The sequence below is a fragment of the Delftia sp. WSY_16 genome (genome assembly GCF_043104415.1).
In the GTDB taxonomy this organism is placed as follows: Bacteria; Pseudomonadota; Gammaproteobacteria; order Burkholderiales; family Burkholderiaceae_C; genus Comamonas; species Comamonas tsuruhatensis.
In genome coordinates, this window is sequence record NZ_JBICKS010000019.1 from 512401 (window position 1) to 568391 (window position 55991).

At 68.1% G+C, this 55991-nt stretch carries 51 protein-coding genes and 3 tRNA genes (2 of these 54 only partly in view); 35 read left to right on the forward strand and 19 right to left on the reverse strand.

The features are described 5' to 3' along the window. From ACF8O7_RS11725 to ACF8O7_RS11735, 3 genes are all read right to left on the reverse strand, one after another. Nucleotides 1–587 carry the 5' portion of a hypothetical protein gene (locus ACF8O7_RS11725; protein ID WP_016445733.1) on the reverse strand. It extends 214 nt beyond the left edge of the window, so the window shows 587 of its 801 coding nt (coding positions 1–587); its start codon is at nt 585–587; the stop codon falls past the left edge of the window. A gap of 20 nt (nt 588–607) precedes the next feature. Then, complete coding sequence (locus tag ACF8O7_RS11730; protein ID WP_016451089.1) at nt 608–1153, reverse strand: DNA-deoxyinosine glycosylase; 546 nt, start codon at nt 1151–1153, stop codon at nt 608–610. Between the two features lie 75 nt (nt 1154–1228). Further along, nucleotides 1229–2050: a TatD family hydrolase gene (locus ACF8O7_RS11735; RefSeq protein ID WP_043789797.1), complete on the reverse strand. Its 822-nt coding sequence runs from the start codon at nt 2048–2050 to the stop codon at nt 1229–1231. 214 nt (nt 2051–2264) lie between these two features. Here ACF8O7_RS11735 and ACF8O7_RS11740 point away from each other — a divergent pair, with 214 nt between their 5' ends. After that, nucleotides 2265–3731 carry a methyl-accepting chemotaxis protein gene (locus ACF8O7_RS11740; RefSeq protein ID WP_392443397.1) on the forward strand — a complete coding sequence of 489 codons (1467 nt, stop codon included), beginning with the start codon at nt 2265–2267 and terminating at the stop codon, nt 3729–3731. 43 nt (nt 3732–3774) lie between these two features. Here the strand turns inward: ACF8O7_RS11740 and lolD are convergent, their stop codons facing one another. From lolD to ACF8O7_RS11755, 3 genes are all read right to left on the reverse strand, one after another. After that, on the reverse strand, nt 3775–4491 hold the full coding sequence (gene lolD, locus ACF8O7_RS11745) for a lipoprotein-releasing ABC transporter ATP-binding protein LolD (protein ID WP_013800885.1): 717 nt from the start codon (nt 4489–4491) through the stop codon (nt 3775–3777). Further along, complete coding sequence (locus ACF8O7_RS11750) at nt 4484–5737, reverse strand: lipoprotein-releasing ABC transporter permease subunit (RefSeq protein ID WP_034347641.1); 1254 nt, start codon at nt 5735–5737, stop codon at nt 4484–4486. Before ACF8O7_RS11750 ends, lolD begins: the two co-directional genes overlap by 8 nt. A 61-nt stretch (nt 5738–5798) precedes the next feature. After that, nucleotides 5799–6269 (reverse strand): MarR family winged helix-turn-helix transcriptional regulator, encoded by a 471-nt coding sequence (locus ACF8O7_RS11755; RefSeq protein ID WP_016445728.1) that lies wholly within the window; start codon nt 6267–6269, stop codon nt 5799–5801. A 180-nt stretch (nt 6270–6449) separates the two neighbouring features. Here ACF8O7_RS11755 and ACF8O7_RS11760 point away from each other — a divergent pair, with 180 nt between their 5' ends. The 7 genes from ACF8O7_RS11760 (at nt 6450) to ACF8O7_RS11790 (ending at nt 13449) form a co-directional block, all read left to right on the forward strand. Next, nucleotides 6450–7472, forward strand: a complete 1023-nt coding sequence (locus ACF8O7_RS11760) for a tripartite tricarboxylate transporter substrate binding protein (protein ID WP_012207201.1) — start codon at nt 6450–6452, stop codon at nt 7470–7472. A 44-nt stretch (nt 7473–7516) separates the two neighbouring features. Continuing rightward, entirely contained in the window at nt 7517–8842 is a 1326-nt protein-coding gene (locus ACF8O7_RS11765; RefSeq protein ID WP_209799621.1) for a sulfatase, read from the forward strand. Nucleotides 8843–8908: 66 nt separating this feature from the next. Continuing rightward, nucleotides 8909–9907 carry a phosphoglycerate mutase gene (locus ACF8O7_RS11770; RefSeq protein ID WP_126310879.1) on the forward strand — a complete coding sequence of 333 codons (999 nt, stop codon included), beginning with the start codon at nt 8909–8911 and terminating at the stop codon, nt 9905–9907. A gap of 10 nt (nt 9908–9917) precedes the next feature. Next, a complete protein-coding gene (gene recJ / locus ACF8O7_RS11775) occupies nt 9918–11636 on the forward strand; it encodes a single-stranded-DNA-specific exonuclease RecJ (protein WP_126310880.1) in 1719 nt (572 codons plus the stop codon). 97 nt (nt 11637–11733) lie between these two features. Further along, nucleotides 11734–12414, forward strand: coding sequence for a CsgG/HfaB family protein (locus ACF8O7_RS11780; RefSeq protein ID WP_126310881.1), 681 nt, complete (start codon nt 11734–11736; stop codon nt 12412–12414). Next, nucleotides 12411–12785, forward strand: coding sequence for a DUF4810 domain-containing protein (locus tag ACF8O7_RS11785; RefSeq protein WP_034364091.1), 375 nt, complete (start codon nt 12411–12413; stop codon nt 12783–12785). Before ACF8O7_RS11780 ends, ACF8O7_RS11785 begins: the two co-directional genes overlap by 4 nt. 1 nt (nt 12786) lies before the next feature. Then, nucleotides 12787–13449, forward strand: coding sequence for a DUF799 domain-containing protein (locus tag ACF8O7_RS11790; RefSeq protein ID WP_126310882.1), 663 nt, complete (start codon nt 12787–12789; stop codon nt 13447–13449). A gap of 57 nt (nt 13450–13506) precedes the next feature. On the opposite strand, the gene ACF8O7_RS11795 is transcribed toward ACF8O7_RS11790, so the two are convergent. Beyond that, nucleotides 13507–15279, reverse strand: a complete 1773-nt coding sequence (locus tag ACF8O7_RS11795) for a methyl-accepting chemotaxis protein (RefSeq protein ID WP_046984442.1) — start codon at nt 15277–15279, stop codon at nt 13507–13509. 211 nt (nt 15280–15490) lie between these two features. Here ACF8O7_RS11795 and ACF8O7_RS11800 point away from each other — a divergent pair, with 211 nt between their 5' ends. Then, entirely contained in the window at nt 15491–16354 is an 864-nt protein-coding gene (locus ACF8O7_RS11800) for a 3',5'-nucleoside bisphosphate phosphatase (protein WP_016445719.1), read from the forward strand. A 25-nt stretch (nt 16355–16379) separates the two neighbouring features. After that, a complete protein-coding gene (locus tag ACF8O7_RS11805; RefSeq protein WP_016445718.1) occupies nt 16380–17024 on the forward strand; it encodes an L-threonylcarbamoyladenylate synthase in 645 nt (214 codons plus the stop codon). Between the two features lie 77 nt (nt 17025–17101). Here the strand turns inward: ACF8O7_RS11805 and ACF8O7_RS11810 are convergent, their stop codons facing one another. Further along, nucleotides 17102–18427 carry a methyl-accepting chemotaxis protein gene (locus tag ACF8O7_RS11810; RefSeq protein ID WP_047217067.1) on the reverse strand — a complete coding sequence of 442 codons (1326 nt, stop codon included), beginning with the start codon at nt 18425–18427 and terminating at the stop codon, nt 17102–17104. A 176-nt stretch (nt 18428–18603) separates the two neighbouring features. Here ACF8O7_RS11810 and ACF8O7_RS11815 point away from each other — a divergent pair, with 176 nt between their 5' ends. From ACF8O7_RS11815 to ACF8O7_RS11835, 5 genes are all read left to right on the forward strand, one after another. After that, nucleotides 18604–19281, forward strand: coding sequence for a site-2 protease family protein (locus ACF8O7_RS11815; RefSeq protein ID WP_016445716.1), 678 nt, complete (start codon nt 18604–18606; stop codon nt 19279–19281). A 75-nt stretch (nt 19282–19356) separates the two neighbouring features. Further along, nucleotides 19357–20649 (forward strand): tryptophan--tRNA ligase, encoded by a 1293-nt coding sequence (locus tag ACF8O7_RS11820; protein ID WP_017404606.1) that lies wholly within the window; start codon nt 19357–19359, stop codon nt 20647–20649. A gap of 95 nt (nt 20650–20744) precedes the next feature. Beyond that, complete coding sequence (locus tag ACF8O7_RS11825; protein WP_016445714.1) at nt 20745–21458, forward strand: response regulator transcription factor; 714 nt, start codon at nt 20745–20747, stop codon at nt 21456–21458. Beyond that, complete coding sequence (locus tag ACF8O7_RS11830; protein ID WP_275824374.1) at nt 21455–23245, forward strand: FecR domain-containing protein; 1791 nt, start codon at nt 21455–21457, stop codon at nt 23243–23245. Before ACF8O7_RS11825 ends, ACF8O7_RS11830 begins: the two co-directional genes overlap by 4 nt. 27 nt (nt 23246–23272) lie before the next feature. Continuing rightward, on the forward strand, nt 23273–25651 hold the full coding sequence (locus ACF8O7_RS11835; protein ID WP_280047522.1) for a CHASE2 and HATPase_c domain-containing protein: 2379 nt from the start codon (nt 23273–23275) through the stop codon (nt 25649–25651). Nucleotides 25652–25740: 89 nt separating this feature from the next. Here the strand turns inward: ACF8O7_RS11835 and ACF8O7_RS11840 are convergent. From ACF8O7_RS11840 to hrcA, 3 genes are all read right to left on the reverse strand, one after another. Continuing rightward, nucleotides 25741–25817, reverse strand: a tRNA-Arg gene (locus tag ACF8O7_RS11840). 168 nt (nt 25818–25985) lie between these two features. Next, nucleotides 25986–26064: transfer RNA gene (locus ACF8O7_RS11845), tRNA-Ile, on the reverse strand. Between the two features lie 81 nt (nt 26065–26145). Continuing rightward, nucleotides 26146–27150, reverse strand: a complete 1005-nt coding sequence (gene hrcA / locus ACF8O7_RS11850; RefSeq protein WP_016445711.1) for a heat-inducible transcriptional repressor HrcA — start codon at nt 27148–27150, stop codon at nt 26146–26148. A 30-nt stretch (nt 27151–27180) separates the two neighbouring features. Between hrcA and ACF8O7_RS11855 the strand changes: the two genes are divergently transcribed. From ACF8O7_RS11855 to ACF8O7_RS11885, 7 genes are all read left to right on the forward strand, one after another. Then, the gene (locus tag ACF8O7_RS11855; protein ID WP_016451050.1) at nt 27181–28077 is read left to right on the forward strand and encodes an NAD kinase; all 897 of its coding nucleotides are present in this window, start codon (nt 27181–27183) and stop codon (nt 28075–28077) included. A 2-nt stretch (nt 28078–28079) separates the two neighbouring features. Further along, nucleotides 28080–29855: a DNA repair protein RecN gene (recN, locus tag ACF8O7_RS11860; RefSeq protein WP_046986090.1), complete on the forward strand. Its 1776-nt coding sequence runs from the start codon at nt 28080–28082 to the stop codon at nt 29853–29855. A gap of 4 nt (nt 29856–29859) precedes the next feature. Then, complete coding sequence (rapZ, locus tag ACF8O7_RS11865; protein ID WP_392443402.1) at nt 29860–30762, forward strand: RNase adapter RapZ; 903 nt, start codon at nt 29860–29862, stop codon at nt 30760–30762. A gap of 30 nt (nt 30763–30792) precedes the next feature. After that, nucleotides 30793–31515 carry a two-component system response regulator CreB gene (gene creB / locus ACF8O7_RS11870; RefSeq protein ID WP_016445708.1) on the forward strand — a complete coding sequence of 241 codons (723 nt, stop codon included), beginning with the start codon at nt 30793–30795 and terminating at the stop codon, nt 31513–31515. Between the two features lie 16 nt (nt 31516–31531). Further along, entirely contained in the window at nt 31532–32992 is a 1461-nt protein-coding gene (gene creC / locus ACF8O7_RS11875; RefSeq protein ID WP_275824375.1) for a two-component system sensor histidine kinase CreC, read from the forward strand. Between the two features lie 124 nt (nt 32993–33116). Next, the gene (gene creD, locus ACF8O7_RS11880) at nt 33117–34550 is read left to right on the forward strand and encodes a cell envelope integrity protein CreD (protein WP_126310884.1); all 1434 of its coding nucleotides are present in this window, start codon (nt 33117–33119) and stop codon (nt 34548–34550) included. Further along, nucleotides 34547–34807 carry a hypothetical protein gene (locus ACF8O7_RS11885; protein ID WP_016445705.1) on the forward strand — a complete coding sequence of 87 codons (261 nt, stop codon included), beginning with the start codon at nt 34547–34549 and terminating at the stop codon, nt 34805–34807. The genes creD and ACF8O7_RS11885 overlap by 4 nt, the downstream gene beginning before the upstream one ends. A 22-nt stretch (nt 34808–34829) precedes the next feature. Here the strand turns inward: ACF8O7_RS11885 and mutY are convergent, their stop codons facing one another. The 3 genes from mutY to mutM all read right to left on the reverse strand — a co-directional run bounded on the left by mutY (nt 34830) and on the right by mutM (nt 39067). After that, complete coding sequence (gene mutY / locus ACF8O7_RS11890) at nt 34830–35900, reverse strand: A/G-specific adenine glycosylase (RefSeq protein ID WP_126310885.1); 1071 nt, start codon at nt 35898–35900, stop codon at nt 34830–34832. Nucleotides 35901–35904: 4 nt separating this feature from the next. After that, complete coding sequence (locus ACF8O7_RS11895; RefSeq protein WP_126310886.1) at nt 35905–37902, reverse strand: dynamin family protein; 1998 nt, start codon at nt 37900–37902, stop codon at nt 35905–35907. A 337-nt stretch (nt 37903–38239) separates the two neighbouring features. Continuing rightward, a complete protein-coding gene (mutM, locus tag ACF8O7_RS11900) occupies nt 38240–39067 on the reverse strand; it encodes a bifunctional DNA-formamidopyrimidine glycosylase/DNA-(apurinic or apyrimidinic site) lyase (protein WP_016445702.1) in 828 nt (275 codons plus the stop codon). 62 nt (nt 39068–39129) lie between these two features. On the opposite strand from mutM, the gene ACF8O7_RS11905 reads away from it, so the two are divergent. From ACF8O7_RS11905 to pth, 7 genes are all read left to right on the forward strand, one after another. Beyond that, nucleotides 39130–40917, forward strand: a complete 1788-nt coding sequence (locus ACF8O7_RS11905) for a tetratricopeptide repeat protein (protein ID WP_193615925.1) — start codon at nt 39130–39132, stop codon at nt 40915–40917. A 44-nt stretch (nt 40918–40961) separates the two neighbouring features. Next, nucleotides 40962–41474, forward strand: a complete 513-nt coding sequence (locus ACF8O7_RS11910; RefSeq protein WP_046240494.1) for an outer membrane lipoprotein LolB — start codon at nt 40962–40964, stop codon at nt 41472–41474. Nucleotides 41475–41546: 72 nt separating this feature from the next. Continuing rightward, entirely contained in the window at nt 41547–42410 is an 864-nt protein-coding gene (gene ispE, locus ACF8O7_RS11915) for a 4-(cytidine 5'-diphospho)-2-C-methyl-D-erythritol kinase (protein ID WP_126310888.1), read from the forward strand. A 29-nt stretch (nt 42411–42439) separates the two neighbouring features. Next, nucleotides 42440–42516 (forward strand) — tRNA-Gln (locus ACF8O7_RS11920). Nucleotides 42517–42560: 44 nt separating this feature from the next. Further along, nucleotides 42561–43520: a ribose-phosphate pyrophosphokinase gene (locus tag ACF8O7_RS11925; RefSeq protein WP_026063011.1), complete on the forward strand. Its 960-nt coding sequence runs from the start codon at nt 42561–42563 to the stop codon at nt 43518–43520. Nucleotides 43521–43692: 172 nt separating this feature from the next. Continuing rightward, entirely contained in the window at nt 43693–44322 is a 630-nt protein-coding gene (locus ACF8O7_RS11930; protein ID WP_046240492.1) for a 50S ribosomal protein L25/general stress protein Ctc, read from the forward strand. 124 nt (nt 44323–44446) lie between these two features. After that, a complete protein-coding gene (pth, locus tag ACF8O7_RS11935; protein WP_016445696.1) occupies nt 44447–45070 on the forward strand; it encodes an aminoacyl-tRNA hydrolase in 624 nt (207 codons plus the stop codon). 4 nt (nt 45071–45074) lie between these two features. Here pth and ACF8O7_RS11940 read toward each other — a convergent pair whose 3' ends face one another. Beyond that, the gene (locus ACF8O7_RS11940) at nt 45075–45338 is read right to left on the reverse strand and encodes a YfhL family 4Fe-4S dicluster ferredoxin (protein ID WP_016445695.1); all 264 of its coding nucleotides are present in this window, start codon (nt 45336–45338) and stop codon (nt 45075–45077) included. 290 nt (nt 45339–45628) lie between these two features. On the opposite strand from ACF8O7_RS11940, the gene ACF8O7_RS11945 reads away from it, so the two are divergent. From ACF8O7_RS11945 to ACF8O7_RS11970, 6 genes are all read left to right on the forward strand, one after another. Then, complete coding sequence (locus ACF8O7_RS11945) at nt 45629–46591, forward strand: ABC transporter permease (protein WP_126310889.1); 963 nt, start codon at nt 45629–45631, stop codon at nt 46589–46591. Next, nucleotides 46588–47505, forward strand: coding sequence for an ABC transporter permease (locus tag ACF8O7_RS11950; RefSeq protein ID WP_016445693.1), 918 nt, complete (start codon nt 46588–46590; stop codon nt 47503–47505). Before ACF8O7_RS11945 ends, ACF8O7_RS11950 begins: the two co-directional genes overlap by 4 nt. Nucleotides 47506–47519: 14 nt before the next feature. After that, the gene (locus ACF8O7_RS11955; RefSeq protein ID WP_392443406.1) at nt 47520–48575 is read left to right on the forward strand and encodes an ABC transporter ATP-binding protein; all 1056 of its coding nucleotides are present in this window, start codon (nt 47520–47522) and stop codon (nt 48573–48575) included. Beyond that, nucleotides 48572–49414, forward strand: coding sequence for an ATP-binding cassette domain-containing protein (locus ACF8O7_RS11960; protein ID WP_016445691.1), 843 nt, complete (start codon nt 48572–48574; stop codon nt 49412–49414). Before ACF8O7_RS11955 ends, ACF8O7_RS11960 begins: the two co-directional genes overlap by 4 nt. A gap of 136 nt (nt 49415–49550) precedes the next feature. Next, complete coding sequence (locus tag ACF8O7_RS11965) at nt 49551–51044, forward strand: ABC transporter substrate-binding protein (RefSeq protein WP_034364072.1); 1494 nt, start codon at nt 49551–49553, stop codon at nt 51042–51044. 100 nt (nt 51045–51144) lie between these two features. Beyond that, on the forward strand, nt 51145–52596 hold the full coding sequence (locus ACF8O7_RS11970) for an amidase (RefSeq protein WP_034364069.1): 1452 nt from the start codon (nt 51145–51147) through the stop codon (nt 52594–52596). Here ACF8O7_RS11970 and ACF8O7_RS11975 read toward each other — a convergent pair. The 4 genes from ACF8O7_RS11975 to ACF8O7_RS11990 form a co-directional block, all read right to left on the reverse strand. Then, nucleotides 52583–53596 (reverse strand): tripartite tricarboxylate transporter substrate binding protein, encoded by a 1014-nt coding sequence (locus ACF8O7_RS11975; RefSeq protein ID WP_016445688.1) that lies wholly within the window; start codon nt 53594–53596, stop codon nt 52583–52585. The genes ACF8O7_RS11970 and ACF8O7_RS11975 overlap by 14 nt on opposite strands. A 142-nt stretch (nt 53597–53738) precedes the next feature. Then, a complete protein-coding gene (locus ACF8O7_RS11980) occupies nt 53739–54764 on the reverse strand; it encodes an AraC family transcriptional regulator (RefSeq protein WP_026062612.1) in 1026 nt (341 codons plus the stop codon). A gap of 97 nt (nt 54765–54861) precedes the next feature. Next, a complete protein-coding gene (locus ACF8O7_RS11985) occupies nt 54862–55506 on the reverse strand; it encodes a LysE family translocator (protein WP_016445686.1) in 645 nt (214 codons plus the stop codon). A 42-nt stretch (nt 55507–55548) separates the two neighbouring features. Next, nucleotides 55549–55991 carry the 3' portion of a DUF429 domain-containing protein gene (locus ACF8O7_RS11990; protein WP_017406292.1) on the reverse strand. It continues 412 nt past the right edge of the window, so the window shows 443 of its 855 coding nt (coding positions 413–855); its start codon lies off the right edge, out of view — the gene reads right to left on this strand; it ends in the stop codon at nt 55549–55551.

A 55991-nucleotide genomic window follows, 5' to 3' on the forward strand; every position in this document is an offset into this window, starting at 1 on the left:
CTGGAGGTGCGGCCGAACAGGTTGACGGTCATGATGCCGTCCTCGGTCAGCAGATTGCGGCAATCGGCATAGAACTCGGCGCTGTCCAGCACGGGCGCGGCCGCATCGTGGTCATAGAGATCAACGGCCAGCGCATCGACCGTGCCCAGCCACTGGCTCTTGCGGATTTCCTGGGCCGCATCGGCCAGCACCACGCGCAGCGTGTCGCTGTCGGGCGGCAGCTTGAACCAGCTGCGGCACACGGCCAGCACCTGCGGGTTCAGCTCGATGGCCGTGGTGCGCATGCGCAGCTTCTTGTGGCAGAACTTGGTGATGGCCGCGGCGCCCAGGCCCAGCTGCATGGCATGGCGGCCGGCCACGCTGGCGGGTTCCATGAACAGCAGCCAGCCCATCATGCGCTGCACGTACTCCAGCTCGATCTCGAAGGGCTCGCGTATGCGCATGGAGCCCTGTATCCAGGGCGTGCCCAGGTGCAGGTGGCGCACATCGCCATCGTCGGAGACGCTGACTTCGGGCAGCTCGGCGTCTGCGGCGTTGGCGGGAGAGGAAGGGGCGGCCTTGGCGGCGCCACGGGTCTTGCGTATCACGTCGGGAAAAATGGAAAGATTCAGAGCAGTTGATGGAGAGCCAGCGCCTCGCGCCAGGCCTGGACCTTGCGTTCGAAACGCCAGCTCGCGTTGGCCGGGCTGGTCGATGGCAGCTTCACGGCAGCCAGGCCCAGGGCCTGCGTGCGGCCGGCGTGCTTGTAGCTCTCGCCACCGTTGTGCAAGGCCAGCGTCAACTGCGGGCAGTGCGTGCGCAGCCCAGCGAAGTCGTTCACCTCGGCAGCGCGGATGGCGCTGTCCAGGCTGCCTTCGCGCTCGCAGCTGGCGTACACATCCCACAGCCCCAGGCCCCGGGCCAGCAGCCATTCGCAGCGGCCCGCATAGTCATCGCGGCCGGGCTGCGGATACTCGGGCCACAAGGCCTGGAGCAGGGGCCAGAACTGGTTTTGCGGATGGGCATAGTACTGCTGCAATTGCAGCGATCGCAGGCCCGGAAAGCTACCCAGCACCAGGGCCCGGGTCCGCGCATCGGCCACCGGCGCCAGGCCCTGCCAGCGCGGGGTGCCGGGGGGCGGCAGGTCGGGAACGGTCAAGGACATGGCCGGCATTGTCGCCCAGCGGTCGCCGGGCTGCTGGCAGCGGGCGGCAAGACCGCTCAGATTCAGGTTCCGCTCAAGCTTGGTTCAGGCCATGGCGGGCAGGCCTCGCAGCGCGGCACGCGCGTTGCGGCCCGTGGCCTCGGCCAGGGCCTGGGGCGTGATGCCGCGCAGTTGCGCAATCACATCCGCAATGCGTGCCAGCTCGGCCGGCGTGTTGCGGCCCTGGGCCTGGCCCTGGGCGCGCTGCCCGGCCGTGGTGTAGAGCCAGTGCGGCGGAATGTCGGGAGCGTCGGTTTCCAGCACCAGTGCGTCCAGCGGCAAGCTGGCTGCCAACTCGCGCAGCCTGAGCGCGCGGTCATAGGTCACGGCGCCGCCGAAGCCCAGCTTGAAACCCAGGTCGATGAAGGCCTGGGCCTGCTGCCCGCTGCCATTGAAGGCATGGGCAATGCCGCCCGCCACGGGCCGTGCACGCAGGGTCTTGAGCAGCCGGTCGCTGGACTTGCGCACATGCAGGATGACCGGGAGATCGAACTCGCGCGCCAGCGCGATCTGCTGCTCGTAGAACCAGACCTGCCGCTGTGCGTCCAGCCCCGGCACGAAGAAGTCCAGCCCGATCTCGCCCACGGCCACCAGTTGAGGATCGCCACGCAGCCGGTCCAGCGTCTCGCGCAATGCGGCAATGTCCTGCTCGCGGGCATTGGGCGTGTACAGCGGATGGATGCCCAGCGCATAGCTGTCGCCATGGCGCCGCGCCAGCGCCACCACGGTGTCCCAGTGCTCGCGCGCCACGGCCGGAATCACCAGATGCGCAACGCCTGTCTCGGCCGCCTGCGCGCGCACGGCATCGCGGTCGGCGTCGAATTCGGGGGCATCGAGGTGGCAGTGGGTGTCTATCCAGGCGGGCATGGCCGCATCATGCCACCGGCCCGGGCGGCGCCCGTCCAAGGGGCAGACGAGGCCCGGAGCAAGGGCAAACCCTTGGCTTATTGCGAGTCGGCTCCGTTTGACAAAATCAATACACGAATGGCTTGCGCCTCCATAAAAATACATAAAGTAACACTTGCACCCCGCATCGGGCTCCCGCATCACCGGCCGGCATGCTTTGGAGAGAGGAATTCCCATGAAGCGCTCAGCATGGAGTCGAATCCTGGACCTCGGTGGCGCACGCCGCAAGGCGGAGCTTGACGGGCAATTGGCCGCCATACACAAGTCCCAGGCGGTGATCGAGTTCGACCTGCAAGGCCATGTGCTGGCTGCCAACCAGAACTTCCTGGACACCATGGGCTACGAGGCGCACGAGGTCATCGGCCAGCACCACCGCATGTTCGTGGACAGCCAGGTCAGCGAATCCCCCGAATACGCCCAGTTCTGGCAGCGCCTGGGCAGCGGCATCCACGATGCGGGGCGCTACCGGCGCATCGCCAGGGATGGGCGCGATGTCTGGCTGCAGGCCAGCTACAACCCCATCTTCGACCGGCATGGCCGGCCCTTCAAGGTGGTGAAGTACGCCACCGACATCACCGAGCAGCAGCGCCGCAACGCCGATGCCGAAGGCCAGCTGGCGGCCATCTCCAAGGTGCAGGCCATCATCGAGTTCGACCTGGACGGCAACATCCTCCATGCCAACCGCCTGTTCCTGCAGGCCATGGGCTACACGCTGGACGAGGTCACGGGGCGGCACCACAGCATGTTCGTCCAGCCCCATGAGCGCCAAAGCGCCGAATACGCGCAGTTCTGGCGCAAGCTGGGCAGCGGCCAGCACGATGCAGGCCAGTACCTGCGCATCGGCAAGCACGGCCGCCAGGTCTGGATCGAGGCCAGCTACAATCCCATCCTCGATGCCGATGGCCGGCCCTTCAAGGTAGTCAAGTACGCCCGCGATATCACGCGCCGCTTCACGGCCGCGCAGACCCTGGGCGAGGCCATGCAGGGCCTGAGCGAAAGCGCCGAGCACGCAGGCCAGGCCAATGAACTGGCCCGCCAGGCCTGCCTGGTGGCCGAGCAGGGCGGGCGCACGGTGCACGAGGTGATGGGCACCATGGAGTCCATCAGCGCCAGCTCGCGCAAGATCAACGACATCATCGGCGTGATGGACGGCATCGCCTTCCAGACCAATATCCTGGCGCTCAACGCCGCCGTGGAGGCGGCCCGCGCCGGCGAGCAGGGCCGGGGCTTTGCCGTGGTGGCCGGCGAGGTGCGGGCACTGGCGCAGAACAGTGCCGCCGCCGCCAAGGAGATCAAGCAGCTCATCCACACCTCGGTGGAGCAGGTGGCTCTGGGCGCCGAGCAGGTGCGACAGGCCGGCGGGACCATGCAGGAAATCGTGGATTCCTCCCACCAGGTCACGGCCATCATGGGCGACGTGGTGCAGGCCTCCATGGCGCAGTCTGCGCGGCTGCGCGAGGTCACGGCCGACCTGACGGCCCAGAGCGTGAACATCGGCGACACGCCCCGCGCGCAACCCGTGCGCAAGTCGCTGCCGGCGGCCATGGTTCCCGAGGCCCCGCAGATCAAGGCGGCGCCAGCGCCCACCGTGGTGCCTGTGCGCACGCCGCACATGGGCGGCAAGCTGCTGCGCATGGCCTGACGCCGGAGCGCACAGGACGGCGCATGCAGGACCCAGTACAGGGTCAGGCCAGCTGTCCCTGCACCAGGCGCACCATGCGGTCGCAGCGCGCCGCGAGCTGCTCGTCGTGCGTGACCATCACAAAGGCCGTGCCATGGCTGCGCGCCAGCTCCAGCATCAGGCGGAACACGGTGTCGGCCGTGCTGCGGTCCAGGTTGCCGGTGGGCTCGTCGGCCAGCACGCAGGCAGGCTGCGTGACCAGGGCGCGGGCAATGGCCACGCGCTGGCGCTCGCCCCCCGACAGCTCGGCCGGCCGGTGCAGCATGCGTTCGCCCAGGCCCACGGCCGCCAGCATGCGTGCGGCGCGCTCCATGCACTCGGCCCGGTCGTCGCGGCGTATGCGCAGCGGCATGGCCACGTTGTCCTGGGCGCTGAATTCGGGCAGCAGATGGTGGAACTGGTAGATGAATCCCAGGTGCCTGTTGCGCAGCGCACCCTGCTTCTGGGCGCTGAGTTCATGCAGGGGCTCGCCCTTGAGGGTGACGCTGCCGCTGGTGGGGGCATCCAGCCCGCCCAGCAGGTGCAGCAGCGTGCTCTTGCCCGAGCCCGAGGCGCCGACAATGGCCAGCGTCTCGCCCGCACGCACCTGCAGGTCGACCCCTGCCAGCACCTGCACGTTGAGCCGTCCTTCGGCGAAGCGCTTGGTCAGGCCGCGCGCATCGAGGACCACGGCGCCCTGCTGGGACACTTCGAAACCGGGCATCACATTCACTTCATTCATAGCGCAGCGCCTCGGCGGGGTTCACGCGGCTGGCGCGCCAGCTCGGGTAGATGGTGGCGACAAAGGCCAGGACCAGGGAGATCACGGCGATGGGCATGATGTCGCTGTACTGCGGATCGCTGGGCATCTTGCTGATCAGGTAGATGTCCTTGGGCAGGAAGTTGGCATGCAGCAGGCGCTCGATGGCCGGCACGATGACATCGATGTTGAAGGCGATGCCCAGGCCCAGCAGCAAGCCCGCGAAGGTGCCGATGACGCCCACCATGGCGCCCTGCACCATGAAGATTCCCATGATGCTGGACGGCGAGGCGCCCAGCGTGCGCAGGATGGCGATGTCGGCGCGCTTGTCGGTCACCGTCATCACCAGCGTGGACACGAGGTTGAACGCAGCCACGGCCACGATGAGCGTGAGGATGATGAACATCATGCGTTTTTCCAGCTGCACGGCCGCGAACCAGGTGCGGTTCTGCTGGGTCCAGTCGCGGATCAGCAGGCGGTCGGTGATGGTGTGGGCCAGCTCCATGGCCACGCGCGGCGCCTCGTGCAGGTCCTTGAGCTTCAGGCGGATGCCGGTCGGCCCTTCCAGGCGGAACAGGCGCTGCGCGTCCTCGTAATGCATCATCACCAGGGCCGAGTCGTATTCGTAGTGGCCGGAGTCGAAGGTGCCTGCCACATGCATCTGCTTGAGGCGCGGCACCACGCCGGCCGGCGTGACCTGGCCGCCCGGGGCGATCAGCGTGACCATGTCGCCCTGGCGCACGCCCAGCGAGCGCGCCAGCTCCACGCCCAGCACCACGTTGAACTCGCCAGGCACCAGGCGCTGGAGCACCTCGGCATTGGTGGCGGCCACGTCGGTGACCTCGCCCTCGCGCGCCGGATCGATGCCGCGCACCAGGGTGCCCTTCATGTCCTCGCCACGCGCCAGCAGCGCCTGGGCCGCGACGAAGGGGGCGGCGCCCAGCACGTCGGGGTTGGCGCGCGCCTCGCGCATGGTGCGCTCCAGATCGGGCAGCGCCGCGCCCTGGGGCGCGAAGATCTCGATGTGCGAGACCACGCTGAGCATGCGGTCGCGCACTTCCTTCTGGAAGCCGTTCATCACGCTGAGCACGATGATCAGCGCCGCGACACCGAGGGCGATGCCCAGCATGGAGACGCCGGAGATGAACGAGATGAAGCCGTTGCGGCGCGTGGCGCGCCCGGCCCGGGTGTAGCGCCAGCCGACGGCCAGTTCGTAGGGAAATTGCATGGGCATGCATTGTGTCATCGCCCGCAGGCCCTGCATGGCGGCAGGCTTTGCCGTCGGCGTGTCAGCGCCGGTGCCGTCCGCGGTCCACGCGCGGCAGGGCGTCGTAGCGGCCCTCTGCCTCCAGCGTCAGCGCATGGCGCTGCAGCCTGGCCAGCAAGGTGTCGAATTGTTCAAGTTCCTCGTCGCTGAGCACGGACACCAGGTCCAGATGGATCTGGGCCATGCGCGGCAGGATCAGGCCGTACATGCGCCGCCCCTCGGCGGTCAGCGACACGGCCACGCGGCGGCGGTCGCCGGGCAGGGGGCTGCGCTGCACCCAGCCCTTTTCCTCCAGCCCGCTCAGGGCGCGCGAGGTGCGTGCGCGGTCCAGCTGCGCGCGTTCGGCCAGCTCCGACGACAGCAGGCCCTCGTTGGCAGCCACCGTGGCCATCACGCCCCACTCGCGGCGCGTGATGCCGAAATGCGCCTCGCACATGCGCATGGCCACGCCGCCGGCCGCACCAAAGTAGCGGTTGATGCGAAACAGCAGCATCTGCTGGATGGACGTGGGGGCTGGACGGGTATTCACGGGGAACAGTTGATTAGATCAATTGCTGCGGGGACTTCTACAGTGGCCCCGTCCGGAAAGGAGACAACGGGAGCCACCGTCCGGAGCCGGCTTGGGGATTCTCGCAAAGCCCGGCGCACCCGCAGCGCAGAAAGTTCGCCGACCATGTTTTCCCTGTTCCAAGCCACCCATGCCACCCATGCCTTGCGCAGCCCGCTGCTGCGGGCCGGCCTGGCCCTTCTGCTGGGCCTGGGCTCCGGCGCTGGCGCCCGGGCCGATGCGGCCGCCGATGCCGCGGCCTGGCCCGCCAAACCCGTGCGCATCGTCGTCGCCTTCGCGCCCGCCGGCGCCGCCGACATCCTGGCGCGCAGCCTGGGCGAGGTACTGCAGCGTGAACTCAAACAGCCCTTCGTCGTGGACAACCGGCCCGGCGCGGGCGGCAACATCGGCACCGACAACGCGGCCAAGGCGCCCGGCGACGGCTACACGCTGCTGGTCGGCATCGACACGACCTTCACCGTCAATCCCTTCATCTACAAGAGCATGCCGTTCAAGGGCACGGACCTGCGTCCCGTGATGATGATCGCCTCGCAGGGAATGATGGTGGCCGTCAACCCACGCACAGGCCTCAGGACCCTGGACCAGTTCATCGCCCAGGGCAAGAGAAGCGGCCTGACGCTGGGCTCGGCCGGCTACGGCACGCCGGGCCACCTGGCCTCGGCCATCCTCACCCATGCCACGGGCGCCAAGGTCAGCCACGTGCCCTACAAGGGCAACGCCCCGGCCAGCACGGCCGTGCTGGCCGGCGAGGTGGACGGCGGCATCATCAGCTCCTCGGCCATGCTGGGCCAGGTGGCGGCCGGCAAGGTCGTGCCGCTGGCCGTGACCACGCGCCAGCGCAACCCGCTGGTGCCCGGCGTGCCCACCGTGGGCGAGCTGGGCCACAAGGACCTGGAGCAGGAAGTGCTGTTCGCCCTGTGGGTGCCGGCCGCCACGCCCGAGCCGCTGGTCGCCAGGATCCAGTCCGCGCTGGAAAAGGCCATGAAGGATCCGGCGCTGCGCGAGCGCATGCGCGCCAACGACCTGTTCTACGAAGGCCTGACCGGCCCGGCCGCCGCCGAACGCATACAGGCGCTGGCCGACCGCTACCGGACCGTGATCCAGTCCACCGGAATGAAGATGGAATGAGCGCCGCCGCTTCCCGCCCACGACCCTGCACAGAGCGCATTTCCATGTCCCGTCCCAATATCCTTTTCATCGTGGCCGACGACCTCGGCTATGCCGACCTCGGCTGCTACGGCGGCCGCGCGGCCGACTTCGGAGCGGTGTCCCCGGTGCTCGACCGCCTGGCCGCCAGCGGCCTCAGGCTCACCCAGGGCTATGCCAACTCGCCCGTGTGCTCTCCCACGCGCTTTGCCCTGGCCACGGCGCGCTACCAGTACCGCCTGCGCGGTGCGGCCGAGGAGCCCATCAACAGCAAGACACGCGGCACGCCGCTGGGCGAGAAGCTGGGCCTGCCGCCGGACATGCCCACCGTCCCCTCCATGCTCAGGGATGCCGGCTACCGCACGGCGCTGATCGGCAAGTGGCACCTGGGCTACCCGCCGCACTTCGGCCCGCTGCGCTCGGGCTACGAGGAATACTTCGGCCCCATGTCGGGCGGCGTGGACTACTTCACCCATCTGAGCAGCTCGGGCCAGCACGACCTGTGGGTGGGCGAGGAGGAGCACCACGACGAGGGCTACCTGACCGACCTGCTGTCGCAGCGCAGCGTGGACTTCGTCCACCGCATGGCCCAGGGCGATGCGCCCTTCTTCCTGAGCCTGCACTACACGGCGCCGCACTGGCCCTGGGAAACGCGCGATGACCGCAGCACGGCCGAGGCCCTGGGCGCAGGCATTGCCCACCTGGACGGCGGCAACATCCACCAGTACCGCCGCATGATCCACCACATGGACGAAGGCATAGGCTGGATCGTCGAGGCGCTGCGTGCCAGCGGACAGCTGGACAACACCCTCATCGTCTTCACCAGCGACAACGGCGGCGAACGCTTCTCCGACAACTGGCCCCTGGTCGGCGGCAAGATGGACCTGACCGAAGGCGGCATACGCGTGCCCTGGATTGCGCACTGGCCGGCCGTGATCGCGCCGGGCCGCAGCAGCACCCAGCACTGCATGAGCATGGACTGGTCGGCCACGGTGCTGGATGCCGCCGGCGTGCAGGCGCCGGCCGGCCATGCGCTGGACGGCGTCTCCCTGCTGCCCGTGCTGCGCGCCGAAGATGCCGAATTCCCGCGCGCCCTGCACTGGCGCATGAAGCACCGCGGCCAGCGCGCGCTGCGCGACGGCGACTGGAAGTACCTGCGCGTGGACGGCATCGACTACCTGTTCGACCTGGCCAGCGACGAGCGCGAGCGCGCCAACCAGGCAGTGCGCGCGCCCGAGCGTCTGGCCGCCATGCGCAGCGCCTGGGAAGACTGGAACCAGGGCATGCCGCCCATCCCCGAGGACGCCACGGTCAGCCTGGTCTCTTCGGCCCGCGACATGCCCCAGCGCTGAACCGCGCTCCAAGGGGAAAAACGAAGGCGCCGGCACTGCGGCACCCCATGCCCGACAATAGCGGCCATGCTTTTGACCGCTCCCCTGGTGTCCTCCACCCAAGCCCCGCTGGAGGAAACGACCGAATGGATCATTCCCTATGCCGGCGGTCCGTCCTCGGATGCGGGCGATGACGCCGCCGTCGCTGCCGCCTGGGGCGGCCTGGAGCTGCCACATCTCCAATCCCTGCTGGCGCTGATGCAGCCCGCGCCCGCACAGACCGGCACTGAGATGGATTTTTCTCCCCCCCACGAACGCACCCTGGCGCGCTCGTTGGGCCTGCCCGATGCACCGGGCCTGATTGCCTGGGCCGCCTGGCAGGCCGGTGAGACGGCGCAGGCCTGCGCCTATGTCACGCCCTGCCACTGGCACATAGGCGCAGACCAGGTGCACCAGAGCGATCCCGCCACCACGCCCCTCAGCGATGAGGAATCCCGCCAGCTGCTGGCCCTGCTGGCGCCCTGGTTCGCTGACGACGGCATCGTGCTGGAGTACCAGCAGCCGCAGCGCTGGCTGGCGCGCGGTGCGCTGTTCGATGACCTGGCCACGGCCTCCATGGACCGCGTCATCGGCCGCGACGTGCGGCCCTGGCTGCCCGACGCGCAGCAGGCACGCGCCCTGCACCGCCTGCAAAGCGAGGTGCAGATGCTGCTCTACACCCATGTCTTCAACGACGCCCGCGCCGCCCGCGGCCAGGTGCCCATCAACGCCTTCTGGGTCCACGGCGCCGGGCGCCTGCAGCCCGGCACGGCCACCGGCGCCAAGGCCGCCGTGCAATGCCTGGACGACCTTCACGCCGCAGCCCTGCAGGGCAACCCCGCTGCCTGGCGCCAGGCCTGGAAGGCGCTGGACGCCGGGCTCATCGCCCGCCTGCTGGAGCGCGTGCGCGCAGGCCACCCGCTCACGCTGACGCTGTGCGGCGAACGCCATGCCATCGCATGGAGCAGCCGCCCGCCGCGCTGGCTGGACAGGCTGACGGGCCTTTTCGGCCCCCGCGCCCTGCCCGACCTGGGCCGCATGCTCTGACACACTGCCCATGAAAATCATTCCCCGCGAGATCCCTGCGCAGCAGGCCTGGGCACTGCGCCAGGCCGGTGTCCACCCGCTGCTGGCCCAGCTCTACGCCGCACGCGGCGTGTGCTCCGCCGACGAACTGGACGACACGCCCGCGCGCCTGCTGGCCCCCTCGGGCCTGCTGGGCATGGACGCCGCCGTGCGGCTGCTGGCCGATGCCATAGAGCGCGGCCTGCGCCTGTGCATCGTGGCCGACTACGACTGCGACGGTGCCACCGCCTGCGCCGTGGGCTGGCGCGGCCTGCGCATGCTGGGCGCGACCGAGGTCGGCTACCTGGTGCCCGACCGCGTGGTGGACGGCTACGGCCTGACACCCCCCATCGCGCGCCGTGTCAAGGAAACCGGCGCCGACGTGATGGTCACCGTGGACAACGGCATTGCCAGCGTCGAAGGCGTGGCCGAGGCCAAGTCCCTAGGCCTGCAGGTGGTCGTCACCGACCACCACCTGCCCGGCAACCACCTGCCGCTGGCCGATGCCATCGTCAACCCCAACCAGCCCGGCTGCAGCTTCGAGAGCAAGTCCATGGCCGGTGTCGGCGTGATGTTCTACGTGCTGCTGGCCCTGCGAGCCGAACTGCGCGCGCGCGGCCGCTTCGACAAGACCAGCCAGCCCCGTCTGGAGGCCTTGCTGCCCCTGGTCGCCCTGGGCACCGTGGCCGACGTGGTGAAGCTGGACGCCAACAACCGCCGCCTGGTCGCCCTGGGCCTCAAGCAGATACGCCGAGGCCAGATGCAGCCGGGCCTGCAGGCCTTGTTCGACGCGGCCGGCCGCAAGGCCTTTGCGGCCACCACCTTCGACTTCGGCTTCGCACTGGGTCCGCGCATCAATGCGGCCGGCCGGCTGTCCGACATGACCATCGGCATCGAGTGCCTGACCACGGACGATGCGGGCCGCGCCGCCAACCTGGCCCAGATGCTGGACGCCATCAACCGCGAGCGCCGCGAGCTGGAAGGCGGCATGCGCGAGCAGGCCCTGCTCATGGCCGAGGGCCTGTGCACGGACGGCATGACGCCGCCGGCGGCCATCAGCGTGTTCGACCCCGATTTCCACGAAGGTGTGGTCGGCATCGTGGCCTCGCGCATCAAGGACCGCATGCACCGGCCCAGCTTCGTCTTCGCAGCCAGCGGCGCGCCGGGGCACGAGCATGAACTCAAGGGCTCGGGCCGCTCCATTCCCGGCTTTCACCTGCGCGACGCGCTGGACCTCGTATCCAAGCGCCACCCCGGCCTGCTGCTGCGCTTTGGCGGCCACGCCATGGCGGCCGGCTGCACCATTGCCGAGGCCGGTTTCGCGGTGTTCGAAAAGGCCCTGGCCCAGGTGGCACAGGAATGGCTGGACGCGGCCACGCTGACGCGCCGCATAGAGACCGACGGACCGCTGGACCCGGATTTCCGCAAGCCCGAAATGGTCGAGCAGCTCAATCTCGCGGTCTGGGGCCAGGGCTTTGCCCCGCCCACCTTCAGCGAACAGCTGGAAGTGCTCTCACAGCGCCTGGTCGGTGAAAAGCACCTGAAACTGCAATTGCGCCATCAGGGCGAAACCGTGGACGGCATCTGGTTCGGCCATACCGACCCGCTGCCGCCATCGGCCTGCATTGCCTTTCGCATGGACATCAATGAATGGCGCGGAGAGCGCAAGGTGCAATTCCTGATCGAGGGAGTGCATTCGGACGCGTCCTAGAGACCCGGGGCGCCATTCACGGTGCCCCTCGGTTAATATCCCCGGTTTTTGCAACAAATTATTGCAAATTCATTCCAAGAAAACCGGGGAAATACTCATGACCTCTCGCCTGTGGCCTTGCACGGCCATTGCCATCACCCTGGCCGCCGGCCTTTCCGGCTGCTCCACCACCGAGCAATCGCGCACGCTTGAAACAGCCAAGCCCGCTTCTGCATCCAGCGCCTATCAAGGCCCGCGCAGCCCCATTTCCGTGGGCAAATTCGACAACCGCTCCAGCTTTCAGCGCGGCATTTTCTCGGACGGAGTCGACCGCCTCGGTGGCCAGGCCAGAACCATCTTGGTAACCCACCTGCAGCAAAGCGGCCGATTCAGCGTGCTGGACCGCGACAACATGTCCGAGACCCGCCAGGAAGCGGGCTTCAACCGGCAGGAGCAGGCGATCAAGGGCGCCACCTACGTCGTGACCGGCGACGTGAGCGAGTTCGGCCGCAAGGTGGTCGGGGACCGCCAGTTCTTCGGCGTGCTCGGCCGTGGCAAGGAGCAGGTGGCCTATGCCAAGGTCAGCCTGAACATCGTCCGGGTGCAGACCTCCGAAGTCGTCTATTCGGTGCAGGGCGCAGGCGAATACAGCCTGTCGAACCGGGAAATCGTGGGATTCGGCAGCACGGCCGGCTATGACTCCACACTCAATGGCAAGGTGCTGGATCTGGCCATCCGCGAAGCCGTGGACAAGCTGGCGGCCGGCATGGACAGCGGTGCATGGAAGCCCGCGCAATGAAGCAGATTCCCCATTCGGCCGCAACCCTGGCTGCACTGGCCGTTTGCGCCTCGTTGGCCGGCTGCGCCGCACCGCGCCAGCCTCTGTATGCCTGGAACGATTACCAGCCCCAGGTCTATCAATACCTCAAGGATGACGGAAGCACAGGCGCCGAGGACCAATTGCTCAAGCTGGAAGAAACCCGCCTGAAGGTGCAGGCCGAGGGAAAGGCTTTGCCCCCCGGCTATCGCGCCCATATGGCCATGCTGTATTCCCGGACCGGCAACAACGAAAAGACGGTGCAGCAATTGGCAGAGGAAAAGCAGCATTTCCCCGAATCCGCCAAGTTCATGGACACGCTGCTGCAAACCTTCACGGCCCGCAAGGATTGAGATGCGCCTGAGCACACACATCAAGACCCTGGCCCTGGCCATGACCGTCGCACTGACCGGGTGCGCCACCACTGCGCCCTATGACTATTCGGCACTGCGGGCATCCAAGCCTGCATCCATCCTGGTCATGCCCGCGCTGAACCAGTCGCCGGAAGTGAATGCGCCGGCCGGCGTGCTGTCGCAGATCACGCTGCCGCTGGCCGAGGCTGGCTACTACGTCCTGCCCGTGGCGGTCACCGAGGAAATGTTCCGCCAGAACGGCATCGTCAACGCCGACGATGCGCAGGAACTGCCCGTGGCCAAGCTCCGTGAAATCTTTGGCGCCGATGCGGCCCTGTACCTGAACATCCGCAACTACGGCACCAGCTATGCGGTGATCAGCAGCGCCTCGGTGGTCACGCTGGACGCCAAACTGGTGGACCTGCGTACCGGCACACAGCTGTGGGACGGCAGCGCCACGGCCTCCAGTGCCGAAGGCCAAAGCTCGGGCGGCGGACTGGTCGGCATTCTGGTGACGGCACTGCTCAACCAGATCCTGGACACCATGAACGACCGCAGCGTGCAGATCGCCTCCATCGCCAACCAGCGCCTGCTGTCGCCCATGGCGCAGCGCGGACTGCTGCCGGGCCCGCGCTCGCCCGACTACGGCAAACCGCGCAACTGACGAAGGCCTGCAGGCCGGCGCACATGGACGCGCCGGCCTGCATCCCCGCTCCTCCCGCTAGAAGGTCTCCCAGTCGTCGTCCGCGCCGGCCTTGGCAGGTGCCCGGGCGGGCGCCTTGGCCACAGGCGGCTGGATCTGGGGCGCCGGTGCATTGCGCACGGCGGCAGCCGGGCGTGCCGCGGGCGCGGGACGCGCCGCCGCTGCAGGGGCTGCTGCCGGTCGGCGCGCCACGGCGGCTGAACTGGCGGGCGCCTGCGCCCGGGCCGGTGCCAGCGCACTGCCTTCCTGCCCCAGCTTGAACACCGCCACCACCTCGGACAGGCGCCGCGCCTGGTCCTGCATGGCCAGCGCAGCCGCGCTGGATTCCTCGACCAGGGCCGCATTCTGCTGCGTCATCTGGTCGAGCTGGCTCACGGCCTGGTTGACCTGGCCAATGCCGTCGCGCTGCTCGGTGGACGAGGCGGTGATCTCGCCGATGAGGTCGCTGACGCGGCGCACGCTGGAGACGATTTCCTCCATGGAGCGCCCCGCCTGCTCCACCTGCTGCGAGCCCGACTGCACGTTGTCCACGCTGGTGGTGATCAGCAGCTTGATCTCCTTGGCGGCCTCGGCACTGCGCTGCGCCAGCGAACGCACCTCGCCGGCCACCACGGCAAAGCCCCGGCCCTGCTCGCCTGCGCGGGCCGCTTCCACGGCGGCGTTGAGCGCGAGGATGTTGGTCTGGAAGGCAATGCCGTCGATCACGCCGATGATGTCGGCGATCTTGCGGCTGCTGTCCGTGATCTGCTGCATGCTGGTGACCACCTGGGCCACCACGGCGCCGCCCTGCTCGGCCGCCTGCGCGGCCGTGGCCGCCAGCTGGTTGGCCTGGCGCGCCGTATCGGCCGACTGGGTGACGGTGGCCGTCAGCTCCTCCATGCTGGCCGCCGTCTCCTCCAGATTCGCCGCCGTCTGCTCGGTACGCGAGGACAGGTCCTGGTTGCCGCTGGCGATCTGGTTGGAGGCCGTGGACACGGACTCCACGCCCGAACGCACCTCGCCCACCACGCCGCGCAGCCGCTGGGCCATGCCGTTGAGCGCCTGCAGCAGATGGCCCAGCTCATCGCCCCGGTTGCTTTGCACCGACCCCGTGAGGTCGCCTGCGGCAATGCCGTCGGCCAGCGCCACGGCCTGGTCCAGCGGACGTGTGATGGAACGCATGATGGCCATGCCCATGAACAGGCCCAGGGCCACGATGAGCGCGCTGGCCAGGGCGCCGATCCAGTAGGCCCGGGTGCGGTGGGCGACGCCCTCCTCGCGCGCCAGCTCGCTTTGGCGCTCCTGCTGCTGCACAAAGGCTTCCTGCGCCGTGTTGTAGCGCTCGGCCGCCGGGCGCAGCTGCTTTTCCACGATGTCGAAGGTGGAGGCGAAGTCGCTGGCCTTGCGCGCATCCTGGGCCGCCGAGTTGGCCTTGAGCGTTTCCCGGCGCTCGGCCGCCACGGCCTCCAGCGCCTGCTTGCCCTTGGCATCGAGCTGCAGCTCGCCCACCTGCTTTTGCAGCACGTTGATGCGTTCTATGCCCTTGCTCATCAGCGCGCGCTGCTGCGCGGCCAGCGTCTCGTCGGGCGACATGGCCGCGACGATGGAGCGCTCCACGCTCATCTGGGTCAGATGCCGCCACTCGCGCGCCAGCGTGGCGCCGCGCTGCGCGGTCATCACGTCGGTGTTGATCTTCTCGTTGACTCCGTGCAGATAGAACAGGATGCCGCCGTTGACCGCCAGCATGCTCACCAGCAGTCCCAGCACCAGGGCCCAGAGTTTCTGGGCGACGGTGATTTGATTCAGATTCATGGAAAAACCGATCTTTTTTCTAACAATGCCGGAGCCTGGCCATGGCGCCCCGCCGACCTTCGCTCCGGGCAATCATTCTTGTCCACCCTTGACGGCGCCTGGCTGATCATCGTCATGCCGCTGTCACTATTGAGGGCGGTAAACCCGCACTCAGGGAAGTCCCCAGCCGCAGCGCCAGGCTCGGAAAAGGACCGACACCTACAATGGGCCGGTGCCCAAGTCCTATCTGAATGCCGATCTGCACAGCCACTCCGTGGTCTCGGATGGAACGCTGACGCCTGAACAACTGGCCGAACGTGCCGCAGCCCGCGGCGTGCAGCTGTGGGCGCTGACCGACCATGACGAGGTCGGCGGCCAGCACCGCGCAGCCGCCGCAGCGCGCGCCTGCGGCCTGGACTACCTGACGGGCGCAGAGATCTCGGTGAGCTTTGCAGGCACCACGGTGCACATCGTGGGACTGGGCTTTGACGCAGACGACCCGGCCCTGGTCGAAGGCCTGCATGCCACGCGCGACGGACGCGGTCCCCGCGCCCGCGAGATGGCCCGCCAGCTGGAGCTGGCCGGCATTGAAGGCAGCTACGAAGGCGCGCTGCGCTTTGCCGGCAATCCCGCGCTGATCTCGCGCACGCATTTCGCGCGCTTTCTCGTGGAATCCGGCCGCTGCCGCGACACCGGCGAGGTGTTCCGGCACTACCTGACCGAAGGCCATCCCGGCTACGTGCCCCATACCTGGGCGCGCCTGGCCGACGCCGTGCGCTGGATCACGCAGGCCGGCGGCGTGGCGGTGATCGCCCACCCGGCCCGCTATGCGCTGACGGCCAACGAGGAGTACGCGCTGTTTTCCGAATTCAAGGCCCATGGGGGCCAGGGCGTGGAGGTCGTCACCGGCAGCCACCGCCCCAGCGAGTACGCCGTCTATGCCGACATGGCCCGCGAGTTCGGCCTGGCCGCCTCGCGCGGCAGCGACTTCCACAGCCCCGAGGAGTCGCATACCGACCTGGGCGACCTGCCCTACCTGCCGGGCCAGCTGACGCCGGTATGGGAACTGCTGGGCGAGCGCATTCAGCCGGCCTGAGCCCTTCCCGCAAACAACGCACACCATGGTCCTACGCTTCGAAGCCCACCCCGACAATCCCCAGCCCCGTCTCATCAAGCAGGCCGCCGACATGCTGCGCCAGGGCGCCATCCTGGCCATTCCCACGGACTCCAGCTATGCCCTGGTCTGCCATCTGGACGACCGCCCTGCGGTGGAGCGGCTTCGCCGCATCCGCCAGATCAACGACAAGCACCACCTCACGCTGCTGTGCCGCGACCTGTCGGAGCTGTCCAGCCATGCGCGCGTGGACAACCGCCAGTACCGGCTGTTGAAGCTGGCCACGCCGGGCCCCTACACCTTCATCCTGGAAGCCTCCAAGGAAGTGCCCAAGCGCCTGAGCCACCCCTCGCGCAAGACCATCGGCCTGCGCGTGCCGGACCGCAAGGGCACGCAGCTGCTGCTGGAGCAGCTGGGCGAGCCGCTGATCGCCACCACGCTGATCCCGCCCGGAGAGACCGAGGCCCTGCATGACGCGGATGCCATCCTGGAGCGCTTTCCCCACGAGCTCGATGCCATCGTCGATGCAGGTGCCTGCCCCTCGGAGCCGACCACGGTGATCGACCTGGTGCCCATGGCCCTGGGCAATCCGCCCACCGTGGTGCGGCAAGGCCGGGGCAGCCTGGAGGCCCTGGGCCTGGAAATGACCTGAATCACCCCACCCCCCGCACAAACATCAACGCCGGGCATGCCCGGCGTCTGTTTTTGCTGCTTGATCCTGAAAGGCGTTCAGTGCTGCGCCCACTCCAGGGGCCGGGGTGCAGCAGCCGGCGCGCGCTGCAACGGCCTCGTCACAGCGGCGGACAAGACTGCGGCGGGAGCCATCGACGGCTTCTGCGGCTGCACCCGCACGCCAGCGCCAGCATCCTGCGGCTCGTCATCGAGCTTGAAGGCGCCCACGGCCTGCTCCAGCTCCTGGGCGCGCTCGCTCAACGCTGAGGCCGCACGCGAGGCCTGATGCACCAGGGCCGCGTTCTCCTGGGTGGCGCTGTCCATGTGGCCCACGGCGGCGTTGACCTGGGCAATGCCTTCGCTTTGCTCGCGCAGGGCCTGCGACATTTCGCCGAGCAGGCCCGAGACCTGGCCCACGGCGCCGACAATCTCCTGCATGGTGGCCCCCGCCTGGTTGACCAGGCCCGCGCCGCTTTCCACCTGGCGCACGCTGGTGGTGATCAGTTCCTTGATCTGCTTGGCAGCCTCGGCCGAACGGCCGGCCAGGCTGCGCACCTCGCTGGCCACCACGGCGAAGCCCCGGCCCTGTTCGCCCGCGCGTGCCGCCTCCACGGCCGCGTTCAGCGCAAGGATATTGGTCTGGAAGGCAATGCCTTCGATGACCTGGATGATGTCCACGATCTTGCGCGAGCTGCCGCTGATGGCCTCCATGGTCTGCACCACCTCGCCCACCACGGCCCCCCCGCGCCTGGCCGTGGACGATGCATCGACGGCCAGGCCGCTGGCCGAATGCGCGCGCTCCGCGTTCTGGCGCACGGTGGCCGTGAGTTGCTCCATGCTGGCCGCCGTCTGGGCCAGCGCCGAGACCTGGGCCTCGGTGCGGCGCGACAGGTCGGTGTTGCCGGCGTCGATCTCACCGGCCGACAGGCCGATGGAATCCGTGGACTGCTTGATGCGGCCGACCAGCTCGGTCAGCGTGTCTTCCATGGTGCCCAGCGCGCCCAGCAGGCGGCCGAAGTCGCCCTGCAGCTCGGTCGAAAACTCCTGACTCAGGTCGCCGGCGGCCACCGTTTCGGCAATCAGGATGGCCTGGCCCAGCGGCTGCACGATGCCGCGCCGCAGGCTGAACCAGGCCACCAGGGCCAGTGTGCAGACGGCCGCCCCCAGGCCCAGCACCCACCAGCGCGTGTGCACCAGCGCCTGCTCGGCCACCGTGGTCGCCCCGCCGGCCGCCAGCGCCTGCTCGGCCTGCCCCAGCGAGAGCACCGTGACCGCCATCATCGTGAACACCAGCAGATTGATACCGCCGAACGCAATCACCAGCCGCCAGCCTATCGGCAGCCTGCCCAAGCCCAGTACGCCCACGTGCCACCTCTTGTCCATATGGCCCGAGGGCCTTGGTGAAAAACCTGTTGATTCGCCCATCGCATTGCTGTTTCATTTTGCAACACAGAGGCGGCTGTTGCCAATCCGCGGGAAACCACCATATCCGGTCGGCCGCAGCGCTGCGCACGGGCTCTGGCGGTGCCCAGCGGCAAGGGTGGCCGCCGTCTGAGACAATGCCCGCCGTGGACATCTCCAACCTCATCCAGACCGTACTCATCTATGCCCTGCCCGTGCTCTTCGCGATCACGGTGCACGAGGCTGCCCACGGCTATGCCGCACGCCACTTCGGCGACAACACGGCCGCCATGATGGGACGCATCACGCTCAACCCCATCAAGCACATCGACCCCATCGGCACCATCCTGATGCCGCTGCTGCTGTATTTCGCCACCTCGGGCGCCTTCCTGTTCGGCTACGCCAAGCCCGTGCCCGTGCGCTTCGACCAGTTGCGCAACCCCAAGCGCGACATGATCTGGGTGGCTCTGGCGGGCCCGGCCTCCAATTTCGTGCAGGCGCTGATGTGGGGCGTGCTGCTCGTGGTTCTGGTCGGATCGGGAGTGGGCGAGCGCTTCTTCATTGAAATGTGCCGCGCCGGCATCCTGGTCAATCTGGTGATGTGGGCCTTCAACCTCTTCCCGCTGCCGCCGCTGGACGGCGGGCGCATCCTCGTCGGCCTGCTGCCCTGGCGCCAGGCGCAATGGGTGGCGCGGATCGAACCCTGGGGATTCTTCATCGTCATGGGACTGGTCATCGCCGGCGTGGTCGGCAGCCTGTGGCTGCGGCCGCTGATGGATCTCGGCTATGCCGTGATCGATCTCGCGTTGACGCCGCTGATCGCGCTGCTGCGCTGAACGCGCGGCAGACCCGCCCAGCCTGCCCGTCAGATTCCCTTCTTTTCTCTCTATTGCCTGTCGCAGTCTCCCGTCATGAGCACCATCCGTTTCCTCACCGGCATCACTCCCAGCGGAACCCCGCACCTCGGCAACTATGCCGGCATGCTGCGCCCGGCCATCGCGGCCAGCCGCTCGCGCGAGGTGGAGAACTTCTACTTCCTGGCCGACTACCACGCACTGATCAAGTGCCAGGACCCGGCGCGCGTGCAGCGCTCCACCATCGAGATCGCGGCCAGCTGGCTGGCGGCGGGGCTGGACCCCGAGCATGTGACCTTCTACCGCCAGTCCGACATCCCCGAGATCCCCGAGCTGTGCTGGCTGCTGACCTGCGTGACCGGCAAGGGCCTGCTCAACCGCGCCCACGCCTACAAGGCGGCCGTGGACAAGAACCACGCGGACGGCGCCGAGACCGATGACGGCGTGACTGCCGGCCTGTTCATGTACCCCGTGCTGATGGCTGCCGACATCCTGGCCTTCAACGCCCACAAGGTGCCCGTGGGCCGCGACCAGGTCCAGCACATCGAGATGGCGCGCGACATGGCCTCCAGCTTCAACCACATCTATGGCGGCGAGTTCTTCACGCTGCCCGAGGCACAGGTCGAGGACAACGTGGCCACGCTGCCCGGCCTGGACGGCCGCAAGATGAGCAAGAGCTACAACAACACCATCCCGCTGTTCTCCACGCGCGAGCAGCTGCGCAAGCTCATCGGCAGCATCACCACCGATTCGCGCACGCCCGGCGAGCCCAAGGAAGTCGAGGGCTCGGCCCTGTTCCAGATCTACCAGGGCTTTGCCAGCGAGGAAGAAACCGAGGCGCTGCGCCGCCAGTACGCCGAAGGCATTGCCTGGGGCGACGCCAAGCAGCAGCTGTTCGAGCGCATCGACCGCGAGCTGGCCCCCATGCGCGAGCGCTACGAGCACCTGGTGGCCCATCCGGGCGAACTGGAGGACATCCTGCAGGCCGGCGCCACCAAGGCCCGCCGCGAGACCCTGCCCCTGATCCGCGAACTGCGCTCGGCCGTCGGCCTGCGCAGCCTGGCCCAGGCCCCCGTGGCCGCCAAGGCCAAGGCCGCGAAGCAGGCCCTGCCCCAGTTCAAGCAATACCGCGAAGCCGACGGCAAGTTCTACTTCAAGCTCGTGGCTGCCGACGGCCAGCTGCTGCTGCAAAGCCTGGGCTTCGACGCCCCCAAGGAAGCCGGCCAGGCCATCGGCCAACTGCAAAGGGAAGGCGAGGCGGCCCTGTCCGCACTGCAGTCCCGGCTGCAGCCCGCCGACGCGCAGTTGGTGCTGGCCGCCCTGCAGCAACTGCGCGATGCTTCGGAGTAAGGGTAAGCTTCGCTTGAGAAACCGCATATTTGCGGGCAGTCTTGCCCGCAAGCCCTGCGCCCGGGATTCTGGCGCTTGCGTGAAAGGACATTGGGATGCGTATCGCTGCTCTGGACGATGATCCGCTGCAACTGGAGATGCTGCGTCAGGTTGCGCTGGAGACGGGCCACAGCTGCCACACCTACCAGACGGGCTCGGCCCTGCAGTTGGAACTGCGCCGCGAGAGCTTCGACCTTCTGATCGTGGACTGGCACCTTCCGGACATGGAAGGAACGGACCTGGTGCGGTGGACGCGCGGCCATGTGAGCCGCGAGCTGCCCATCCTCATCATCACCCACCGCAGCGAAGAGGCCGACATCGTCGAAGGCCTGTCCTGCGGCGCAGACGATTTCATGGTCAAGCCCGTGCGCCACGGCGAGCTGCGCGCGCGCATGGCCGCCCTGCTGCGCCGCGCCTATCCGGTGAACACGCAAAGCGTGCTGGAGTTCGGCCCCTTCCGGTTCCTCACCACCACCAACAGCCTGGAAATGAATGGCCAGCCCATCGAGGTGACGCACCGCGAATACACGCTGGCCCTGACGCTGTTCCAGAACCAGGGCCGCCTGCTGTCGCGCGAGCACCTGCGCGAAGCCGTGTGGGGCCACAACGCCGAAGTGCAGTCGCGCTCGCTGGACACACATATCTCGCGCCTTCGCGCGCTGCTGAACCTGCGCGCCGGTCAGCCCTACGCCATCAGCGCCGTGTACGGCTACGGCTACCGCCTGGACGTGCCTGACGAGGCATTGCAGGCGGCACCTCAAACACCATGAACAGACTCTTGCTCGCCGCCAGCCTGCGCGGGCCCGTCGCGCGGGCCTGCCTGCTGGCAAGCCTGGCCCTGCTGGGCGCTGCCGCCACACAGGCCCAGATCAAACCCGCCGCCAGCGGCGGCGACATGCTCGCCCACCGCGTGGCCACAGGCGACACCCTGGAACAGCTGGCCAGCCGCTACTTGGGCGATGCACGCCAGTGGACCCAGCTGCAGCAGCACAACGGCGTGGCCAACCCGTACCGTCTGCGGCCCGGCTCCGTGCTGGAGATTCCCGTGCGCCTGCTGCGCGCCGCCGTGGCCTCCGTGGAATTCGTGCAGGGCGATGCGCGCAGCACACGCGCGCTCGACCATCTGGCCGACACGCAAAGCGGCTCGGCCGAAGACGCAGGCCAGGTCCTGCGCAAGGGACAGACGCTGCAGGAAGGCGATCGACTGCAGCTTGCGCCGGACGCCTTTGTGGCCGTGCGCCTGGCCGATGGCTCTTTGGTGCGCGTGCAGTCGCAGTCCGATGTCCTGCTGCGCCAGATGCGCCGCAAGGGCCGGGCCGGCAGCCTGCAGTCCGTGATCGACCTGCGAGAAGGCAGCGTGGAGGCCTCGGTCCCCACCGAGCAGGGCAATGCCCAGCGCCGCTTCGAAGTGCGCACGCCTGTGGCATCGACCAGCGTGCGGGGCACGCGTTTCCTGGTGCAGACCGATGCGGCAGGCAGGACAGCGGCCGCCGTCGATGAAGGCACGGTCGCCGTGGGCTCGGACGCCTCTGGCGCACCTTCCGGCGATGCGCTGCTGCACCCCGGCCAGGGCGTGGCCGTGGCGGCAGACGGCCGCGTCGGCCAACCCCGCCCCATGCTGGGCGCACCCGACATCACCGCCTGGCCCGCCTTGGCGGAAGACGCCAACTGGATCAGCCTGCCCCTGCCGGCCTTGCCCGGCGCCGTGCGTTACCAGCTGCAGCTGTCGCGCGACGCGGACATGACCCAGGTGCTGCGCAGCGCCAGCTTCCAGGCCACGGCCTCACCGCTGCGCCTGGCAGGCGTGGACGATGGCGACTATGTACTGTCCCTGCGCGGCATCGACGCCCAGGGCATTCCGGGTGCAGCCAGCCGGCGCGCCCTGCGCGTCAAGGCCCATCCCGTGCCGCCGCTGTACGAATCACCGCAGGCCGACGCCACCGTGGGCCTGGGCCGCGCCGGCCTGCAGTGCACCAAGGTGGTGGGCGCCGTGCGCTACCGCATCCAGGTCGTTTCTGCCGATGCCCAGGCCGGCTTTGCCGAACCCGCCATCGACGCGCGCGACCTGAACGACTGCACATTGCACGCAGCCGCGCTGGCCCGGCTGCCGGCCGGCCGCTATCTTTGGCGCGCCGCCAGCATCCGCACGCTGGCCGACGGCAAGCCCGACCAGGGCCCGTTCGCCGCAGCCCAGGCCATGCAGCTGGCGGCCGTGCCGCCCCAGCCCTCGGCCAGCGCGCTGCAGATGGGCGACGGCCCCGCCGAGGGCAGCCGCCAGATCCGCTGGAGTGGCGAGCCCGGCCAGCGCTACCACGTGATGGTGGCGCGCGACCAGGAGTTCACCGCGCCGCTGGTTGACCTCTGGACCGACCAGCCGCAATGGAGCACCGAGGACCTGCCCGCAGGCAGCTACTACCTGCGGCTGCAGATCGAGGACGCCAACGGCCTGCGCAGCGATTTCTCGGCCGCACGCCAGTTCCGCACCGGCAGCTGGATCGTCGATGCCAGCGGCGAGATGATGCAATCGGGCAGCGGAGAGCGCCTGCAGCGCCAGTAACCGCACCCGTTCAATCCTTGACCACGCTTGTCCACCCTGCCGCCTTCGCCTGACAGTCCCGCCACGCCGGCGCAGCAGGTGCAGCCGGCGCCCGCGCGTGGCCGGGGGCTGCGGCGGGACTGGCTGCTGCTGGCGGCGGGACTGCTGTCCCTGGTGTTCTGGCTCAGCGGTGACGGGCAGCTGGAGCGCATCAACGGACTGGTGCAGGACACGGCCAGCTGGCTGCACCGCCCCAAGGCATCTCAGGACATCGTCATCGTGGCCATCGACGATGCCAGCATCGACGCCATAGGCCGCTGGCCCTGGAGGCGTGCCTTGCACGCGGGCCTGCTGGAGCGCATCAGCCAGGCCCCGCCGCGCGCCATCGGCCTGGACGTGATGCTCAGCGAAGAAGATCTGGACTATCCAGGCGATGATCTGCTGCTGGCGCGCGTCCTGCAGCGCAGCGGCCGCACCGCCTTGCCCGTGGCGCCGGGTACGGATCCGCTGCCGGCCTTTGCACAGGCTGCGGCAGCGCTGGGCCACACCCAGCTGCCCGTGGATTCCGACGGCGCCGTGCGCAGCTTCCATGCCATTGAAGGCAGCGCGCAGCAGCCCTGGTGGCACATGGCGCTGGCCCTGCACTGCGTGGGCCAGCACGGCCGCGCATGCGCCCGCCCCGAACCCGTGCCGCCGCTGGACCCCGGCACACCCGCATGGCAGCGCCGCCAGCGGGAGATCATTGCCTTCGCACAGGCCAGGCCCGAGCAGGGCGCGCGTGACCGCTCTCCCTTCACCACCTATTCGTACATCGACGTGCTGCGCGGCCGCATTCCTGCTGCGGCATTTCGCGGCAAATACGTGCTCATAGGAACGACGGCCGCCGGACTGGGAGCGCAGTTCACCGCACCGCTGGGTGCCAGCGCGCGCCCCATCTCCAGCGTGGAAATGCTGGCCCATGTGCTCAACGGCAGCCTGCAGGGCTCGCACGTACACCGCGCTTCGGCGGGGCTGGACCGTGCGCTCAACACCGCAGCCGTGCTGCTGGCCCTGCTGGCCCTGGCCTGGCTGGGCCCTTCGGGCGGCATGCTGGCCTGCGCGCTGCTGGCCCTGGCCTGCCTGTCGCTGGCCGGGCTGGCACCACGCATCTGGCAGGTGCAGACGGCCCCTGCCGCAGCCCTGCTGGGCCTGGCCCTGGCCTATCCGCTGTGGAGCTGGCTGCGCCTGCGCGCCGCCGCCCGCTTTCTGGCGCTGGAACTGCGAGACCTGCAGGGCCAGGGCCTGCCCACCGCGCTGCGCCTGGGCGGCGACCTGCTGGACCAGCGCATTGCCGCCGTCGAGCAGGCTTCGCGGCAACTGCGCGCCCTGCACCATTTCGTCAGCGAAAGCCTGCGCCAGCTGCCCTCGCCCACCTTTGTCTGCGACCGCCAGGGCCATGTGCTGCTGGCCAATGCCGCGGCCCATGCCTATGCGCGCAGCCTGGATCACGACCTGCGCGCTGGCGACTCCCTTCCCAGGCTGCTCGATGGCCTGCGGGCGCTGGACACGGCGCCCGGCCCGCAGGCCGGCAGCCCGCTGCTCACGGCCAGGGCGCTTGCCGCCGGCGGCCTGCCGCTCAGCAGCGAGGGGCGCGACGGCCGCGGCCGCAGCCTGATGCTGCTGGTCCAGGCCTTCGAGGCTCCGCCCACCACAGGCTGGCTGATCACCCTGGTCGATATCAGCGATCTGCGCAGCGCCCAGGCCCAGCGCGACCAGGCCATGCAGTTCATCTCGCACGACATACGGGCGCCCGTGGCATCCATCATCACCTTGCTGGAGATGCAGCGTGGTTCCGTACAAGCGCCCGACCTGGGCATGCTGCTCCCGCGCATCGAAGGCTATGCCCAGGCCTCCCTGCAGCTGGCCGACGATTTCGTGCACCTGGCTCGTGCCCAGCAGCAGGCGCTGCGCCGGCAGCAGCTGGACCTGGGCCTGGTGCTGGACCAGGCCGTGGAAAGCTGCTGGGCCCAGGCCAGCGCCGCCCATGTGCAGCTGGAATTCAGCCTGCCCGAGCAGGAATGCCCCGTGCTGGGCGACCCGGGCATGCTCCACCGCGCAGCCGTCAACCTGATCGGCAACGCCATCAAGTACGGAGCGCACGGGCAACCGGCAAGCGGCGCCACGGTGCAATGCCTGCTGCTGCAGGACGCCGGCCATTGCCGCATCGCCATCCGGGACCACGGACCCGGCATGGATGCACAGGCCGTCGCCCGCCTGAGCCAGCCCTTCGAGCGCCTGGACCACCATCAGCACCTGGACGGCGCAGGCCTTGGGCTGGCCTTTGTACGCACCGTGGCTGCCCGCCATGGCGGGCAGCTGCAGATAGAAAGCGCGCCAGGCCAGGGAAGCACCTTCAGCATCGTGCTGCCGAAGGCGCAGCAAGCCTGACCGGGGGTGTCATCCCAGCGGATCCCAGCGGATGGCCCGTGAAAACGAAAAAGCCCTGAAGTCTTTTAACTTCAGGGCTTTGCGTTTTTTGGTGCGGCTGGCAGGAATCGAACCCACGACCCCTTGGTTCGTAGCCAAGTACTCTATCCAGCTGAGCTACAGCCGCAACGCTTCGCATTGTAGCAGCGGGTTTTGGAGCTTCCAGGCAAAAGCGCCATATTTCTGCAAAAAACCTGGAAGTCGCATTCAACGGCAGCCATGCCAGCCGGCAGCGTCGCGCCCAGCAAAAAAGCCTGCCGCCCGGGAAGGCGGCAGGCTTTTTCATACCAATGGATGGTAGGGCCTCCCAGAGTCGAACTGGGCACCAACGGATTATGAGTCCGCTGCTCTAACCAAGCATGAGCTAAGGCCCCTGATTCACCAGGGCAGCGCGGATGCACGCCATGGCAAACGGCTATTGTAGATCCTAACCTGCGCGGCTCAGCGCTTGTGGCTCAGCGCTTGTGGCTCAGCGCGTTGCTGACCAGCTTGGAGGTGATGTCCACGATCTGGATCATGCGGTCGTAGTGCATGCGGGTGGGGCCGATCACGCCCAGCGTGCCCACCACCTTGCCGTCGAGCTCGTAGGGCGCGCTGACCACGGACAGCTCCTCGAAGGGCACGACCTGGCTTTCGCCCCCGATGTAGATGCGCACACCTTCAGCCTGGCTGGAGAAATCCAGCAGCCTGAGGATCTGGGTCTTTTGCTCGAACAGGTCGAAGGCGCGGCGCAGATTGCCCATGTCGCTGGAGAAATCGCTGACCGACAGCAGATTGCGCTCGCCCGCGATGACCACGTCCTCCTGGGCACTGGTCATGGCCTCCGTGCCCACGTTGACGGCTGCCTGCATGAGGGTGGCCACCTCGCCGCGCAAAAGCTCGACCTCGCCCTTGAGGCGCTCGCGCACCTCTTCCATGGCCAGGCCTGCGTAGTGGCTGTTGAGAAAGTTCGATGCCTCGATCAGCTGGGAGGCCGAGTAATCCACGTCGGTGAAGATGACGCGGTTTTGCACGTCACCGTCGGGCGAGACGATGATGACCAGAAAGCGCCGCTCCGACAGTCGCACGAATTCGATGTGCTTGAACACCGAGGTGCGGCGAGGCACCAGCACCACGCCCACGAACTGGGAAAGGCTGGACAGCAGATTGGCGGCGTTGGCGATGACTTTCTGCGGCTGCTCGGGCACGAGCTCGGGCGTCACGATATCTGCACGGTCCGCCGTGAGCATGGTGTCCACGAACAGCCGGTAGCCCCGGGCGGTCGGAATGCGGCCGGCCGAGGTGTGCGGACTGATGATCAACCCCAGGTCTTCGAGGTCAGCCATCACATTGCGTATCGTGGCAGGCGACAATTCAAGCCCCGACGCACGCGACAGGGTCCGCGAGCCCACAGGCTGGCCGTCAGCGATGTAACGCTCGATCAGCGCTTTGAGCAACAACTTGGCACGTTCGTCGAGCATGTGATGATTTTAATGATGTAATTTCCAGAAATGACGTCCACGTTTCGCCACGTTGCCTTGATCGGGAAGTACCACGCTCCCAGCGCAAGCGCCCCGTCCGAGAATGCCAGCAACGCGCTCGAGCGCATTGCGGACTTCCTCAGGCGCCAGGGCTGCGAAGTCGTGCTTGATACCCAATCGGCCCTGCACGCAGGGCTCACAGACTACCCCACCCTCGATGTCGATGGCCTGGGCAGGCATTGCGACCTGGGCCTGGTCGTCGGCGGCGACGGCACCATGCTCGGCGTGAGCCGGCACCTGGCGCAATACGGAACGCCCCTGATCGGGGTGAACCAGGGCCGCCTGGGCTTTGTCACCGACATCGCGCTGGAGGACTTCGAGGCCACGCTCACCCCCATGCTGCAGGGCGAGTACGAAGAGGATCTGCGTCCCCTGATGTGCGCCCGCGTGATCCGCGAGGGCGAATGCGTGTTCGAGGCCCTGGCCATGAACGACGTGGTGGTCAACCGCGGCGGCACCTCCGGCATGGTGGAGCTGCGCATCGAGGTGGGCGGCCGCTTTGTCTCCAACCAGCGCGCCGACGGCCTGATCGTGGCCACGCCCACGGGCTCCACGGCCTATGCCCTGTCCGCTGGCGGGCCGATGATGCATCCGTCCATCCCCGCCTGGGTGATGGCGCCCATTGCGCCGCACAACCTGTCCAATCGCCCCATCGTGCTGTCCGATGCCAACGAGGTCACGATCGAAGTCGTGGCCGGGCGCGATGTCAGCGCCAATTTCGACATGCAGTCGCTGGCCTCGCTGCAGCACGGCGACCGCATCCTCGTGAGCCGCGCCCACCACAGCGTGCGCTTTCTGCATCCCAAGGGCTGGAACTACTTCGCCACGCTGCGCAAGAAACTGGGCTGGAACGAGGGAGGCGCCTGACCATGGCGCTCAAGCGCATCGTGCTGCGCGACTTCGTGATCGTGCAGGCCCTGGATCTGGACTGGCATGCGGGCTTCACCGTGCTGACGGGCGAGACCGGCGCCGGCAAATCCATCCTGATCGATGCATTGCAGCTGGCCCTGGGCGCCCGCGCCGACGCCGACGTGGTGCGCGAAGGCTGCCCCCAGGCCGATATCTGCGTGGAGTTCGACGGCTGCGCGCGGCTGCGCCCCTGGCTGGAGGCGGCAGGCCTGGCCTGCGAGGACAACAGCCTGCTGCTGCGGCGCACGGTGGACACCCAGGGCCGCAGCCGCGCCTGGATCAACGGCACGCCGGCCACGGCCACGCAGCTGCGCGCCCTGGGCGAGCAGCTGATCGACATCCACGGCCAGCATGCCTGGCAAAGCCTCACGCGGCCCGACGCAGCACGCGCGCTGCTGGACGCCTATGCAGGCATAGACAGCCGCGAGGTCCAGGCCTGCTGGAGCCGCTGGAGCCAGGCACGACAAGCCCTGCAGCATGCGCAATCCGCCCAGGACAGCCTGCAGCGCGAACGCGAACGGCTGCAGTGGCAGATCACCGAACTCGACAAGCTGGCCCCGCAGGCCGACGAGTGGGACGAGCTTAATGCCCAGCACACGCGCCTGTCGCATGCCCAGACCCTGATAGACACCGCCCAGACCACGCTGCAGATGCTGGAGGACGACGAGGCCGGCGTGATCACTCCGCTGGGCCGCGCCAGCCATCTGATACAGAACCAGGAACACCTGGAGCCCGAGTTCCAGAACATCGCCGACGTGCTGGCCTCGTGCACGGCCCAGGTGCAGGATGCGCGCCATTCGCTGCAGGCCTATCTGCGCCGCGCCGACCTGGACCCCGAACGCCTGGCCGAGCTGGATGCACGCCTGTCGCTGTGGATGCAGCTGGCGCGCCGCTACCGCCGCACGCCCGATGAGCTGCCGGCACTGCTGGCCGGCTGGCGCCAGGAGCTGCAGCAGCTGGACGCCGCCGTGGACATCGAGGCCCTGCACGCTGCAGAGCAATCCGCGCAGCAGCACTACCAGGCCAGCGCCCGGGTGCTGTCGCAGCAACGCGCCCTGGCTGCGCCGCGCCTGTCGCGCGCCATCACCCAGGCCATGCAGGGCCTGGGCATGGAAGGCGGCCTGTTCGAGGCCGCCCTGTCCACAGCCGATTCTCCCGGTGCCTTTGGCGTGGACAGCGTGGCCTTCCTGGTCGCCGGCCATCCTGGAGCCAGCCCCAAGCCGATTGCCAAGGTGGCGTCGGGCGGTGAGCTGTCGCGCATTTCGCTGGCCATTGCCGTGACCACCAGCGAGCTGGGCGAGGCCGGCACGCTGATCTTCGACGAGGTGGACTCGGGCGTGGGCGGCGCCGTCGCCGAGACCGTGGGCCGCCTCATGCATGCGCTGGGCCGATCGCGCCAGGTGCTGTCCGTCACCCATCTGCCGCAGGTCGCGGCCTGTGCCGACCACCACTATCTGGTGGCCAAGCAGCGCGCAAGGCAGGGCACGCTCAGCACCGTGCAGCCGCTGGACAGCACCGCGCGCGAGGCAGAGCTGGCCCGCATGCTGGGCGGCGAGCGCCAGTCCGAAACCACGATGGCCCATGCCCGCGAAATGCTGGCCATGGCGCGCCAGGCACCCCCGCCCCGCCCGGCGCCGCGCAGGCCCGGCCGGCAGCGGCCGCAGGCCGACGCGCAGCGTACCCGGCCCAAGCCGGGCCGTGCGGCCAACGGCGCGCGCAACACCAATGGAGGCTGATGCCATGTCGCTTGAGATCGTGCTGATCACCGGGATGTCCGGATCGGGCAAATCCGTCGCCCTGCATGCGCTGGAGGATGCCGGCTACTACTGCGTGGACAACCTGCCTCCCGAGCTACTGTCCGCCTTCGTCGAACTGGAGCACGGCCGCCACAGCAACAAGGTGGCCATCGCCATGGATGCGCGCAGCGCCGGGGGATTGCCCCACCTGCCCGGGCAGCTGGAGCGGCTGCAGCGCCAGGGTGTCGTGCCCCACCTGGTCTTTCTGGACGCCACCACGGGCACCCTGGTGCGGCGCTTCTCCGAAACGCGGCGCCGCCATCCTCTGTCGCAAGGGCCTGTCGCCGAGGGCCGCCGCGCCCTGGTGCAGGACATAGAAACCGAGCGCGAACTGCTGGGCGAATTGCGCGAGAAATCGCATGTCATCGACACCAGCCACCTGCGCTCGTCCCAGCTGCAAAGCTATATCAAGGAGCTGATTGCGGCCCCGGTGGGCCAGATGACCCTGGTCTTCCAGTCCTTCGGCTTCAAGCACGGCCTGCCCTCGGATTCCGACTATGTATTCGATGTGCGCATGCTGCCCAATCCGCACTACGAACCCCAGCTGCGCCCGCTGACCGGCATGGATGCGCCCGTGGCCGAGTTCCTGCGCCAGCAGCCCGGCGTGGACCAGATGCGCCGCGACATCCAGCAGTTCCTGGAATCCTGGCTGGACATGATGGCCAGCAATCACCGCAGCTATGTCACCGTGGCCATTGGCTGCACCGGGGGACAGCACCGCTCGGTCTTCCTGGTCGAGGAACTGGCGCGGCACTTCGCCCCGCGCTGGCCCACGCTGTGCCGGCACCGCTCGCTGGACAGCCGCCCCCCCCCCAAGCCTGCCGACCTGCTTGCGCACGACATCTGAAGCGCCAGGGTCCGCTCCCGGAGTACTGCGATGCAAGGCATGCCGATGACGAACGCCCCGCGCGTGTTGCTGGTGGAGGACGACCCCGCCATCGCGCGCACCGTCTGCTATGCGCTGGAGCGCGACGGCATTGCCGTGCGCCACTGCCTGCAGCTGGCAGACGCACGCGCGCAATGGCAGGCGCAGCCGCCCGATGCCCTGCTGCTGGACGTGGGCCTGCCCGATGGCAACGGCCTGGACTGGTGCCGCGAGCTGCGCCAGGCCGGCGCCGCCGTGCCGCTGCTGGTGCTCAGCGCACGCGGCGAGGAAATGGACCGCGTGCTGGGCCTGGAGCTGGGCGCCGACGACTACCTGACCAAACCCTTCAGCCCGCGCGAGCTGGTGGCCCGTACCCGCGCCCTGCTGCGCCGTGCGCAGCGCCTGCAGCCCGCGCCCACAGCCAGCACAGCGCCGCCGGCAGATGCCCTGTTCAGCATCGATACGCAAGGCCAGCGCGTGCGCATGCAGGGCGTGCCCCTGGAGTTGACGCGGCGCGAGTACCAGCTGCTGCGCTGCCTGCTGGAGCGCCCCGGACGCATCCTGAGCCGCGAGTTCCTGCTCGACAGCATCTGGGGCCAGGACAGCGACAGCACGGACCGCACCGTGGACACCCACGTCAAGACCCTGCGCGCCAAGCTGCGTGCCCAGGTGCCGCAGCAGGACTTCATCACCACCCACCGCGGCATGGGCTACAGCCTGACGCTGCCGGGCTGACGCGCCGCCGCACGCCATGCGCCTCGGACTGCGGCTGTTCTTCGCCTTTTTCGTCATCAACGGCCTGGCCGCATTCTTCGTGCTGCGCGTCTTCATGGTCGAGGTCAAGCCCAGCGTGCGCAAGGTGACCGAGGACACGCTGGTCGAAACCGCCTACGCCCTGGCCGCGCTGGCCAGCGACGATATGGCCAGCGGCGTGCTGCAGCAAAGCCCCGCGGACAGCCGCTTCGCGCACCACATGCAGGCCTATGCCAACCAGACCGTCAAGGTCTGGATCTGGGACACGCGCAAGACCAGCCTGGACATGCGCGTCACCATCACCGACCAGCAAGGCCTGGTGCTGTTCGACTCGGCCGGCCTGGACCAGGGCGCCGACTACTCGCGCTGGCGCGACGTGTACCGCACGCTGCGCGGCGAATACGGCGCACGCACCACGCGCGAGGTGCAGAACGACGAGGCCAGCAGCGTCATGTATGTGTCGGCACCCATCATGGTGGAAGGCCGCATTGCGGGCGTGCTCACGGCCTCCAAGCCCGCGCACTCGGTGCAGAAGATCGTGGACAGCGCGGAAAGCAAGATGCTGCGCGGCGGCCTGCTGTTCCTGCTGCTGTCGGCCGGGGTGGGCTTTGCCGTCACCTGGTGGCTGGTCATCCATGTGCGGCGCCTGCGCAGCTATGCCCAGCAGGTACAGGCGCCCACGCTCAACGAGGCCGCCTCGCCCACCACGGCGCCCCCCATGCCCGAAGCCCCGCGCATGCCCGGCGAGTTGGGCGAACTGGCCCGCGCCATGGAGAACATGCGCAGCCGCCTGGAAGGACGCGACTACATCGAAGGCTATGTGCGCGCCCTCACGCACGAACTCAAGAGCCCTGTGGCTGCCATCCGTGGCGCAGGCGAGCTGCTGCAGGAAGACCTGCCATCGGCCGACCGCGAACTGTTCGCGCGCCAGGTGGTGGACCAGTGCCAGCGCCTGCAGAACCTTGTGGACCAGTTGCTGCGCCTGAGCCAGCTGGAGCAGCGCCGCGCCCTGCACGCGCACACGGCCTGCAGCCTGCAGGCCTGTGCCGAACAGGCCATGGCGCAAGTGCACAGCGCAGCGCACCAGCGCCGCATCCAGCTGGTGCTGCAAGGCCAGGACAGCAGCGGCCCCTGGGAGCAGGACCTGGTGGTGCTGGCCCTCAGCAACCTGCTGAGCAACGCCATCGACTTCGCCCCCGAAGGCAGCAGCATCCAAGTGGACATGGAGCCCGGCCGTGTCAGCGTGCGCGACCAAGGCCCCGGCGTGCCCGAAGCCCTGCTGGGCCGGCTGGGCGAACGCTTCTTCACCACCCCCCGCCCCAACGGAGAACGCAGCGGCACGGGACTGGGCCTGTCCATCGTGCTGCGCATCATGCTGCTGCACGGCGGCAGCATGCAGGCCGCCAACGCCCAGCCCGGGCTACGTGTCACGCTGAACTGGCCACTGCGGGCACCCTGACCGCCAGGGCCTGTTCACTCGGATTTGGAGGCGCGAATCCGACTTCACCTTCACTTCACAGACTTCATTCCGGCCACACAGCCCCCGCCCAGACTGCGTCCACGATCAACGAACGGGATGTGGAATGAAGAACCGACTGCTTGCCAAAGGCGTGGCCCTGCTGGTCATGCTGGGCCTTTTGATGCTGGGCCTGGGCCTGGTACATGACGTGGTGCGCGACCGCATACGCAACCGCGACAACGCCGTGCAGGGCGTGGTCGCCAGCCTGGCCGGACGCCAGACGCTGATGGGACCGGTGCTGGTGCAAAACTGTACCGAGACCACCGGCATAGAAAAGGGCAGCAAGACGGAATGGACCACGCGCCAGTTCCAGCGCATGCTGCTGCCCGACCAACTGCGCCATGAGGCAACGGCACGCATGGAAGAGCGCTCGCGCGGCCTGCACCAGGTCAGCACCTACGCCATGCAGGACAGCATCAGCGCCAGCTTCACCCATGCCGCGCAGTACCTGGAAAAGCCGTCCATCGAAGCGGCAGCCAACCAGGCCGTGCGCTGCGGCGCACTGCGCGTGGCGCTGTCGCTGACCGATCCGCGCGGCATACGCTCGGCCACCATCGAGGCCGGCGGCAAGAGCCTGGACGTGGGACCCGGCACCTCGCTGGAACGCTACTCGCAAGGCCTGCAGGCGGAGCTGGCGCCTGCCCTGCTCAAGAAGGACGAGCCCCTTGAGCTGAAGATTGCCCTGGAACTGGTGGGCACCGAAAAGCTGGCCTTCGTGCCGCTGGGCAGCCACAGCAAGGTCCAGCTGTCGGCCGATTGGCCCCACCCCTCGTTCGGCGGCAGCTTCCTGCCCAACCGGCGTGAAGTCAGCGACAAGGGATTCAACGCCAGCTGGAATCTCTCGGCACTGGCCTCTTCGGCGCGCCAGGCCTTCACCGACCAGCAGCCGCTGTGCCAGCCAGGCCGCCGCGACATGGAGGAATACGCCGCCACGGCGCACGCGCCCAGCAGCGGCCCCTGCCTGGAGTCGCTGGACACCGACTTCGTGGATCCCATCAACGCCTACTCGCTGAGCGACCGGGCCACCAAGTACGGCCTGCTCTTCGTGGTGCTGACCTTTGTGGCCGTCGGCCTGTTCGAGGTGCTCAAGCAATTGCGCGTGCACCCCATCCAGTACCTGCTGGTGGGATCGGCGCTGTGCAGCTTCTTCCTGCTGCTGATCAGCCTGTCGGAGCACATGGGATTTGCCAGCGCCTACGGCATTGCTGCCTCGGCCTGCGTGCTGCTGCTGGCCTACTACGCCAGCCACATCCTGGGCAGCCTGCAGCGCGGCCTGCCGTTTGCTGCGGGAATCGCCTCGCTCTACGGCCTGCTGTATGTGCTGCTGCAGCTGGAGCAAAGCGCGCTCATCGTGGGCTCCATCGCGCTGTTCGCCGTGCTGGCCCTGATCATGGTCTGCACACGGCATGTGGACTGGTATGCCTTTGGCCGGCAGGATGGCGACCGCGGCGATGCAGACGCAGGCACCCGCCCAACCGTGGGAGCGCTGCAGCCATGAACGTCCTCACCGACACCCCTGGCACGGCCGATGTGCCCGGCGTGCGCAGCCCGCTCGATCAGGCGCTGGAACGCCAGCGCTGCGAGCAGGCCTGGCACCAGGCGGTGCAAAGGGGCGACCGCCAGGCCCTGTTCAGCCTGCGTCTGCACATTGCCGAGGCCGCCGCACGCGCACGGCGCAAGCCGGGCGCACGTGAACAATGGCTGGCGTGGATGCTGCTGCGCTGCGCCCTGCTCCTGCCGCGCCGCACGTTCTAGGAAGACGCGGCGGCCTTGGGCTTCAGCCCGCAAACTGCGCATCCAGCAGCTTGCGCACCGGGGCCGGCAGGCCCATGTCGGCCCAGGCCCTGGCATCGGCCCAGCAGCCCCGGCCGTCTTCCATGGCAGCATCCGGGCCGCTGCCATGGACAGACACGCGCACCGGATGCAGATGCAAATCACGGTGGGTGAGCACATGCAGGAAAGCCGGCAGCTCGGTCCAGTCGGCGGATCGTGCGGCGGGCCAGTGCCGTGCGGCGGCCTGCTCCAGCGCCTCGCGTTCATTGAACACGGGAGGCGCATAAAGGCCCGCCCAGATGCCCTGCTGCGGGCGGCGCTCCAGCCAGACGCGGCCTTGCCCGTCCACGGCGATCAGCAGCCACCAGGCCTCGGAACTGCGCTTGAGCTTGCGCGTGCGCACGGGGTAGTTTTCGGGATTGCCGAAGCGAGCCGCCCGGCACTGCGGCTGCAGCGGACAGACCAGGCAGCTGGGCTTGCGCGGCGTGCAGATGGTGGCACCCAGGTCCATCAGGCCCTGGGTATAGCGGGGCATGGCCTGCTGCAGGTCCTCGGTGGGGCACAGCTGCTGGGCCAGGTCCCACAGTTCGCGCTCGTTCCTGGCCACGGCCAGATCGGCATCGAAAGCCAGCACGCGCGTGAGCACGCGCCGCACATTGGCATCGAGGATGGGTACGCGCTCGGAAAAGCAAAAGGACGCGATGGCGCCCGCCGTGGACCGACCTATGCCGGGCAGCGTGGCCAGATCCTCGGCCCTGCGTGGAAAGGCACCACCCCACTCCTGGACCACGGCCTGGGCGCAGCGGTGCAGGTTGCGCGCACGGCTGTAGTAGCCCAGGCCGCTCCACAGCGCCAGCACGGCATCCTGCGGCGCGGCCGCGAGGCTGGCGACATCGGGAAAGGCATCAAGGAAGCGCTGGTAGTAGCCCAGCACGGTGCTCACCTGGGTCTGCTGCAGCATGATTTCAGAGAGCCAGACGCGGTAGGGATCGCGCGTCTGCTGCCAGGGCAGGTGATTGCGTCCATGCGACGCCTGCCACTGCACGACGGGCGTGGCAATCGAGGGAAAGGTCAAGATATCAAACAGTCAGTGAAGTTTCCTGTGCAGCCTTTGCCAGGCCGGGGAAGGCGGGAGTGGGCGACAGGGGTTGCAGCAGTTCCATGGTGGCCTGTCCCAGCTGCAGCTGCAAGGCCGTGAGCTGTTCGTCGGCGGCCTCGATTTCGGCAATGCGCTCGACCAGGCCCGAAGCCGCATTCTGGATGCGGTCCACCGCTTCGATGCGGCGGGCAAAGCTGCGCTTGCGCTCTTTCAATTGGGCATCCAGCTGGGCCGTGGCGGACTTGCTCCACATATCCACGTCGTTGGCCGCAGACTCGAAGACCGTGCGCAGACGCATGGCAAGGGCCTTGATCAGCCGCTGGGCAAACGCGGGATTGCTGCGCCTGAGCGCGTGGCCCAGGCCCAGGTACTGGGTGTAGCTGGCCTCGATGCGCTGCAGGTCGCCGCCGAACTCGGTCAGCTCCAGCTGCGCAGGAGCCTGCAGCGAGAAGCCGAACTCGGCATTGAGTTCCTTGAAGGTCGCGCCCAGCATGGACTGGATCTCGCCGGCCTGCGCCTGGGCCCGGGTCGCCACGGTGCGCAGGCGTTCGAAGGTTTCCGCGTAGACCTTGCGCGCGCCCAGCTTCAGGCCGCGCTGCTCCAGCGCCTCCTTGAGATCGACCAGTTCCTGCTTGAGCGCGCTGGAACCGAGCTGGCGGAAGATGTCGCGCAGCATGCGCATGTGCACCAGGCGCACGGCCTGGATCCTGGCGGCGCTGGCATCGAAATCGCGCTGCTCGCTCTCGATGCGGTTGCGCATGGAGGCAATCACGCTGGCGTTCTTGCCGCGCAGGCTGCGCAGCTCGGCCATCTGGTCGTCCAGGTCGCGGCGGCGGATATTGAGCACGCGCTCCACCTCGACCTGCAACTGCTGCACATTGGCCCTGACAGCCGTCTGCAGCACCTTCTGGCGCTGGCCCATGATGCCCTCGGCCAGCATGTTCTCGAACATGGGCAGCCCGCTGGCCTGCAGCAGCGCCTCGTTGCCGGAGACCTTGGCCACCAGGCCCTTTTGTGCCGACACGGGCAACACCCGCTCCACAGGCAGGCCCAGCATCTGGGCCGATTCCTGGCGCTGGCGCTGCAGCTGGGCCTGCACCTGCGTCGCGGAGCTGAGGCTATCCCACAGCGTATCTATCTTGTTGAGCACCACCAGCCGCGAATCGGCCAGTGCCTGCTGGCCCGACGCCGCATCGGGCGGCAGCACATGGTCGCGCCAGATGGCCAGGTCGGACTTGGTCACGCCGGTATCGGCCGCCAGCACGAACACCACGGCATGGGCCTGGGGGATGAGGTTGACGGTCAGCTCGGGCTCGGCACCCACGGCATTCAGGCCGGGCGTATCCAGAATGACCAGCCCCTGCTTGAGCAGGGGATGGGGCATGTTGATCAGCGCGTGGCGCCACATGGGCACCTCCACCAGGCCCTGCTCATCCACGAAGGGATTGCCGCCCTGGTCATCGTCATGCCAGAAGCCCCAGGTTCGCGCCAGATCCACCGACACCTTGCGCACCTCGGCCACCTTGGCCAGCGTGTCGGCAATCTGCTGGGCATTGTTCACATCCAGCGGCAGCTGCAGCCAGGCCTCGGGCCGGGCGCGCCACTGGCCCAGGCTTTCCAGCGATTCGCGCGTATCGATGGGCAGCAGGCGCAGGCTGGGCTGCAGTTCGGCTTCCCAGCCCAGCTCGGCCGGGCACATGGTGGTGCGACCTGCGCTGGCCGGCATGAGGCGGCGGCCGTAGTGGGCAAAGAAGACTGCGTTGATCAGCTCGGACTTGCCGCGGGAGAACTCGGCCACGAAGGCCACCATGACCTTGTCGCCGCGCACCTGGGCTTCCAGCCGCTGCAGCCGCTCCTGCACAGCGACATCCAGCAGCTCCTGGGACTGCAACCATTCGCGCAGCGCATGCAATTGCTGCGCAAAGCCACGGCGCCATGCGCCGTGCTGGTCGAATTGCTCGTTGAATGATGGTCCCACGTGTTTCCCCCGCCATTGCATCGCCAATGCCTGCCGATGCTTAGTGATCGCCTCGACATTGCGCCGCAAGCGTGATGCCTTTTCTCATCAAAATATAGCACCGTCGCCCCGTTTTGCCCGCAGCTGCGCCCCAAGGCCGGCCCCTGGAACGGGGGGATTCAGGGCAAAACATCGTTTATTTACAAATGAAACAATATTTCACCATCAATCCAGCGCGGCTGAGGGTAATTTTTCAGAAATGTGAGCCTCCCGCACAGACCCGATATGAATCTCGCGCAGATTGGCCTCCACAAGCGTTACGAGACGTTGAGAATTCGCTCCTCTTTTTGAGGCCATCTCACGCTTTCTGACACCGCGCGCAAAAGTAGGTGCTGCGCTGGCCCTGGCGCAGCAGCTGTATGGGCGAGCCGCAATGCGTGCAGGGCTGGCCCTCGCGGCCATACACCTTGGCCTGCAGCTGGAAGTGGCCTGCCATGCCGTCGGGCGCCGAGAAATCACGCAGCGTCGTTCCCCCTTGCTCCACCGCCAGTTCCAGCACGCGGCGAATCTCCTCGAACAGCCGGCGCACCTTGCGCGGCCCCACCTCGCAGGCCGGCTGCGTGGGCGCAATGCGTGCCATGAACAGCACTTCGGACGCATAGATATTGCCCACGCCCACCACCACGCTGCCGCTCAGCAGCAATTGCTTGATGGGCGTACGGCTGGCCTTCAGACCGGCCTTGAAGGTCTCGAACAGGAAGCTGTCATCCAGCGGCTCCATTCCCAGATGGTCCAGCAGCCTGCGCGCCCAGGGATCGTTCTCGGCCGGCACATACATCACCGCACCGAACCGGCGCGGATCGTGCAGGCGCAGCTGGCCCTTGCTGGTGTGCAGATCGAAATGGTCATGTGCGCCCGCCGGACCCAGCGGCAACTCGTGCGGCGCCACGAAACGCAGGCTGCCCGACATGCCCAGATGCAGCATGAGCAGGCCTTCGCTCAGTTGCATCAGCAGGTACTTGCCGCGCCGGCGCACGCTGTGCACCTCGCGCCCGGTCAGAAGCTCGGGGGCAATGCCCAGAGGCCAGCGCAATGGCTTGCCCAGCGCCACGGATTCAATGCGCGCTCCGGCGATCTGCGAGGCGAACGCACGCCGCGTGACTTCTACTTCTGGCAATTCGGGCATGCGATCCGGGTTGTACTGAGGTTGTGCGAAATGCGGGCCGAGGCTTCGATTATTATGATTCGATGGATCATCGCCTTCGCCTTCAGGGACTCGCCGTGGCAGCAGCCCTGGCCATGGGTTCCGCCACTGCCTGGGCACTGCCTGGCAAGACCGCAGCCACCATCGAGACGGAATCCCCGGAACCTCCATCGTCCGCCGCCGCGTCTGCCGAAGAGGAGCGCGCAGCGCTCAACGCCGAACTGTTCTACGAGATCCTGGTCGGCGAAATCGCTGCCAGCGAAGGCGCGCTGGGCGATGCCCAGGCCATGATGATGGAGGCTGCGCGCACCAGCGGCAGCGAGCAGCTGTACCGCCGTGGCACGGAACTGGCGCTGCAGTCGCGCTCCGGTGAGCGCGCACTGGCCAATGCCCGCGCCTGGCTGGACGCCTTTCCCCAGTCACGCGATGCCAACCGCTTCGTGCTCCAGATCCTGGTGGCGCTGAACCGCATCGCCGATACCGGCAGCTATCTCAAGCGCGAGATCGAGGCCACGCCCGCTCCGTCCAAGCCTGCCACCTATCTGGGCATCACCCAGCTCTACAACAACGCCAGCGACAAGGCCCTTGCTGCCGATGTGGTCGAGCAGGCTATGGCCGGCGAAACCGACAATCCGGCCAGCGGCCCGCTGGCCTGGGCCACCATAGGCCACATGCGCCTGGGCGCCGGGCAAAAGGCCGCAGCCATGCAGGCCGTGCAAAAGGCCCAGGCGCTGACGCCCGACACAGGCCCCGTGGCCCTGCTGTCCATGGAGCTGCTGGAAGCCGGCATGCCGGAGGCGGAACCCATCGTCAAGCGCTACCTGGCCAAGAACCCGTCAGCCCAGATGCGCATGGCCTATGCACGCGTGCTGCTGGGTCAGCAGCGCCTGGACGAGGCCCGGCAGCAACTGGTCTCCATCACCATGGATTCGCCCGACTACGCCGAAGCCTGGGCCACGCTGGCCGCCCTGCAGCTGCAAACGAACGATGTGGGTGCGGCTCAGGCATCCACCGAGCGCTTCGGCAAGCTCGTGCCGCAGATTCCTGCCGGCGTGGCGCGCAGCGCTGGCCAGTCCCAGTACTACCTGCTGCAATCACAGATCGCTGAAAAGCAAGGCAGGTTCGACGAGGCCGACGCCCTGCTGCGCCGCATCGACGACGCCCCCAACCTGCTGAGCGTGCAGGCGCGCCGAGCGAGCCTGCTTGCACGCCAGGGCAAGCTCAAGGAAGCACGCGCCCTGATCGAAGCCGTGCCTGCCAGCGGCCCCAGTCAGCAACGGCTCAAGCGTCTGGCCGAAGTGCAGCTGTTGCGCGACGCCAATCAGAATACCCAGGCCTATGCGCTGCAGGCCGAGCTGCAAAAACAGGACCCCGAAGACGCCGAACTGGCCTACGACACGGCCCTGCTCGCGGAGCGCATCGGCAAGCATGACGAAATGGAGCGGCTGCTGCGCGGCATCATCGCGCGTCGGCCCGACTTCCAGCATGCCTACAACGCGCTGGGCTACTCCTTCGCCGAGCGCGGCATCCATCTGGACGAAGCAGAAAAGCTCGTGGGCAAGGCGCTGGAGATGTCGCCAAGCGACCCCTTCATCACCGACAGCCTGGCCTGGGTGAAATTCCGCCAAGGCAACCTGGACGAAGCGCTCAAGCTGCTTGAAAGCGCCTACGCCTCCCGCCCCGACGTGGAGATCGCGGCGCACCTGGGCGAGGTGCTCTGGGTCAAGGGCGATCGCGAACGCGCGCAGAAGATCTGGCGCCAGGGCCTGGCCTCCAGCCCCGACAACACCACGCTGCGCGACACCCTGCGCCGCCTGGGCGTCTCGCTTTGAGCCGCCGCGCCGTGCCCCACCCCGTGCCCCATCGTTTGCACCCCATGCTCATCCGCCGGCAGCTGTGCGCCACGGCTGCTGCCACGGCGCTGCTGACTCTGGCCGGCTGCGCCCTGCCACCCCGCCAGCTCCAGGCCGATGCAGCAGCACCGGCCGCCGCCGGGCACTGGTCGGGCCGACTGGCGCTGCAGGTGGAAGATGCGCAGAACCAATCCTTCAGCGCAGGCTTCGAGCTGCTGGGCACCCCCCAGCGCGGCGAGTTGCTGCTGTTCACCCCCCTGGGATCGACGCTGGCGCGCCTGCTCTGGGCGCCAGGACAGGCCAGCCTGCAGCAAGGCGAGGACCGCAAGACCTCGGACTCGCTGCCCACGCTGGTGCAAGAGCTGACGGGCAGCGACCTGCCCATCGCTGCCCTGTTCGACTGGCTGCGGGGCCGGGCCACCGCAGCCGCAGGCTGGCAGGTCGACCTTTCCCGCATGGAGCAGGGCCGCCTGTCCGCCCGGCGCCATGACCCGCAGCCGCCGGCAGCGCTGCGCATCGTGCTCGACACACCCTGATTTGCGCCGGGCGCGCCCTCTGCACCCCCATCCCGCCGCACCCGCCTCCATCCCTCTCATCCTCTCCAGCCCATGCGCTCGCTCCACGACGTGCCGGCTCCGGCCAAGCTCAACCTGTTCCTCCATATCACCGGCCGCCGAGACGATGGCTACCACCTGCTGCAATCGGTCTTCATGCTGCTGGACTGGCACGACACGCTGCACTTCGACAAGCGCGGCGACGGCAACGTCAGCCGCGAGGACCTCTCGGGCATGGCCCTTCCTGCCGACGACCTCATCATGCGGGCCGCACGCGCGCTGCAACAGGCCACCGGCTGCAGCCAGGGCGTGCACATAGGCGTGGAAAAGCGCCTGCCGGCACAGGCCGGGATGGGCGGAGGATCGTCGGATGCGGCATCCACCCTCATGGCGCTGAACCGCCTGTGGCAACTGAACCTGACCCGGCGCGAACTGCAGCGCATTGGACTGGGCCTGGGCGCAGATGTGCCCTTCTTTCTGTGCGGCAGCTCCGCCTGGGTGGAGGGCATAGGCGAGCACATCACGCCGCTGGAGCACAGCCATGCCCTGCCGCCCCAGCGGTTCGTGGTGGTCAAGCCCGAGGCGGGACTGGAAACCCTGTCCATCTTCCGCGCCCCCGACCTCAAGCGCAATCATGCCCATGCTACAATCGCCGACTTTGCTGCAGATCACTATGGCTTTGGCCAGAACGACTTGCAGCCCGTCGCCGAAAGGCTGCAGCCTGAAGTGAAAAAAGCCATTGATTGGCTCAAGTCCTTCAAACTGCGTGCTAGAATGACGGGCTCGGGAAGTGCAGTATTTGCACCACTGACGCAAACAATCGACTTCGAGAATGTCCCAGGCATCTGGAATGTCAGAGTTTGCAGGAATCTGCAGGCCCATCCCCTCAAGGATTGGCTCAAAGATGAGAGTTTATAGGCTGTCTGCCTGCGGCAGAGGGCCTGTGTAGGGGAGTCGCCAAGTTGGTAAAGGCACCGGATTTTGATTCCGGCATGCGAGGGTTCGAGTCCTTCCTCCCCTGCCAAACGTCTTTCGCGTCAAGGCAAACCCATCGTACTGGGGCGCTCAATGCATTCACATCATCCTGACATCATGGTCTTCACCGGCAATGCCAATCCTGGCATGGCCGCTGAAATCGTTCAGCACCTCGGCACCACGCTGGGTGCAGCCGACGTGGGTCGCTTCTCCGATGGAGAAGTCGCCGTCGAGATCAAGCAGAACGTGCGTACGCGCGACGTCTTCGTCGTGCAATCGACCTGCGCACCGACCAACGACAACCTGATGGAACTGCTGGTCATGGTGGACGCCCTCAAGCGTGCATCGGCCGAGCGCATCTGCGCGGTGATTCCCTACTTCGGCTATGCCCGCCAGGACCGCCGCCCGCGCTCCACCCGCGTGCCGATCACGGCCAAGGTCGTGGCCAACATGCTGCAGGCCGTGGGTGTTGAGCGCGTGCTGACCATGGACTTGCACGCAGACCAGATCCAGGGCTTCTTCGACATCCCCGTGGACAACATCTATGCCACGCCGGTGCTGCTGGGCGATCTGCGCCAGAAGAACTACGAAGACCTGATCGTTGTCTCGCCCGACGTGGGTGGCGTGGTCCGTGCCCGTGCGCTGGCCAAGCAGCTGGGCTGCGACCTGGCCATCATCGACAAGCGCCGCCCCAAGGCTAACGTCTCCGAAGTCATGCACGTGATCGGCGACATCGACGGCCGCAACTGCGTGATCATGGATGACATGATCGACACCGCCGGCACCCTGGTGAAGGCAGCCGAAGTGCTCAAGCAGCGTGGTGCCAAGAGCGTCTACGCCTATTGCACGCACCCGATCTTCTCGGGTCCGGCCATCGAGCGCATCGGCAACGGCAGTGCACTGGACGAGGTCGTGGTGACCAACACCATTCCTCTGAGCGCCGAAGCCCAGGCTTGCGGCAAGATCCGCCAACTGTCCGTGGCCCCCCTGATTGCCCAGACAATCCAGCGGATTTCCACCGGCGATTCGGTGCTGAGCCTGTTCTCCGAATAAAATATCGGCCCCTGTGGTCTGAACCAGCAAACCTCCTTCGGGAGGTTTGCGCGTTCCGGGATGGTTTCAGGACCATCCCGGGACACCGCAAGAGCAGCCTGTTCCGCACGGGGCAGGCGTTCTTTTATCAACGGATGAGGCTGGTCGCGGTCCATCCATCTAGGAGTTAGTTATGCAATTCGTCGCTTTTGAGCGCGCCAAGCAAGGTACGGGTGCGAGCCGCCGTCTGCGCAATTCGGGCAAGGCCCCTGGCATCGTCTACGGCGGTGCTGCCGAAGCCCAACTGATCGAGATCGATCACAACGCCCTGTGGCACGCCCTGAAGAAGGAAGTGTTCCATTCCAGCGTTCTGGATATGGAAGTCAACGGCCAGACCTCCAAGGTCGTGCTGCGCGACGTGCAATTCCACCCCTACAAGCAGCTGATCCTGCACGTGGACTTCCAGCGCGTTGACGACAAGACCAAGGTTCACCTGAAGGTGCCGCTGCACTTCGAAGGCATGGAACAGTCCCAGGCCGTCAAGGTCGAGAACTGCACCATCACTCCCCTGATCCATGAACTGGACGTGGTGTGCATGCCCTCCCAACTGCCCGAGTTCATCAAGGTGGACCTGAGCGGCCTGACCTCCAAGTCGACCCTGGGCCTGCAGAACGTCAAGCTGCCCAACGGCGTGAAGGCTGTGGTGCGCGGCTCCAACAAGAACCCGGCCCTGATCTCCATCAAGCTGCCCGAAGTGGCTCCTGATGCATCCGCAGCTCCCGCAGCGGCTCCGGCCGCTCCGGCAAAGAAGGGCAAGAAGTAATTCTTGGCTTTCCCTTGCGGCGGCTGCGGCTGCCGCAACCTGCAAAAGGCCCACCTCGCGTGGGCCTTTTGCATGGTGAACACCATCGCCTGCCTGCTGCGGCCGCCATGGAGATAATCGCCCGATGATCAAATTGTTTGTCGGCCTGGGCAATCCCGGGCCGGAGTATGAGGACACCCGCCACAACGCGGGTTTTTGGTGGATAGATGCGCTGGCGCGCGAACTCAAGGTCCACCTGGTGCCCGAGCGCAGCTACTTCGGCCTCATGGCCCGCGCCAGCGTGCGTGGCGAGAGTGTCTGGCTGCTCGAGCCGCAGACCTTCATGAACCTGTCCGGCAAATCGGTGGGCGCGCTGGCGCGCTTTTTCAAGATCCAGCCCGAGGAGGTCCTCGTGGTCCATGACGAACTGGACTTCGCCCCAGGCCAGGTCAAGCTCAAGCGCGGCGGCAGCCACGGCGGCCACAACGGCCTGCGCGATATCCATGCCCAGCTGGGCTCGGCCGACTACTGGCGGCTGCGCATCGGCATAGGCCACCCGGGGCACAAGGCCGAAGTCGCCAACTGGGTGCTCAAGAAGCCCGCGCCCGACCAGCGCCAGCTGATCGAGGACAGCATTGCCCATTCGCTCAAGGCCTGGCCCGAGCTGCAGGCGGGCGACATGGACAAGGCGACCTTGCTGATCCACACCACCAAGCCTCCACGCCCCAAGCCCGTGCGCCCGGCCACAGCCGAGAGCGACAAGGGCTGAGCGATCAGGAAGCGGCGGGAGCCTGGGATTGCAGACGCAGGTATTTCTGCATCAGCGTCTCGCGGTCTTCCACGTGGGCGGGATTCACGGGAATGCAGGCCACGGGGCAGATCTGCACGCACTGGGGTTCATCGAAATGCCCCACGCATTCCGTGCACTTGCTGTGCTCGATCTCGTAGTACTCCTCGCCCATGGAGATTGCATCGTTGGGGCACTCGGGTTCGCAGACATCGCAGTTGATGCATTCGTCGGTGATCATCAAAGCCATGGCAGGTCCCTCGCAAGCGCACGCCACGCTCCGGGCCGGGCAGGCCCTTGCACCCCGAACGGGCCTTGCAGCAAGGTGGCATCAGTCATTGCGCCATTATCCTGCCCCCTTCATACGCATGAAGGCTGCACGGGCAAGCATACGCGCCGGATCGGCACGGAGCGATGCACCTTCAAAGGCCGCTATGCTGCGCGCATGGGCCGTGCGCATTACCATTCGGGCCCGCCAAGAACCACCCACACACATTCCGCCGACGTGACAGCCCAACACCGTGCCAAGGCCGACTGCCCATGAGCGTCTTCCTGCTCAAGCGCCTGCTGATGCTGGCAGCCACGCTGCTGGGCGCCTCGGCCGTGGTGTTCGGCGTGCTGGAGGTGCTGCCCGGCAATGCGGCCCAGACGCTGATGGGGCCCGATGCCGCCCCCGAGGCCGTGCAGGCGCTGGCCGAGCAGCTGGGACTGGACCAGCCAGCCTGGCAGCGCTACCTGCAGTGGCTGCAGGGGCTGCTGCATGGCGACATGGGACTGAGCTACGCCTACAGCACACCGGTCAGCGATCTGGTGCTGGAGCGCCTGGCAGTGACCGCCCCGCTGGCCGTGATGGCCATGCTCATCACCACCGTGCTGGCCCTGACAGCGGGCATCTATGCCGCCTCGTGCCACAACCGATGGGGCGACCTGGGCGTCATGGGCCTGGCGCAGATCGGCATTGCCATCCCCAATTTCTGGTTCGCCATCCTGCTGATCCTGGTGTTCTCGGTGAAGCTGCAATGGTTTTCCGCAGGCGGCTTTCCAGGCTGGAGCGAGGCCGATGGCGGCGGCGTCCTGCCCGCACTGCAGGCCCTGCTGCTGCCGGCGATCTCGCTGGCCGTGGTGCAGGCGGCCATCCTGGCGCGCATCACGCGCTCGGCCGTGCTGGAAGTGCTGCGCGAGGACTTCGTGCGCACGGCCCGCGCCAAGGGCCTGCCGCGCCGCGCCGTGCTCTGGGGCCACGTGCTGCGCAATGCCATGATTCCCGTGCTCACGGTCATGGGGCTGCAGTTTGCCCAGTTGCTGGCCGGCACCATCGTGGTGGAGAACGTGTTCTACCTGCCGGGCCTGGGCCGGCTGATCTTCCAGTCCATCGCCAACCGCGACCTCATCGTCGTGCGCAACTGCGTGCTGCTGCTGGCGGCCATGGTGGTGGTCATCAACTTCATCGTGGATGTGCTGTACGCAGCCATTGATCCACGCATCGAGGCCAGCGACATATGAGCCAGCCAGGCAACCCTGTTTCGCCGACCGCTGCGCCACCGGGCCATCGGCCCACGCGGGCGGTCACCCTCAGCAGGCCGGCCAGCCTGGGCCGGCGCATGCTGGGCCACCGCAGCTTCATGCTGGGTGCCATGCTGACCGCGCTGCTGCTGCTCACCGCGCTGCTGTCCTTGTGGTGGACGCCGGGCTCGGCCTACGACATGGACCTGGATGCCAAGCTGGCCGCACCCGGCAGCCTGCACTGGCTGGGCACCGATGCCTATGGGCGCGATGTGGCCTCGCTGCTGTTCCTGGGCGCGCGCAGTTCCATCCTGGTCGGCGTGATCGCCGTGGGCATCGGGCTGTCGATGGGCGTGGTGCTGGGACTGGTCGCCGCGGCCTGCCGGGGCTGGGTGGAAGAGGCCATCATGCGGCTGGCCGATTTCAGTTTCGCCTTTCCTGCGCTGCTATCGGCCATCATGCTCACGGCCGTGTTCGGCGCGGGCATCGTCAACGCCATCATTGCCATCGGCATCTTCAACATTCCCACCTTTGCGCGCATCACGCGGGCATCGGCCAAGGCGGTCTGGGCACGTGAATACGTGCTGGCTGCACGCGCCTGCGGCCATGGCCGCGCCAGCATCACCTGGCGCCATGTGCTGCCCAACATCCTGCCCGTGCTGGTGGTGCAGGCCACCATACAGTTCGCGCTGGCCATTCTGGCGGAAGCCGCCCTGTCCTATCTGGGCCTGGGCACGCAGCCGCCGCAGGCCTCCTGGGGCCGCATGCTCAGCGAGGCCCAGACCCTCATGTTCCAGGCCCCGCTGCTGGCCGTGTGGCCGGGCCTGGCCATTGCACTGTCCGTGCTCGGGCTCAACCTGCTGGGCGACGGGCTGCGCGATCTGCTCGACCCGCGCCTGTCGCGCCAGCGCTGAGGAAGACACGCGCCATGCCCCTGCTCGAAGTCTCCGGCCTCACCATCACCTTGCAGACCCCGCGCGGCCGCGCGCGTGCCGTGCAGAACCTGGAATTCATCCTGGAGCGCGGCGCCACGCTGGGCCTGATCGGCGAGTCGGGCTGCGGCAAGTCGCTGACCGCCCTGGCGCTGATGGGCCTGCTGCCGGAGCATGCGCAGGTGGACGGCAGCATCCGGCTCAACGGCCAGGAGCTGCTGGACATGGACGAGCGCGCGCTGTGCCGCCTGCGCGGCAACCGCATGGCCATGGTGTTTCAGGAGCCCATGACGGCCCTCAACCCCGTGCACGGCATCGGCCGCCAGGTGGCCGAGCCGCTGCGCCACCACCAGCGCCTGGGCCGCCAGGCCGCGCGCGAGCGCGCAGTGGCCCTGTTGGAGCGCGTGGGCATTGCCCGCGCAGCCCAGCGCTTTGATGACTATCCGCACCAGTTCTCGGGCGGCCAGCGCCAGCGCATCACCATCGCCATGGCCCTGGCCTGCGGGCCCGACCTGCTGATCGCCGACGAACCTACCACGGCGCTGGACGTGACCGTGCAGCAGCAAATTCTCGATCTGCTGCAGGAACTGGTGGCAGAGCACTCCATGGCCTTGCTGCTGATCTCGCACGATCTGGGAGTGATCGCGCAAAACGCGGAGCAGCTGCAGGTGATGTACGGCGGCACCGTGGTCGAAAGCGGCATGACCGAGGCCATCTTCGCGCGCCGCGCCCATCCCTACACGCGCGGCCTGTTCGCCGCCAGGCCGCAGCTGGAGCCTTCGGGACCAGGCCACCAGCCGCCGGCGCGGTTGCCCACCATTGCCGGCACCGTGCCCGAGCTGGTGGACCTGCCAGCCGGATGCGCCTTCGCGGGCCGCTGCAGCCATACCGAGCCCACCTGCCACAGCGAGCGCCCGCGCGCCCTGGTCCTGGAGCGCCCGCAGCGGCCCACGCCCACTGCCCTGCAGGCCTGGGCACAGCCGCATGTGGTGCGCTGCCTGCGCTCCGAGGCCATTGCGCCGGGCATGCATACGCAGGGCCGCAGCACATGACGGAGCACGACCGCCAGGCACCGGCCGCTGCCGATCCGCCCCTGCTGCAGGTGACGGACCTGGCCCGCAGCTACCGGCTGCCACGCCGCTCGTTGTGGCGCGCGCCGGAGCAGGTGCATGCGCTGCGCGGCGTGGATTTCACGCTGACGGCGGGGCGCAGCCTGGGCGTGGTGGGCGAGTCGGGCTCCGGCAAGTCCACGCTGGCACGCCTGGTCATGGCTCTGGACACGCCCAGCGCCGGCAGCGTGCAGCTGCTGGGCCAGGATCTGCACCGGCTCGGCAACCAGGCCCTGCGCATGGCGCGCCGCGATTTCCAGATGGTGTTCCAGGACCCCTACGGTTCGCTGGACCCGCGCATGACGGTGGAACACATCGTCTGCGAGCCCCTGACCGCCCAGCCTGCACCGCCCGAGCGCGCAGCCCGGCGCGACCTGGCCCGCGCCACGCTGGAGCAGGTCGGGCTGCGCGTGCAGGACCTGGACAAGTACCCGCATGAATTCTCGGGCGGCCAGCGCCAGCGCATCGCCATTGCACGCGCCCTGGTCACGCGGCCCCGCCTCATCGTGGCCGATGAGCCCGTGAGCGCCCTCGACGTCTCGGTGCAGGCCCAGGTACTGAACCTGCTGCGCGATCTGCAGCAGCAGCTGGGCCTGTCCTACCTGTTCATCAGCCACGACCTGGCCGTGGTCCAGCACCTGTGCGACGACGCCATCGTGCTGAGCGAAGGCCGCATCGTCGAGCGCGGGGCTCCGCAGCAACTGTTCCACGCCCCGCAGCATCCCTACACCCAGGCCCTGGTACGGGCCGTGCCACGCATCGCCCTGCAGCACCGCGCCTGAAAGCCGAAAGCTGACAACCACCGGAGCGGACCGGGCCCTCATGGCCACGCGCACGCGCGCCCTGGTGTAAAAACACTGCTGCAGGCCGCAGCCAGCGGCCCATGACCCATCTGCAAGAATTTCCGGAGACCTGTTCATGTTCAATCGCCGTTCCCTGCTGGCCAGCTCCGCTGCTGCCGGCCTGCCCCTGCTGATGCCCTGGCCTGCGCTGGCCCAGGGCCGCAAGGACAGTGTCACGCTGGCGATGACGCTGGAGCCGCCGGGGCTGGACCCCACGGCCGGTGCCGCATCGTCCATTGGCGAGATCGTGCTCTACAACCTGTTCGAGACGCTGACCAAGATCAATCCGGACGGCAGCGTCTCCCCGCTGCTGGCCGAAAGCTGGGAGGTCTCGCCCGACCTCAAGACCTACACCTTCCGCCTGCGCAAGGGTGTGAGTTTCCAGAACGGCGAGCCCTGCAACGCCCACAGCGTGAAGTACTCCTTCGACCGTGCGGGCGACGACAAGAGCACCAACAAGGACAAGCGCACCTTCGCCGCCCTGTCCACGCGCGTGGTGGATGACCACACGGTGGTCGTCACCAACAAGGACATCGACCCCGACTTCCTCTTCGTGCTGGGGCAGGCGACCTCCATCATCGTGGAGCCCAAGAGCGCTGCCACCAACGCCACGCGCCCCGTGGGCACGGGCCCCTACCAGCTGGGCAACTGGAACAAGGGCGCCTCGGTCACGCTCACGGCCTGGCCCCGGTACCGCACGGCCCCCGGCCTGCGCATTCGCCGTGCCACCTTCCGCTTCATCTCCGACCCCGCAGCCCAGGTGGCCGCACTGCTGGCCGGCGATGTCGACGCCTTCCCGCGCGTCACGCCGCGCAGCGTGGCCCAGTTCAAGGCCAACGGGCGCTTCCAGGTCGTGGTCAGCGGCTCGCGGGCCAAGACCATCCTGGCCATGAACAACGCGCGCAAGCCCTTGAACGATGCGCGGGTGCGCCGCGCCATCGCCGCCGCCATCGACCGCAAGGCCGTCATCGACGGCGCGGGCGACGGCTACGGCCTGCCCATTGGCAGCTACTACGTGCCCACGGCCTTCGGCTACGTGGACACCACGGGCATCAACCCCTTCGACGTGGAAAAGGCCAAGGCGCTGTTGGCCGAGGCCGGCGTCAAGACGCCGCTGGAGCTGACCATGACCCTGCCGCCCACGCCCTACGCGCGCCAGGGCGGCGAGGTGATTGCCGCGCAGCTGGCCAAGATCGGCATCCGCGCCAAGCTGCAGAACGTCGAATGGGCGCAGTGGCTGTCGGGCACCTACACCCTCAAGAACTACGACCTGACGCTGATCTCCCATGTCGAGCCCTTCGACCTGGGCAACTTCGCCAAGCCCGACTACTACTGGGGCTACCAGTCGTCCCAGTTCAACGAGCTGTACGACAAGATCAAGAACGCCTCGCGCCCCGCCGACCGCTCGCGCCTGCTGGGCGATGCGCAGCGCCTGCTGGCCCAGGATTGCGTGCATGCCTTCCTCTACACGCCGCAATGGGTCACCGTGGCCAACAAGAACCTGCGCGGACTGTGGAAGGACATGCCCGTCTTCGTCAACGATCTCTCCGCACTGTCCTGGGCCACCTGAACCGCGCACAGGCTGAGCCACAGGCGACAGGCGCGCCGGTGGCACCGGGCCACACTGCGCCAGATCTGCCGCAAGAACCGCCATCTTCGAGGAAGCCGCGATGACTGGAACGACACAGGCCCTGCACGACCTGCCCGCCCATGCGCTGCTGCGCGCCTACCGGGACCGCAGCCTCTCGCCCGTCGAGGTCATGCACGACCTGCTGGCCCATGTGCAGCGCTGGGAGCCGGCCCTGCACGCCACCTACCTGCTGCGCCCCGAGGCCGCCCTGGCCCGGGCCCGCGAGAGCGAGGCCCGCTGGCTGCGCGGCGAGCCGGCCGGCCTGCTCGACGGCGTTCCCGCCACGGTCAAGGACAACATCGCCACGCGCGGCGATCCCACGCCCGTGGGCACGGCCGCCATGCCGCAGGTCGCGGCCCCGCTGGATGCCCCACCCGCAGCGCGCCTGCGCGAGGCAGGCGCCATCCTTTTCGCCAAGACCACCATGCCCGACTACGGCATGCTGTCGTCCGGCCTGTCCTCGCTGCACGGCAACACCTTCAACCCCTGGGATCCGGACAAGACGCCGGGCGGCTCCAGCGCCGGTGCGGGCGCCGCTGCGGCGGCCGGCTACGGGCCGCTGCACGTGGGCACGGACATCGGCGGCTCCATCCGCCTGCCGGCGGGCTGGTGCGGCATCTTCGGCCTCAAGCCCAGCCTGGGCCGCGTGCCCATCGACCCGCCCTACACCGGCCGCTGCGCAGGTCCCATGACCCGCAGCGTGGCCGACGCCGCGCTGATGATGCAGGTGCTGTCCCTGCCCGATGCACGCGACAGCATGGGCCTGCCGCACCAGGAGATTGCATGGGACAGCTTCGACATGGACCCTGCCCAGGTGCGCGGCCTGCGCATAGGCCTGCTGCTGGATGCCGGCTGCGGCCTGCCCCTGCAGCCCCGCGTGCGCGCCGTGGTGGAGCAGGCTGCGGCCTGGCTGGAATCGGCCGGCGCGCACATCGAGCGCATCGAGCCCTGGCTCACCCGCGACATGCTCGACGGCCTCGACCATTTCTGGCGCATGCGATCACATGTGGAAATGCAGTCGCTGACGGACGCGCAGCGCCGCGTGATCCTGCCCTTCATCCGCGAATGGGCCGACAGTGCCGCGCCACTGACAGCCACGCAGCTGTTCGTGGCCAGCCAGCAGTCGCACCTTCTGCGCACGGCCACGGTGCGGGCCACGGCGGCCTACGACTACGTGCTGTCCCCCGTGGCGCCGATCACGGCCTTCCCGGCCCACCTGCCCAGCCCCACCAACGACCCGCTGCGGCCGCTGGAGCACATTGCCTTTACCGTGCCCTACAACATGTCCGAACAGCCCGCCGCATCCGTGCCCTGCGGGCATGACGGGCAGCTGCCCATAGGCGTGCAGATCGCAGGCCGCCGGTTCGACGACCTGGGCGTGCTCCGGCTCAGCCGGGTGCTGGAGCAGTTGCGCCCACCCCAGCCCGCCTGGCCACAGCCCGTTCAGTCGGGCCAGGACCGGGCGCAGACTGCATCGGCTACTCCAGCCTGATTCCCGCCTCCTTCACGATGCGCGCCCAGCGCGGCATGTCGCGCGCCATGACGGAGGCCAATTCCTCGGGCGTGCCGCCCACCGGGCGCAGGCCCATGGAGGCCAGGCGGCCGCTGAGTTCGGGCGTGGCCACGATGCGCCGCACCTCCGCCGAGAGCCGGTCCACGATGGGCCGGGGCGTTCCCGCCGCCACGAAGGTGGCGAACCAGCCATTGGCCTCGAAGCCGGCCAGGCCCAGCTCGGCAAACGTGGGCACCTCGGGCAGCGCCGGGTGGCGCTGCATGCCGGTGATGGCCAGGATGCGGATCTTGTCCGACTTCAGGTGCGCATTGGCCGAGGACACATCGATGAAGCCCGACGACAGCTGCCCGCCCAGCACGTCGTTGACCAGCGGCGCCGCGCCCTTGTAGGGAATCAGCGCCAGGTCCAGCCCGGCCCGGGCGCGCAGCAGCTCACCATGCATGTGCGAGGAGGTGCCGTTGCCGTAGTTGCCGTTGCTGTACTTGCCCGGATGGGCCTTGACCAGGGCGATGAACTCCTGCAGCGTCGTGGCCGGCACGTCGCGCGGCACCACGAACAGGTCCGAGGACAGGGCCACCTGCGATACGGGGGCAAAGTCCTTGAGCACGTCATAGGGCATCCTGGCGTACAGCGCAGGCGACTGGATCATGGCCGTGATCCCCAGCAGCAGCGTGTAGCCGTCTGGCGGCGACTTGGCCACCACGTCGCCGCCGATGATGCCGCTGGAGCCCGGCCGGTTCTCCACCACCACGGGCTGGCCCCAGGCCTGGCTCAGTTGCTGGGCAATGATGCGCCCGATGATGTCGGTGCCGCCGCCTGCCGGGTAGGGAATCACCATGCGCAGCGGCTTGGACGGGTAGGCACCGCCTGCCGGCTGTGCAAAGGCGATCGGCGATGCCGTTCCCAGGGCGGCACCCAGTGAGGCGCTGGCAGCGCATGCCAGCGCCGCCCGCAGGCAGCCGCGTCGGCTCGATTCCATGGCTTGTCTCCTTGTCCTTCGGTGCTCCGCCCTCGTTGGCGGGGCGGTGTGCCCTGCCGCAGTGGCAGGGTCCATGGACAGTGTGGCCACCAGGCCTTCAGCCACCAATCGCCGATCGTCTCAAAATGATTGGCAAAAAAGATCAGCGGCCGCGATGCTGGGCCTGCCGGTAGGCGCCCGGCGGCAGGCCGGTCCAGCCCTTGAAGGCGCGGTGGAAGGTGCTGGCCTCGGCAAACCCCACGCGCGCGGCGATATCGGCCAGCGTCAGCTCCGGCCGGTTCAGCAGCTCGATGGCCGCGTCGCGGCGCAGGTCGTCCTTGAGGGATTGGAAACCCAGGCCTTCGTCGCGCAGGCGGCGGCGCAGCGTCTGCGGCGTCATGGACAGCGCGGCGCCGACCTGCTCCAGCGAAGGCAGCTCGCCCGCCAGATCGCGGCGCAGCAGGCGGCGGATGCGCTCGCCCAGGCGCGTGCGGTCGCGGTAGCGGATGACCAGACCCATGGCCGCCTGGTCCAGGAATTCGGCCAGGCTCTCAGGGGTCTGCACCACGGGCAGCTCCAGCCAGCGCGCATCGAACTCCAACCCCGTGAAGTCGCGGTCGCGCTGCAGCGGCGCCAGGAACAGGCGCTGCGCCTCCGTGCCATACGGCATGCTGGCGCCGGCCGGCGCGCACACGCCCGTCAGCTCTATCCTGCGCGACACCAGCCACGACATGACGCCATAGCCCAGAAAGCAGAAGGACCGCTCGGCATAGGCCAGCGGCGCATCGCGCTCGCGCAGCGACACCATGGCGATGCGGGCCACGCCGTCCACGACCTGCAGCCGGGGCGCGAAGTCGCGCAGCACCAGGCGGTAGAAACGCAGCCCGGCCTGCAATGCCTCGCCCAGCGTGCGGCAGGGCAGCATGGTGCGGCAGGCCTGGGCAAAACTGCCCACGGGCAGCGGATGGCGGCACAGGCCCCACAGCTCGTCGCGGCAGACGCGGCGCAGCACGCGGATCAGCGCCGCGTACTGCGCCTGGGTCACGCGTGACAGCGGCGCATCCAGCAGGGCAGGCGCAATGCCGGCGCGGCGCAGGATGGCTGGCACATCCATGCCATTGCGCTGCACGCCCTGCACGATCTGCAAAACCTGGACGATGGCAATGGTGTGGGCCGTGGTCTGTGGCATGGGTTTGATGAGGACGCCGCTGCTCATGGCGCCAAGGGGCGTGAGCGAAAAAGCGTGGAGGGACTGTGCCACGGCCCCGCACTAGTGTGAACAGGCCCTAGCGCTGCACCAGCGCCAGCCGCACCGCCATGCCCAGGAACACCAGCCCGGCCACGCGGTTGAGCCAGTTCTGCGCACGCACGGATCGCTGCAGCAGCACGCCGAACCAGCCCGAGCAGCAGGCGATGGCACCGAACACCAGCAGCGCTGCCAGCATGAACACGCAGCCCAGCACCATCACCTGCGTGGCCACGCCGCCGCGCGCGGGGTCCGCGAACTGCGGCAGAAAGGCCAGGAAGAAGATCAGCACCTTGGGGTTGGTGAGGTTCATCACCACGCCACGCCCCACCCAGCGCAGCGCCCGTGCGGGGGTCAGCGGGTCGGCCGCGCCGGCCTGCGGCATCTCGCCCGGCCGGGCCACGGCGCGCAGCGCACCCCAGGCCAGCCAGGCCAGGTAGGCGGCGCCGCACAGCTTGATGGCGGTGAACAGCAGGGGCGACGCAGCCACCAGCGCCGCCAAACCCAGCGCAACCGCCGCCGTATGCACCACCAGCCCCAGGCACAGGCCCAGTACCACGCACAGGCCCACGCGCCAGCCGCGCTGGGCCGATTGCATGAGCACGAACAGGTTGTCAGGCCCCGGGCTCAGGCCCAGCAGCACGGCCACGCCGAAAAAGGCCAGCAAGGTTTCAAAGGTGGGCATCGCTTGTCTCTTCCCGATTCGAGTATTTCAGTGCGGCGCAGATCAGGCCTGGGCCGTGACGATCCAGCCTTCCAGCGGGTCCAGGTCGTGCGGCAGCCCGTAGAGCGCATCGCCCTGCGCATGGCGGGCCGCAGCCCAGGCGGCCTGCAGCATGCAGATTGCGGCGTCCAGCCGGTCTCCGCTGCCGTCCGCCAGCAACTGGTTGCGGGTTTCTTCGGCGTCGATACGCAGGCGCAACGCCAGCGGGTTGTCGCCGCGCTCCAGCGCCGCCAGCAATTGCACGCGCGCCTGATGGCGTTCGGGCGTTTGCCGTGCGGGTTCGTCGCTTTTGTAGCTGAGGCGGCCGATCACGGCGCGCGCCAGCATGCCCGGGTAGGCTTCCAGCGCCACGCGGCGCGCATCGCCTTTGCCGGGAGGCTGCAGGCCCGGCAGGTGCACGCCGGCCGCGCGCAGCAAGGGCAGCCCGGCATGCAGCATGTAGGCCA

Coding starts and splice junctions, on each gene's coding strand:
- ACF8O7_RS11805 (WP_016445718.1), top strand. CDS start 16,380: ATGGTCCTACGCTTCGAAGCCCACCCCGACAATCCCCAGCCCCGTCTC.
- ACF8O7_RS11740 (WP_392443397.1), top strand. CDS start 2,265: ATGAAGCGCTCAGCATGGAGTCGAATCCTGGACCTCGGTGGCGCACGC.
- ACF8O7_RS11940 (WP_016445695.1), bottom strand. CDS start 45,338: ATGGCTTTGATGATCACCGACGAATGCATCAACTGCGATGTCTGCGAA.
- ACF8O7_RS11925 (WP_026063011.1), top strand. CDS start 42,561: ATGCATTCACATCATCCTGACATCATGGTCTTCACCGGCAATGCCAAT.
- ACF8O7_RS11820 (WP_017404606.1), top strand. CDS start 19,357: ATGAGCACCATCCGTTTCCTCACCGGCATCACTCCCAGCGGAACCCCG.
- ACF8O7_RS11985 (WP_016445686.1), bottom strand. CDS start 55,506: ATGCCCACCTTTGAAACCTTGCTGGCCTTTTTCGGCGTGGCCGTGCTG.
- ACF8O7_RS11955 (WP_392443406.1), top strand. CDS start 47,520: ATGCCCCTGCTCGAAGTCTCCGGCCTCACCATCACCTTGCAGACCCCG.
- ACF8O7_RS11780 (WP_126310881.1), top strand. CDS start 11,734: ATGACCTCTCGCCTGTGGCCTTGCACGGCCATTGCCATCACCCTGGCC.
- ACF8O7_RS11810 (WP_047217067.1), bottom strand. CDS start 18,427: ATGGACAAGAGGTGGCACGTGGGCGTACTGGGCTTGGGCAGGCTGCCG.
- hrcA (WP_016445711.1), bottom strand. CDS start 27,150: ATGCTCGACGAACGTGCCAAGTTGTTGCTCAAAGCGCTGATCGAGCGT.
- ACF8O7_RS11905 (WP_193615925.1), top strand. CDS start 39,130: ATGGATCATCGCCTTCGCCTTCAGGGACTCGCCGTGGCAGCAGCCCTG.
- ACF8O7_RS11755 (WP_016445728.1), bottom strand. CDS start 6,269: ATGCTGCTGTTTCGCATCAACCGCTACTTTGGTGCGGCCGGCGGCGTG.
- ACF8O7_RS11730 (WP_016451089.1), bottom strand. CDS start 1,153: ATGCCGGCCATGTCCTTGACCGTTCCCGACCTGCCGCCCCCCGGCACC.
- ACF8O7_RS11975 (WP_016445688.1), bottom strand. CDS start 53,596: ATGGAATCGAGCCGACGCGGCTGCCTGCGGGCGGCGCTGGCATGCGCT.
- ACF8O7_RS11735 (WP_043789797.1), bottom strand. CDS start 2,050: ATGCCCGCCTGGATAGACACCCACTGCCACCTCGATGCCCCCGAATTC.
- mutM (WP_016445702.1), bottom strand. CDS start 39,067: ATGCCCGAATTGCCAGAAGTAGAAGTCACGCGGCGTGCGTTCGCCTCG.
- ispE (WP_126310888.1), top strand. CDS start 41,547: ATGCGCTCGCTCCACGACGTGCCGGCTCCGGCCAAGCTCAACCTGTTC.
- ACF8O7_RS11855 (WP_016451050.1), top strand. CDS start 27,181: ATGACGTCCACGTTTCGCCACGTTGCCTTGATCGGGAAGTACCACGCT.
- ACF8O7_RS11815 (WP_016445716.1), top strand. CDS start 18,604: ATGCCCGCCGTGGACATCTCCAACCTCATCCAGACCGTACTCATCTAT.
- creB (WP_016445708.1), top strand. CDS start 30,793: ATGCAAGGCATGCCGATGACGAACGCCCCGCGCGTGTTGCTGGTGGAG.
- pth (WP_016445696.1), top strand. CDS start 44,447: ATGATCAAATTGTTTGTCGGCCTGGGCAATCCCGGGCCGGAGTATGAG.
- ACF8O7_RS11965 (WP_034364072.1), top strand. CDS start 49,551: ATGTTCAATCGCCGTTCCCTGCTGGCCAGCTCCGCTGCTGCCGGCCTG.
- recN (WP_046986090.1), top strand. CDS start 28,080: ATGGCGCTCAAGCGCATCGTGCTGCGCGACTTCGTGATCGTGCAGGCC.
- ACF8O7_RS11790 (WP_126310882.1), top strand. CDS start 12,787: ATGCGCCTGAGCACACACATCAAGACCCTGGCCCTGGCCATGACCGTC.
- ACF8O7_RS11770 (WP_126310879.1), top strand. CDS start 8,909: ATGCTTTTGACCGCTCCCCTGGTGTCCTCCACCCAAGCCCCGCTGGAG.
- lolD (WP_013800885.1), bottom strand. CDS start 4,491: ATGAATGAAGTGAATGTGATGCCCGGTTTCGAAGTGTCCCAGCAGGGC.
- ACF8O7_RS11765 (WP_209799621.1), top strand. CDS start 7,517: ATGTCCCGTCCCAATATCCTTTTCATCGTGGCCGACGACCTCGGCTAT.
- ACF8O7_RS11750 (WP_034347641.1), bottom strand. CDS start 5,737: ATGCAATTTCCCTACGAACTGGCCGTCGGCTGGCGCTACACCCGGGCC.
- ACF8O7_RS11950 (WP_016445693.1), top strand. CDS start 46,588: ATGAGCCAGCCAGGCAACCCTGTTTCGCCGACCGCTGCGCCACCGGGC.
- ACF8O7_RS11830 (WP_275824374.1), top strand. CDS start 21,455: ATGAACAGACTCTTGCTCGCCGCCAGCCTGCGCGGGCCCGTCGCGCGG.
- ACF8O7_RS11785 (WP_034364091.1), top strand. CDS start 12,411: ATGAAGCAGATTCCCCATTCGGCCGCAACCCTGGCTGCACTGGCCGTT.
- ACF8O7_RS11970 (WP_034364069.1), top strand. CDS start 51,145: ATGACTGGAACGACACAGGCCCTGCACGACCTGCCCGCCCATGCGCTG.
- ACF8O7_RS11825 (WP_016445714.1), top strand. CDS start 20,745: ATGCGTATCGCTGCTCTGGACGATGATCCGCTGCAACTGGAGATGCTG.
- ACF8O7_RS11760 (WP_012207201.1), top strand. CDS start 6,450: ATGTTTTCCCTGTTCCAAGCCACCCATGCCACCCATGCCTTGCGCAGC.
- ACF8O7_RS11930 (WP_046240492.1), top strand. CDS start 43,693: ATGCAATTCGTCGCTTTTGAGCGCGCCAAGCAAGGTACGGGTGCGAGC.
- ACF8O7_RS11885 (WP_016445705.1), top strand. CDS start 34,547: ATGAACGTCCTCACCGACACCCCTGGCACGGCCGATGTGCCCGGCGTG.
- rapZ (WP_392443402.1), top strand. CDS start 29,860: ATGTCGCTTGAGATCGTGCTGATCACCGGGATGTCCGGATCGGGCAAA.
- ACF8O7_RS11945 (WP_126310889.1), top strand. CDS start 45,629: ATGAGCGTCTTCCTGCTCAAGCGCCTGCTGATGCTGGCAGCCACGCTG.
- ACF8O7_RS11910 (WP_046240494.1), top strand. CDS start 40,962: ATGCTCATCCGCCGGCAGCTGTGCGCCACGGCTGCTGCCACGGCGCTG.
- ACF8O7_RS11960 (WP_016445691.1), top strand. CDS start 48,572: ATGACGGAGCACGACCGCCAGGCACCGGCCGCTGCCGATCCGCCCCTG.
- creD (WP_126310884.1), top strand. CDS start 33,117: ATGAAGAACCGACTGCTTGCCAAAGGCGTGGCCCTGCTGGTCATGCTG.
- recJ (WP_126310880.1), top strand. CDS start 9,918: ATGAAAATCATTCCCCGCGAGATCCCTGCGCAGCAGGCCTGGGCACTG.
- ACF8O7_RS11980 (WP_026062612.1), bottom strand. CDS start 54,764: ATGCCACAGACCACGGCCCACACCATTGCCATCGTCCAGGTTTTGCAG.
- creC (WP_275824375.1), top strand. CDS start 31,532: ATGCGCCTCGGACTGCGGCTGTTCTTCGCCTTTTTCGTCATCAACGGC.
- ACF8O7_RS11795 (WP_046984442.1), bottom strand. CDS start 15,279: ATGAATCTGAATCAAATCACCGTCGCCCAGAAACTCTGGGCCCTGGTG.